Below are 55,989 nucleotides of genomic sequence, written 5' to 3' on the forward strand. Positions count from 1 at the left end.
GTGTTCGTGTTTAACGCGGGGTCCGTTTTTGGGCTGCAAACGGTTTATTGGGCCAACGCGACACGCACTTGAAGGGTTTTAGGTCCGGGGGCGGCGGGGGCGCTGCCGGCGCCCCGGACGCCTCACGCGGCCCCTCACCCAGTGTGACGTTCGCCGCTCCGGGCGCGGGGACTACCCCACTTGGTTACCCGCAAGTAGCATGAGGGGGTGCGGCGCGCCTCCGAGGCGTGCTCCGCAGCAGTGCCATCCGCACCCTGGAGGAGAGCCATCGTGCCTCGTACCATCCGGGACGTCGTCTTCGTCGACGGCGTCCGCACCCCGTTCGGCAAGGCGGGCCCGAAGGGCATCTACCACGAGACCCGCGCCGACGATCTCGTCGTGAAGGCCATCCGGGAGCTGCTGCGCCGCAACCCGGACCTGGACCCCGCGCGCATCGACGAGGTCGCCATCGCCGCGACCACCCAGATCGGCGACCAGGGCCTGACGCTGGGCCGGACGGCCGGAATCCTGGCCGGTCTGCCGCAGTCGGTGCCCGGCTACTCCATCGACCGCATGTGTGCGGGCGCGCTGACCGCCGTCACGTCGACGGCCGGTTCCATCGCCTTCGGCGCGTACGACGTCGTCGTCGCCGGTGGTGTCGAGCACATGGGCCGCCACCCGATGGGCGAGGGCGTGGACCCGAACCCTCGCTTCGTGTCGGAGAAGCTGGTCGACGAGTCCGCCCTGTTCATGGGCATGACCGCGGAGAACCTGCACGACCGGTACCCGCAGATCACCAAGCTCCGCGCCGACGAGTACGCGGTCCGCTCGCAGGAGAAGGCCGCCAAGGCGTACGCCAACGGCAAGATCCAGCAGGACCTGGTGCCGATCTCCGTGCGCCGCACCAACGCCGAGGCCGGTGAGACGGGCTGGGGCCTGGTCACCGCCGACGAACCGATGCGCCCGGGCACCACGCTGGAGTCCCTGGCCGGTCTGAAGACCCCGTTCCGTGCGCATGGCCGCGTGACCGCAGGTAACGCCGCCGGTCTCAACGACGGCGCCACCGCCTCGCTGCTCGCCGCCGAGGACGTCGCCCGCGAGCTCGGCCTTCCGGTCAAGATGCGTCTCGTCTCGTACGCCTTCGCGGGTGTCGAGCCGGAGGTCATGGGCTACGGCCCGATCCCGTCGACCGAGAAGGCCCTCGCCAAGGCCGGCCTGTCGATCGGTGACATCGGTCTCTTCGAGATCAACGAGGCGTTCGCCGTCCAGGTGCTCGCCTTCCTCGACCACTACGGCATCGCCGACGACGACGCGCGTGTCAACCAGTACGGCGGCGCCATCGCCTACGGTCACCCGCTGGCCTCCTCGGGTGTGCGTCTGATGACGCAGCTGGCCCGCCAGTTCGAGGAGCAGCCGGACGTCCGCTACGGCCTGACCACCATGTGTGTCGGCTTCGGCATGGGCGCGACGGTCATCTGGGAGAACCCGAACTTCGACGGAGGCAACAAGTGAGCGAGCGCAGCGAGCGAACAGACAAGAGGTGCAGCCTGAGCGAGTGCCAGGCCGAGCGAAGCGAGGGTCAGGCATGAGCTCGACCACTGAGCTTCTGAAGGGCGCAGCCGAGCTGTTCCCGGGCGAGGTCGTCACGCAGGCGCACGTACGCCACCTCGACCTCCCGGCGGGTGCGGGCAGGTTCGCCCTCATCACGCTGGACAACGGCCTGGACCACACCAAGCCGACGACCTTCGGACCGCAGTCGCTGGCGAACCTGAACGCCGCCGTCGACCAGGTCGAGAAGGAGGCCGCCGAGGGTGCGATCACCGGTATCGGTATCACCGGCAAGCCGTTCATCTTCGCGGTCGGCGCCGACCTCAAGGGCGTCGAACTGCTGAAGAACCGCGACGACGCGCTCGCCATCGGCAAGGGCGGCCACGATGTGTTCCGCCGCCTCTCCGGTCTCGCGGTCCCGACGTTCGCGTACTACAACGGCGCGGCGATGGGCGGCGGTGTCGAGGTCGGTCTGCACTGCTCGTACCGCACCGTCTCCAAGGCGCTGCCCGCGTTCTCGCTGCCCGAGGTCTTCCTCGGTCTGGTCCCCGGCTGGGGCGGCTGCGCCCTGCTGCCGAACCTGATCGGCGCCGACCGAGCGGTCTCGGTGATCATCGAGAACTCGCTGAACCAGAACCGCCAGCTGAAGGGCAAGCAGGTCTTCGAGCTCGGGATCGCCGACGCGATCTTCGAGGGCGCGGACTTCCTGGAGCAGTCGCTGATCTGGACCGCGAACGTGCTGAACGGCACGGTCACGGTGGAGCGCCCCGAGATCGACCGCGGTGACGCCTGGGACCGGGCCGTCGCCCGTGGCAAGGCCATCGCCGACTCAAAGGTGCACGGCGCCGCCCCGGCCGCATACCGCGCGCTGGAGATCATCGCCGCGGCCAAGGACGGCGATCTGAGCGCCGGCTTCGACGCCGAGGACCAGGCCCTCGCGGACCTGATCATGGGCGGCGAGCTGCGCTCCGGGATCTACGCCTTCAACCTGGTCCAGAAGCGCGCCAAGCGCCCGGCCGGTGCCCCGGACAAGAACCTGGCCCGTCCGGTCACCAAGGTCGGCGTGGTGGGTGCGGGCCTGATGGCTTCGCAGCTCGCCCTTCTCTTCCTCCGCCGCCTCGAGGTCCCCGTCGTCCTCACCGACATCGACCAGGAGCGCGTCGACAAGGGTGTGGGCTATGTCCACGCCGAGATCGAGAAGCTGCTCGGCAAGGGCCGGATCAACCAGGACAAGGCCAACCGCCTGAAGGCCCTGGTCACCGGGGTACTGGACAAGGCCGAGGGCTTCTCCGACGCCGACTTCATCATCGAGGCCGTCTTCGAGGAGATCGGCGTCAAGCAGCAGGTGTTCGCGGAGGTCGAGGCGGTCGCCCCGGCGCACGCGATCCTCGCCACCAACACCTCGTCCCTCTCGGTCACCGAGATGGCGTCGAAGCTGCAGCACCCGGAGCGGGTCGTCGGCTTCCACTTCTTCAACCCGGTCGCAATCCTCCCGCTGCTGGAGATCGTCCGAGGCGAGCAGACCGACGACGCGTCGCTGGCCACGGCGTTCGGTGTGGCACGCAAGCTGAAGAAGACCGCGGTGCTGGTGAAGGACGCCCCGGCGTTCGTCGTCAACCGCATCCTCACCCGCTTCATGGGCGAGATCCAGAACGTCATCGACGAGGGCACCTCGGTCGAGGTCGCCGAGAAGGCCATCGAGCCCCTCGGTCTGCCGATGTCCCCGCTGGTGCTCCTGGAGCTGGTCGGGCCGGCCATCGGTCTGCACGTCTCCGAGACCCTGAACCGCGCCTTCCCCGAGCGTTTCACCGTCTCCGAGAACCTCGCGGCGGTCGTCAAGGCCGGCAAGCGCGGCTTCTACGTGTACGACTCCGGGATGCCGGAACTGGACCCGGAGGTCGCCGCGCTCCTCAAGCAGGGCGATGTCGTCCTGTCCGAGGAGCAGGTCCGCGACCGCGTCCTGAACACGGTCGCGCAGGAGATCGGTCTGATGCTGGACGAGGGAGTCGTCGCCGAGGCCCAGGACATCGACCTCTGCCTGATCACCGGCGCGGGCTGGCCCTTCCACCTGGGCGGCATCACGCCGTACCTGGACCGTGAGGGCGTCTCGGAGCGGGTGAACGGCAAGAAGTTCCTGGCGCAGGGCGTGGCGAGCGTTCCCGCGTAACATGTCCGCACGCACCTGACTCGCCTTCACGAAAAGCGAACAAGCGCAGCCATGGCGGGCCGTACGATTTTGCCGTACGGCCCGCTTTTGCGCACAAAAAGACCGAAACGTAGCCATATCGGAATCTTTTTGATTGTCGACTCAACCTAAATTTCTTGTTAATCTTCACTCTCGCGACACGTTGGTTTCACTCGGCTGCACTGAACGGTGGATGCATCACCCCCACACTCCGCCGGAGCGAGCGAATCGACGCGTAGCCGTCCCAGGTACTGGTTGCTCGCCGAAAGGTCGAGCGGGGGAGCAAGAGGTAATCGAGCGATGGGTAATCCCGAGACGTCTACGCTCGTACGCCTCTATCGGCGTCTGCTTCCGCACGCATTGCGGCAGCGGCTGGTAAGGATCTTCCCGGCCGACAGCCGGCTGCTCCTGCAGCGCGCACTGGCGGGTCTGGGCAGCGCATGGCGAGGCCTGCGCAAGCACATGAGCGTGCGACTCAGTAAGCGGCTCCGCCACGACGCGCGCCGTGTCGGCGTGCGGCTCGTCTGGTCCGGGCGCAAGGTCCGTGCCGCCGAGGTCGCCGAGGGTCTCACACCGTCTGTCACTCGCGCCACCAACCTCTTGCGCGTCTGCGACATTCTGAAGCGGCACGGCATTCCGCACTTCTGTGTGCGCAGCAATTCCGTCACCATGACCGCCGTTGCGGTCCCCGCGAGCGAACGCGCACGCGCCGAGCGGGCGCTGCGGGTGAGCGCACTCGCCGAGGGTGCACTGCTCGCGGGCGGCACGACGGGGGGACGCCCGCTGCACGCCGATCAGCGGGGCTCCTGGTCACAACTCGGTGAAGAATCGGTTCTGCGCATCTGGTGGCTGCTCACCGACCCCACGGGACGTTGGACGCTGGGACCCAATCACGCCTGTGTCATCGAATTCTGGGCCGAGCAGGGCGGGTTGCTCATCGCCCCCGTACCCAACCTCACTGCCACGGCCGTCGTCGCCGCCGAGAATCCCGTACAGGTACCGGTCAGCCACTTCACCGGCCCGATCAGCGGCGCGCTGGACGCCCTGCCCCAGGTGGACACCCGCTCGGAGTTCACTCTCTCCCTCCCGGACGAGGTCACCTTCCCGGTGGACGCCGTCTACACCTGGGTCGACGGGGCCGACCCGGAGTGGATCCGCCGTCGGGCCAACGCGCTGGGCCGGACCGACTACCACGAACAAGCCATCAGCGCCGCCCGCTTCACCAGCCGCGACGAACTGCGTTACTCCCTGCGCTCACTCCACCAGTTCGCCCCCTGGCTGCGCACCATTTACCTGGTCACGGACGGGCAGGTGCCGGCCTGGCTGAACAGCGCCCACCCCCGCATCAAGGTCGTCCACCACCGCGACATCTTCACCGACCCGACCGCGCTGCCGACGTTCAACTCGCACGCCATCGAGAGCCAGCTGCACCACATTCCCGGACTCTCCGACCAGTTCCTGTACTTCAACGACGACGTCTTCCTCGGCCGCAGCGTCACGCCGGGCGAGTTCTTCCACGCCAACGGGCTCTCGAAGTACTTCCCCTCGAACGCGCTGGTTCCCATGACACCGCCCTCGCCGGAGGACCCTCCGTCGGAAATCGCCGCGAAGAACAACCGCGTCGTCATCGCCGGGACGTTCGACCGGGTGCTGACCCAGAAGATGAAGCACGTGCCGCACTCACTGCGCCGCGACATCCTCCAGGAGATCGAGGAACGGTACGCGGCCGAGCACCGGCTGACGCAGCACTCGCAGTTCCGCAGTCCCAGTGACCTGTCGATCACCTCCTCGCTGCACCACTACTACGGGCAGCAGACGAGCCGTTCCGTGACGGGAAAGATCCGCTACACCTACCTGGATCTGGCCGCGCCCAACACCGGGTGGCACCTCAACCGCTTGCTCGCCCAGCGCGATTACCACACGTTCTGCATCAACGACACGGTCGACGACCCCGATACGGCGGAAGCCCGCACGGCAATGCTCAAAACCTTTCTGGAGAGCTACTTCCCCGTCCCCAGCCCCTACGAGCAACCCGGACCGGGATCCTCGCAACCTCCCGCAAACCGGTTGGACGACCACCGGTCCGCGCAGCACCCAGCACCCCGACCTTTGTGAAGTGGAACGATGACTAACGACCAGCGCATGATCCGCGCAGCAGCTCCGGTGATCGGAGACGACGAGATCGAGGCCGCCGTGCGCGTACTGCGCAGCGGCATGGTCGCCCAGGGGCCCGAGGTCGCTGCCTTCGAGGAGGAATTCTCGAAGTTCGTCGACGGCCGGCACTGCATCGCCGTCAACTCCGGGACCAGTGCGCTGCACCTGTCACTGATGGCGCTCGGTATCGGTCCCGGCGACGAAGTGATCGTTCCTTCCTTCACCTTCGCGGCCACCGCCAATGCTGTCCGCCTCGTCGGCGCGACCCCGGTCTTTGCGGACATCGAGCGCGACAGTTTCTGCCTCTCCCCGCAGGCCGCCGAGGCCGCGATCACTCCGCGCACTGCAGCGATCATGCCTGTGCACCTCTATGGGCACCCGGCTGCAATGGGTCCGTTCACCGCGCTGGCCGAGCGACACGGTCTCGCGATCGTCGAGGACGCCGCACAGGCCCACGCCGCCTCCCTGGACGGAACGCCTGTGGGCGCGTTCGGTGCGGCCGCCTGCTTCAGCTTCTACCCGACCAAGAACATGCACAGTCTCGAAGGCGGCATGGTCACCACCGGCGACGCCACGGTCGCCCGGACGCTGCGCCTCCTGCGCAACCAGGGCATGGAACAGCGGTACGCCAACGAGATCGTCGGCTTCAACGTCCGGATGACCGATGTCGCCGCGGCGATCGGCCGCGTGCAACTGCGCAGCCTGGACACGTGGACGCAGCAGCGCCGCGCCAACGCGGCAGCGCTCGACGCCGGTCTGCGCGGCGTCGTCACCCCGCCGGTCGCCGAGGGGGCGGAGCATGTCTACCACCAGTACACGATCCGGGTGAGTGCCGCGAGCGGCAAGGACCGGGACACGGTCTCCCGCGAGCTTCAGGAACGGGGCGTCGGCAACGCCGTCTACTACCCCACACCGGTGCACCGTCTGGCACCGTTCCGGACCGGCGAGAAGGTCCTCGGCTACGCAGCCGGGGATCTGCCCGAGACCGAGCGGGCCGCAGCGGAGGCTCTCTCCATTCCCGTCCACCCGATGCTCACGCCGCAGGAGCTCGAACGCCTGACGGCCACCGTCAACGAGGTCGTGGGGGTCATGGCATGAGCACGCAGAAGCCGCTGCGGGCCGGACTGATCGGTCTCGGCTCCATGGGCCGCAATCACGCCCGCGTCCTGAAGGGCCTCGAGGGCGTCGAACTCGTCGCCGTGGCTGACCCGGTGGCCGCCGCGGACAGCGCCCCCGCAGGCGTGCCCGTCGTGCGCTCGGTGGCGGAGCTCGCGGACCTGGGGATCGACTACGCGGTCGTCGCCTGTCCCACGGCCCTGCACGAAGAGGTCGCACTCGGCCTGGCCGAACGCGGTATACACGCCCTCATCGAGAAGCCGATCGCGCCCTCGGTGGAGTCGGCCGAGACGATCAGCCGGGCCTTCGACGAGCGTGGCCTGGTGGCCGGCGTCGGCCACATCGAACGTTTCAACCCCGCCCTCCGTGAACTGCGCGCGCGCCTGGATCTCGGTGAACTCGGCGATGTCTACCAGGTGGTGACACGACGTCAGGGTCCGTTCCCGGCTCGCATCGCGGACGTCGGCGTGGTGTACGACCTGGCCACCCACGACATCGACCTGACCGCCTGGCTCACCAACAGCCGTTACGAGTCGGTGAGCTCTGCAACGGTGTCGCGCAGCGGCCGGCCGCACGAGGACATGGTGGCCTTCGTCGGTCATCTCTCCAATGGCGTGGTCACCAACCACCTCGTCAACTGGCTGTCCCCGCTCAAGGAGCGAGTCACCATCGTGACGGGTGAGCACGGCTGCTTCGTGGCCGACACTCTCACCGCAGACCTCTGGTTCTACGCGAACGGCTCGCAGCCCACCGAGTGGGAGGGACTGCGGCAGTTCCGGGGCGTTTCCGAGGGCGATGTGACACGGTATGCGATCGTCAAGCGCGAACCGCTGCTGGTCGAGCACGAGACTTTCCGTGACGCTGTGCTCGGCAAGGAAGCCGACATCGTGACGCTGGAGCAGGCCACCGGGACTGTCGCCGTCGCCGAGGCCGTCATCGCCGCGGGCGTGAGCAGGACCGCGATCGATCTGACGCCCGGCCAGCCACTGGCCTCCGTCTGACCCGTCCGGTGCCCGGGGCCTGCCCGGCAGGCCCCGGGCCCGACGGAGTCGTTTCGGCGTCTTGAGGACGCACTGATGTACTGGAGTATTCGGTGATCCACCCGATCAATGCCACGGTCGACCCTCCGCGGCGCCCTTTGGAAAGGGGCCTGCACGAAATCCCTGTCGGCATGCACCGCCGCCTGGCGCACGTGCAGCCCGGCCTCACGCCGCTCGCGGTCCGCGCCCAGCACCTTCAGCTGGTGTCCGTGGCACTGACCCGGGCAGGCGTCGAGCACTTCGTGGTGCCCGGAACCGAGGACACCGCGTCCGCAATCGGCGTCCGGGACACCCAGAAGGGCCGGGTCGCCCAGGCGATGCGGTCGCTCTTCCGCGCGAGCCCCGGGTACATCCAGCGCAAGGTGCCCGTCCAGCGCACCAGCGAATTGCTGCACCTCGGCTCCCGCGAGGCGTCCTGGCAGGGGTTGGAGACCGTCGACGTGCTGCGCGCGGTCTGGTTCCAGGCCGATCCGTCGGGCGACCTGGTGTACGGCACCGAGTACGGCTGCGACATCGAGTTCTGGCGCGAGGAAGAAGGGCGGTTGCTTCCGCCGCAGATCAACCGGGGCGCGAGCTTCCTCCCCGTGCACGGGGAGATGACCCTCGTCTCGCCTCACCGCTTCTCCCGCCTCGCGCCGCCGGAGGCGGACATCATGCACTCGCAGCGCCGCTGGGGCCGGAAGCCGGCGCGGAGCGGGCTGCCCACTCGCCAGGAGTTCGTCTGCACCGGCGCCGACGAGATCACCTTCCCCATCGATGTCGTCTACACCTGGGTGGACAGCGACGACCCGGCCTGGCAGCGCCGCCGCGCCGAGGCGTCGGGGGACGTCTTCCATGAGGAATCGGCGAGCGCCGGCCGCTACATCAACCGTGACGAGCTGCTCTACTCGATGCGCTCGCTGCACATGTACGCCCCCTGGGTGCGGCACATCTTCCTGGTCACCGACGACCAGGTTCCGCACTGGCTCAATGAGGCCGCAGAGGGCATCACCGTGGTCTCGCACCGGGAGATCTTCCGCGACACCAGTCGGCTTCCGGTCTTCAACTCCCATGCGATCAGTGCCCAGTTGCATCGCGTTCCGGGGCTTTCGGAGCACTTCATCCACTTCAACGACGATGTGTTCGTCGGCCGGCCGATCACTCCGCACGAGTTCTTCCTGCCCAACGGGGCCTCGAAGTACTACCCGGACACCGTCCGTATCCCCATGGGTCCGGTGCAGCCGGAAGACCTGCCGCACGAGGTGGCCCGCAAGAACGTCCGGGCTCTGCTCGAGGACCGGTTCGGCCGCACCATCATCGACGCGATGAAGCACACCCCCGTGCCGCTGCGGCGCAGTGTGCTGGAGGAGATGGAGCGGGAGTTCGCGGAGGTGTTCCGGGCGACCGCGGCCGCGCGATTCCGTAGCCGGACCGATGTCGACGTCGGCACCTGCATGTATCCGTACTACTCCTACTTCACGGGGCGCGGAGTGCCCGACACCATTCCGTACGCCTATCTTCATCTCTCCATGGTCCAGCTCTCCAAGAAACTGCAGCGATTGCTCAAACGCCGGGACGCGGCCGTCTTCTGCGTGAACGATTCCTTCACCACCGAGGACGATGTGGCCGATCAGGAAGCACTGATCCACCCCTTCTTCGAAGCGTACTTTCCGCTTCCGAGTCCGTACGAGAAGTCCGCAGCGTCGCGATGAAGATCGAATTCCTGATTCAGAACGCCTATGCCGCGGACGGCTCCACCCGCGCCGTACTCAATCTCGCAAGCGCCCTCGCCGATACGCACGAGGTACGTATCGTCTCGGTGTTCCGCTGGCTCGACCGGCCCGCCATCGCACCCGCCCACGGGGTGAAGGTCGTCTCGCTGCTCGATCTTCGTGAGGGCCGTCGTCCCGACAAACAGGACGTCCGCAGGCTCACACCGTCCCGGATCATTCCGCGTACCCAGGAGATGTCCTGGCGCTACAGCCAGCTGACGGACGACAAGGTCGAGGAGTACCTGACCGCCTCGCAGGCTCAGGTGGTGGTCGGCACCAGCCTCGAGCTGGCCGCCTACGTCGCGCGGTGGGGCCGGCCCCGAGCGCTGCGTCTGGGCCAGCTGCACCAGCTGAGCACCGTGCTGTCCGCGCAGGAGCAGAGCCGTGCCTGGGCGGGGCTCGGCCGGCTCGACGCGGTGGTGGTGCCCAGCGCCTACGAGGCCCAGGCGGTGACCGCGGCGGGGCTGCCGGGTGATATCGCGGTCTACGCACATCCCGACTGCGTACCCGATCCCCGGGTCCGTCCCGCCGACGGACGTTCTCGAGTGGTGATGGCGGCCGGGCGCCTGGTTCCGGAGAAGCGTTTCGACCTGCTCATCCAGGCATTCGCACAGGTCGCGGGAGCCCACCCGGACTGGCAGCTGCGGATCTTCGGGACCGGTCCGGAGTTCGGTCAGCTCCGGGCCCTGATCGCCGAACTGGACTTGTACAACCACGTGTTCCTGATGATGGAGGAACCACGACTGGAGGCCCAATGGGCCTCGGCTGCCATCGCCGCCGGGACATCGGACCGGGAGTCCTTCGGCCTGGCGCTCGCCGAGGCCATGCGCTGCGGGCTGCCCGTCGTCTCCACCGCCTGCCCCGGCGGGCCGCAGGAGATCGTCCGTCACGAGGTCAACGGCCTGCTGACCCCGGTGGACGACATCGGCGCCTTTGCCGCCGCGCTGCTGCGCCTGATCGAAGACGAACCGGCACGCGTCGCGCTGGGACGCCAGGCGTGGGAGGATGCCCACGCCTATGGTCCGGAGGTCTCCGCGGGACGGTTCGAGAAAGTCATCCGAATGGCCCGCCGGACTCGCCGTGCAGGCCGGCCCGCTGCCGAGGTCTCCGTCTCCTGCGCGGTGGCTCAGAACGGGCTGATCAATCTGCGCCTGGAGGGCGTGCGGGAGGGCCGCGACGACCTCGACCTGGTGCTGCGGAAGCGGAAGGCGGCACGCGGCGAACAGCCCGTCAGGCTCCCGCTGCTGCCGGTCGAGGGGCCCACCCCGCATCTGTACGAGGCGCTTGTTCCGTCGGACCCGGGGGTTCTTACCGAGGGCCGCTGGGACATCCATCTGGACACCGGCGAGGGCAAGCCGGCAAAGGTCCGGCCGGGCACCCTTGATCTGCGCGGCTTCGGCCCGGTGGCCACCGGGCCCGGGTACACCGTTGTGCAGCTTCCCTACGCCTCCGAGAGCGGCCATCTCGCGCTGCGTACGTGGACCCGGGACCGGCACGCCGAAGCGACCGAGGTCTGGGTCGACGAGGGAGTCATGCATCTGCGGGGGCTGCTCTACGGCTCCGACTTCGGTACTGCGGAGCCTCTGCTGCTCATGCGCAGGCGCGGTGTCGAGGAATCGGGCTTCTGGCTGCCCGGCGTCTCCTCGGGCGGCGCCGACTTCACCTTCTCGCTGCCCGCATCCGATCTGGCCGAGCAGCTGGTGTCCCGCCACGAGCTGTGGGACCTGTGGGTGGGGCGACGCCACGACGCTGTCGTTGCGCGGCTGGGCCGCTTTCTGACGGACGTGGTGGACGTGAAGGGCGTGTTCGCCTACCCCACCATGGTGGTGCCCACCGGTGAAGGCCAGCCGATCATGGTGAAGCCGTACTACACGGCCGGCACCGAACTGTCGGTCCGGGTCTCCGAAAAGGCCGGGTAACGGCGGCGCGTGAACATGACTGGCACATCGGGCGTTCAGGCACACCGGGCGCGGACCATCGGCACCGGCTCACAGCCGGAGCCAGCCCTCCAGCGCCATTCCCTGCTGGTCGGCACGCTGCCTGGTGACCTTCATCCGTCCGTCCCTGCCGACGACCGCGACGACCAGCCGCCCGTCGCGGTCCAGAGCGAGCGCCGGGGTGCCCTCACAGGGTTCGAGGGTGTCCGCCCACCAGGCCCCGGCGGATTCCGCTTCGGTCGGATAGGCGGTGAGGGCGAGGGTGCCCGTCGCTTCCGTCTGGGCCAGTACGGTGCAGTCGTAGCCGTCGACGAGACACCGGCTGAGGGCGAGGGGACCACGCCCGGAGTGGCCGCTCAGCGGAGCGGGCGCGACATCGGGGATGCCTGCCGTCGGCAGGCGGTAGGCCACGACCTCGCCGGACTGCTCATCACGCCAGTAGTGGGTGACCCTGCCTTCGTAGGTCTCGGTGCCGGAGGCTGTGTTCGGCCGGGCGATGAAGACCAGATTGGGGGCGCGGTCCAGCGGGCCTCCCGGGGTCTCCTGCCGCCAGACGTATACGCCCTTGTCCGCAGGCATGAAGAGCTCGATGCGGCCGGAGCGGGTGACAACGGCGGACAGCCCCTCACGTACCCGCTTGCACGGCATGGACATCCACTTGCCCCACACGCCGTTCGCGTCACGTCTGCGCGCGGACACTCCCCCCAAGGCGTTGCGGACGAACAGGTGCAGTGCGTCAGCGCCGTCGACGACGGCGACGGGGGCGCCGATGGCCGATGCCTTCGCAGCGTCCTTGCCGTGCGGATTTCCGGCCGAGTGCCAGCCCGTCATCGGACGGCCTGCCTGGTACTGGGAGGCGTAGACGATCTCGAGGGGGGCCTGGGGGCCGTCGCCCGTACGCCTCAGACCGAACAGGTCGACAAAGCCGCTCGGACCATTGGCCACGCACACATACGGCAGCAGCCGGGCATCGGGCAGGAAAAGTTCGGGGGCCGGCCAGCCGTCGCGGCCCGTGGCGGACTCCGTCCAGCGGACGATACCTCCGGTCCTGGCCGGGGCGTACGCAGTGAGGCGGCCATCGGGCGCGGACACCAGCCAGCCCGTCTTCGGCGGTGGCGCGGCCAGGGCTTCGGGGCGCGTCGCGGCGTCCTGGGCCGATGCGACAGAGGCCCTCCCGGAAGGAACTGCGGCACGCCTACGCCCAGTACGCAAACTCATCGTTCCCCGACCGTTCTCACTGAATACCTTCTCCGGTGCCGAACGGCGTTGGGCGGAGTCCCATGTGTCTCTGTTGAGCGCCCAGTTTCGCCTTACCGGCAACAACTGGTGTCACAATAATACTCGACAGGGTCGATTTCCGAGTGATTCCTGTCGCACAATGCGACTTTGAGGCACGCATCATGCTTGGGCAGAAGCGCGGTACCCCACGGAGCGACTTCGGCACACATGGCCCGCCCACGACCCATTCCTCCCCTCTCGCACGCGTTCCAGCGCGTCCCGACGGAAGAACTAGACGAGCCCATGACAGATCAGACCTCCGGCACCGAATCGCACATGCCCTTTGAGCCCGCGTCAAGACGAGCGCCCCGCAAGCGCCGCCGCGGCCTCAAGATCACACTCAGTGTCCTGCTCGTCCTCCTGCTCGCTGCCGGCGGAACCCTCTACTGGCTGTACAGCAAGCTGGACGGCAATATCAAGGGCGTCGACATCAACAAGGCGCTGGGCGACGACCGACCGGAGAAGCTGCCGACGAGCGGGCAGAACCTGCTGGTGCTCGGCTCCGACTCGCGGGCCGGCGCCGAGAACAGGGAGCTCGGTGGCGGCGGCAACATCAGCGGGGCCCGCTCCGACACCGCGATGGTGGTGCACATACCCGAGGGCCGGACCAAGGCCGTCGCCGTGTCCATACCCCGTGACACTCTCGTCACCCGGCCCGAGTGCACCAAGGCCGACGGCTCGACGTTGCCCTCCAAGAAGCGGGCGATGTTCAACGGCGTCTACTCGCTGGCCGGTCCGGCCTGTGTGGTCAAGACCGTCGAGCAGATGTCCGGCGTCCGGATCGACCACTACCTGGAGATCAACTTCGCCGGGTTCAAGGATCTGGTGGACGCCATCGGCGGGGTCACGGTCGATGTCCCGCAGGACATCCACGACAAGTCATCCGGCCTCGACCTCACCGCGGGCCCGCACAAGCTCGATGGCACCCAGTCCCTCGCGTACGTCCGCACCCGGCACGGCATCGGCGACGGCAGCGACCTGGGCCGGATCGGGCTCCAGCAGCAGTTCCTCCTCGCGCTGCTGAGTGAGGTCAAGTCGCAGGATCTGCTGAGCAGTCCGAGCAAGTCGTACAAGATCGCCAACTCGGCCACCAAGTCGCTGACCACGGACTCCGGGCTCGACTCGCTGACGTCCCTTGCGGAATTCGGCCGTTCGATGGGCGGTGTGGATCCGGCTTCAATGGAGACGATCATGCTGCCGGTCGCATACGACAAGATCGAACCCGCTCGGGTTGTAGCCGTCCAACCGCAGGCCGGGGATCTCTGGAAGGCGATCCGCGAGGACGCTACGATCCCGGAGTCCGCGAAGAAGTCCCCCGCCACCGGCGGCTGATGGCCGGTGCGTGACACCGTTCCTCACCAGTGTGCATAGGTGAGTCCTGGACCCACTGTCGTGTACTGGGCGCATCCCGAACGATTTTGGATGCCCTGGGTTCCCGCTCTCGCCTCCCACTCGGCGACGGTCCTCCAGGGGGCCGGTCCGTTGCGGGTGGGCGGGTTCCCTCACGTCCCCGGGCGCCCGGTCCGGCCTGGACGGTCCGATGCCCCGCACGATCACTCCGGTCGTGCGGGGGCGGTGCCGTCCTTCCCCAAGCTCTCAACTCCGTTCGAGCAGGGGATACCCCATCCCGGACCGGGTGCCCGAGGGCGCGTCGTCCGATCGCGATACCTGCGGCATCGTGACGGGACATGGTGCGGTGCGGGGTGGCCAGCGGTTTCTGCCAGTGCTGCGCACCCCACTGGGAGGTGTAGGCGGGATCGACCGCGACAATGCTCAGGCCGTGTTCGGCGGCCATGGAGACCAGCCGGGCCTTGAGTTTCGGCTTGGGTGAGATGTTGGCGGGTGTCGAGGAGCCGTTTGCCGCCCCGCACCACCCGGACCCGTCCCGCCTGCCAGTCGGCGACAGCGGCATCGTGCCGGGCCGTAAGTGCCGCGAGGCGGCGAGATGTGCTGAACCACTCACTCCTGGAGCGGTAGCCACCCTCGGCACGGTTGGTGCCCTTCTCCCCGATCGGGAGGGACAGGCGGTGCCGCAGCGTCTTGATCCCGGCCGCCAGCGTCTGGATGTGCGCGGCCTGGCAGCGCCGGGCGAGTGCCCACTGGTCGTGGGTGGCCTTGGTGATGGCCCGAGCGATCCTGGACCCCGACTCCTTCGTCAGTTCCCGCTTACGCGCCGCCCATGTCTGAGCATTGTGCTCCAGACCATCCACACAGCGGCCCTTGAGATCGCGGGAGGCCGGCACACCCTGGTGCTCACAGGAACACGGCCGTGCTCCAGAGGGGACTTCACATTGCGCCGACCGGGCGGGTCCGCAAGGAGAAGGAACGCGAACGCCGCCGCGGCCTCACAACTCAGGCTCCGCCCGAACTCTGCGAGCGACTTGAACGAGCTGAGCTCGGAGTCAGTGGTGAGCGAGTTCGCAGCCGCATCGATGATCTTGAATGACTTCGCGGAACTGCCAAGGAAATCCTGCTTCTTGACCTCGTCGAGCAGGGCGACCAGGAACCGCTGCTGCTGACCGATCCGCCCGAGGTGTCACCGCCGATCGCGTCCACCAGTCCCTTGAAGCCGGCGAAATCAACTTCGACGTAATGGCCCATCGGCACGCCAGTCGTCTTCGCCACGGTCTTGACCACGCAGGACTACGGTTGGCGTGCCAGACAAACCTGCCCGAGGTGTTCTCGCGCGCCGCTAAGGGCTGTCCTGTAATCCCTGGTGCCGCAGCTGTCGTCGTGCGCTGATCCACCAGGGATTACAGGACAGCCCTTAGGCGCAGAAAATCCACCGCGGGGGCGTTACGCACCCGAAGCCGTTTCTCACGCCCCCACGACGGACGCGGCATTTTTAAAGGCGATGTCAATCCCCTTCCTGACCTCATTCAACTGCTTCGCATTCACCTTGATGTCTTCTCGTTCGTAGGCGGACTCAACAGAGACCCATATGCCGATGACATTGTGCCGCTGCTTGCATTCAACCTCTGCGGTCGCCGTAGCAATCTCAAGCGCGGACGGTGCATCAGTTCTCCAACGAGGGTCGTTGATCGCATCGATGGGCGTCTTGTAGGAGAATTTTCTTCCCTTCATGCACCGCGCCCAGTCGGCAAAAGACTTCTTGACTCTGACATCTTTCGTAGATCGCTCAAAATTTCGAAAGTTGACTTCTATCGCCACCTCGGCATCCTGGATTATTCCGCCCCCCTGAGTGAGCTTCCGATCCGTTTCACCTGCACATCCGCCGTCCGGTATGCGCATTCCTCGGTAGGTGTCTCCGGTCGGAGACGGTGCATCTTTTTCCGATTCATCACGGATGCCCAGAACGTTTTTCATGTCGGCCGACAAAGGAGACTGAACGGGGGACACCTCCTCCTCCACCTGGCGTTTGGCCTGGCGATATCCGAGCGAGGAGGCAATCTTTGGATCAGTCGGTCCGTATCGGTTGGTCACCTGACCCGACATCTTCTTGTAATCAGGAGTATTCGGAGTGAAGTCGAACCCGAATCGCTTCATACACGAGCCGATCAATTTCGATCGGGCACGTTCAATCCGGTCATTTTCGGTAGGACTCATCAGGTATTTCTCGACCGGCAGGCTATGGTCGCTCACATCCTCGATGATTGGTGTCTCAGCTACGACAGGAGGTGCCGCCGCACGCGTTGATGTCTTACTCGAAGGAGGTGCACAACCAGCTGTCATGCCGCTCACCAGCGCCAGCGCCAGCGCAGCGGTAATCGATAGCTGGGTCGATCTGACCGGAACCATGCCGACTTCTTTCTGTACACGCAAAGGTAGCGATGCCTGCACATGTACCATCGCGAAGGCATCGCCACATTTGGGCAGCACTCACTGCCGAGAATTCTCGCTCATCACGGAGAACGCCCTACAAACCCTGAGAGCGCCCCGAGGAAGGTGCCCTAGATCCGACACACCCTCAGGAAAAACCGAAAAATGCCCTTCAGCGCCTAGTTGACCGGACAAACGTTGAAGGTATTGAAACACTGCGAGGCGTTGTCGTTCTTCAGCGTCGCATTCAGATTTGCGCCGGTGTTGCGCTTGATGAGCTGGCTGGGGCCGCCGAGGTTCGAGTTGTAGTAAACTCTCACGTCATAATTGTAATTGAGGTTCTTGATGGATGCCGCATTATTCTTTACGGTATACCCGTTACTGAAGGAGCCGGTGTAGTTGTGCGGGTAGCTGGTACTACCCCGACTCTCACCGTACTTCGGCCCGGCGAAGTCCGAGTTGTAGTACAGGCAAGCATCGATCGTCGCATCACAGGATCCCTGGCCCGTTGCGGACGCCGGCGAGGCGCCGACGAGGGCGAAAGTGAGTGCTGCCGCAGACAGTGCGCCAGCAGTGAACTTGCGCTGAAGGTTCATTTCTACTCCTCAGAGGCAATACATGGTGACGACGATCGTGGCAACTGGTTCACACATCGAACTGCCCACGGCCCGCCAAGGGCAATAGTCGGAATCTGATTGTCGGCCTCGTACCCGAAGTTCGCGGAAGCCGAAAACAATCAACGCCGAACCCTCCCCCAGCAGGGCGTCATTGATGAGTGAATGTGTCCACGTGGTGAACGATGGTGATCGTTCAGCAGAATTATTGACTGAGGCATACCTGCCGTCAAGAGTGATCATCTAGCCAACACCCGTTGCTTATCCGGACGTTGGCGGCTTTCGGTGGCCCCCGCCCTGTCCCCTCGGGCGACGTCGTCGCAGGTCCGCTGAGCACTGCGCACGGACATCACGGGTCGGCGCAGAAGTCCCTCGCGACTGACGGTTACTCTTCCGGGGTGCCCAGAATCTTGCTGATCGTCGACGCCGCCAACGTGGTGGGGTCGGTGCCCGACGGGTGGTGGCGGGACCGGCTGGGCGCGGCCGAGCGGCTGCGGGACTCCCTGGTCCCGTTCGCCGCTGACGGTCTGCCTGGGCATCCCGGCCCCGTCGAGCTGGTACTGGTCGTCGAGGGCGCGGCCCGCGGTGTCGCGTCGGTGCCGGGGGTGCGGGTGGAGTCGGCGCCCGGCAGTGGGGACGACCTGATCGTCGCGCTGGTCGCGGCCGAAGCGGCCCGGCCGGCGGGCCACGGCTGTGTCGTGGTCACCGCCGACCGGGAGTTGCGGCAGCGGGTGGAGGCACACGGGGCTCAGTGCGTGGGCCCCCGTGCCGTACGGCCGCTGCCGCCGTCGGGTACGGACTGACTCACGGGCGGCCGCTCTCGGCGTTGATCCGGCTGTGGCTGCGCCCGTACGCGAAGTAGATGATCACGCCGATGACCATCCAGATGCCGAACCGGAGCCACGTCTCGGCCGGCAGGTTGAGCATCAGCCACACCGACGCGGCCACCGAGAGGATCGGGAGCACCGGCACCCACGGGGTGCGGAACGCGCGGTGGAGATCGGGGCGGGTGCGACGCAGCACCAGGACGCCCAGCGCGACGACGACGAACGCGAAGAGCGTGCCGATGTTCACCAGCGTCGCCAGTTCGTTGATGCTGGTGAAGCCGGCGACGATCGCGATGATCACGCCGAGCAGGATGGTCGGGCGGTACGGGGTGCCGAACTTCGGGTGCGTCTTGGAGAAGAACCGCGGGAGCAGCCCGTCGCGGCTCATTGCGAAGAACACCCGGGTCTGACCCAGCAGCAGGATCATGCACACCGTCGTCAGGCCGACCGCCGCACCGAAGCTGATGAACCCGGCGTAGACGGGATGGCCGACGGCCTTGAAGGCATCGGCCAGCGGGGCGCTCACCGACAGTTCGGTGTAAGGCTCCATGCCGGTGACCACCAGCGATACAGCGACGTAGAGCACCGTGCAGATGAAGAGCGAGGCGAGGATGCCGCGCGGCATGTCGCGCTGCGGGAGCTTGGTCTCCTCCGCGGCCGTCGCGACGACGTCGAAGCCGATGAAGGCGAAGAAGACGATGGAGGCTGCGGTGAAGATGCCCATGATGCCGAAGTTGGTCGGTGCGTAGCCGAACATCAGCTGGATCAATGGCGCGCTCAGTCCGGAGCCGGCCGGCTGCGGCTGCGCCGGCGGGATGAAGGGCGAGTAGTTGGCGACCTTGATGAAGAAGAGCCCCGCGATGATCACGATCATGACGACGGCCAGCTTGATGGCGACCACGACCGTCGTGACCCGGGCGGAGAGCTTCATGCCGAGCACCAGGACGGCGGTCAGGACGAGCACCAGGAGGAAGGACAGGAGGTCGAAGCCGAATCCTTTTGCCGCGTCCGGCCCGGAGAGCACGTCGGGCATGTGCCAGCCGACGTTGTCCATCAGCGAGCGGACATAGCCGGACCATCCGACCGCCACCACCGCGGTGCCCAGGGCGAATTCCAGCACCAGGTCCCAGCCGATGATCCAGGCGATGAGTTCGCCGAGCGAGGCGTACGAGAAGGTGTATGCGGAGCCGGCGACGGGCACGGTGGAGGCGAACTCGGCGTAGCAGAGCGCGGCGAGCGCGCAGACGATGGCCGCGGCCACGAAGGCGAGGGCGGTGGCGGGCCCCGCGGTCTCCTTCGCCACCTTGCCGGTGAGGACGAAGATGCCTGTGCCGATGATGACACCCACTCCGAAGACCGTGAGGTCCAGGGCGGAGAGTGACTTCTTGAGCGCGTGCTCCGGTTCCTCAGTATCGCGGATGGACTGCTCGACCGTCTTGGTCCGGAACAGTCCGCCCTTCCTGGGTGGTGTGTCCTGCTGGGCAGTCACCGGCGTACCTCCACGCACTCGTCGTGTACGCCATGATTGGGACCTCATCGGTCGCGGAAGGCTCCGCACCCGGCGATTTCACGCGAATGGGCCGGTCGAACCACCCTCGCAGGGTGGCCGACCGGCCCATCTGCCGTATCGCTCGCCGGTCGCGGGGACCGTGCTCGAACGGGTCAGTCGCGCGCTGGTTCGATCACGGAGCGGCTGTCGGCGTCGCTGTCGAACCGGCCGTCCAGCTTGGCGACGAGTCCGGTGACCTGACGGGCGATGTCCGGCGCGGTCAGCCCGATCTCGGCCATGACCTCCTTGCGGGAGGCGTGGTCGAGGAAGCGCGGCGGGATACCGAAGTCGCGCAGCGGTACGTCGACCCCGGCGTCGCGCAGCGCCTGGGCGATGGCGGAACCGACACCGCCGGCCCGGCTGTTGTCCTCGACGGTGACGACGACGCGGTGCTGCTCGGCGAGCGGCGCCATGGCCTCGTCGACGGGCTTGACCCAGCGGGGGTCGACGACCGTCGTCGTGATGCCCTGGGCGTCCAGCAGGTCCGCGATCTCCAGGCACATCGGGGCGAGCGCACCGACGGAGACCAGGAGGACGTCCGGGCGGGGCGCGTCGGACGCCCGCAGCACATCCATGCCGCCGACCCGGCCGACGGCCTTGACCGCCGGGCCGATCGCACCCTTGGAGAAGCGGACCACGGTCGGGGCGTCGTCGACCTCGACGGCCTCGCGCAGCTGGGCGCGGACCTGGTCGGCGTCGCGCGGGGCGGCGATCCGCAGGGTCGGCACGCACTGCAGGATCGACATGTCCCACATGCCGTTGTGCGAGGCGCCGTCCGTGCCGGTGATACCGGCACGGTCCAGGACGAACGTCACGCCGCACTTGTGCAGGGCGACATCCATGAGGACCTGGTCGAAGGCGCGGTTGAGGAAGGTGGCGTACACCGCGAAGACGGGGTGGAGTCCGCCGGTGGCGAGGCCCGCCGCGGAGACCGCGCCGTGCTGCTCGGCGATGCCGACGTCGTAGATGCGGTCCGGGAACTCCTTCTCGAACTTGCTGAGGCCGACCGGGTGGAGCATGGCCGCGGTGATCGCGACGATGTCCTTGCGCTCCCTGCCGAGCTTGACCATCTCCTCGCCGAAGACGGAGGTCCAGTCGAGGCCGGAGGTGGAGATGGGGAGACCGGTGTCGGGGTGGATCTTGCCGACGGCATGAAAGCGGTCGGCCTCGTCGAGGAGGGCGGGGGTGTAGCCGCGGCCCTTCTCGGTGAGGCAGTGCACGATGACCGGTCCGCCGAAGCGCTTGGCGCGCTGCAGCGCGGATTCCAGGGCCTCGATGTCGTGGCCGTCGATCGGGCCGACGTACTTCAGGCCGAGGTCCTCGAACATGCCCTGTGGGGCGATGAAGTCCTTCAGCCCCTTCTTGGCGCCGTGCAGCGTTTCGTAGAGCGGCTTCCCGACAACTGGGGTGCGCTCCAGGATGTCCTTGCCCCGGGCCAGGAAGCGCTCGTAACCGTCGGTGGTACGGAGCGTGGCCAGGTGGTTGGCGAGGCCGCCGATGGTAGGGCCGTACGAACGCTCGTTGTCGTTGACGACGATGACGAGCGGACGGTCCTTGGCAGCGGCGATGTTGTTCAGCGCCTCCCAGGCCATGCCGCCGGTGAGTGCGCCGTCACCGATGACCGCGACGACATGGTCGTCCTTCTTCAGTACCTCGTTGGCCTTGGCGAGACCGTCGGCCCAGCCGAGGACGGTGGAGGCGTGCGAATTCTCGATGATGTCGTGCTCGGACTCGGCGCGCGAGGGGTAACCGGAGAGGCCTCCCTTGCTCTTGAGCTTCGAGAAGTCCTGGCGACCGGTGAGCAGCTTGTGCACATAACTCTGGTGCCCGGTGTCGAAAAGCACCTTGTCCTTCGGCGAATCGAAGACCCGGTGCAGGGCGATGGTCAGCTCGACCACGCCCAGGTTGGGGCCGAGGTGGCCACCGGTCTTGGAAACGGCGTCGACGAGGAAGGTCCGGATCTCTTCGGCGAGCTGGTTCAGCTGCTCCGGGCTGAGCCGGTCCAGGTCGCGCGGTCCCCTGATGTGGGTCAGCAACGGCACCCGTGCCTCCTTGCGTATGAGCCGGTCGAACTTCTTGCCGATCCGCAGAGTCTAATGTTCCGCACAGGACGGCTTTCGGCAGGGGGCGCGTTCGTGTGTCACACCTTCGGCGGGAAGTACCACATATCTCTTGATATTTCTTGTGTTTCGTGTTTTTCGGTGAACACGTGCGAGATCACCTGGCGTCAGGGAGTCACGTCGCTGCTCGCGACGGTCACACCCTGCCCGCCACCGGCGTCGCCGCACTCGCGGCGACGGTTCCCGAGGTCGCGTTCTCGGCGGGAGCGGTCTGTCACACCGGCGCGAGCGCACCCTCACCCGTACTGACGGCCATCGTGCTGTCGGCGGTGCAGTCGAGCCGTACCGTACGGCTGGGCCTGGGCAGGTACATCGGCGAGAACGACGTGCGGACGGCCGCCCGGGCCCTCGTACGGGGCGCACGCGGCGCCGCCGCCGTCACACCGGAGTGACCGCTTCCGCCTGCGGGCACGGCCGTGTCCGCAGGTGCCCCGGACACAGCCGTGCCCGGCATCCATGACTGATGCCGGGCACGGCCTGCGGAACCGCGGTCAGGCGCGGCCCGCGGACTTCTGGGTCTTGCGGGTGATCGAGTCGATGACGACCGTGGCGAGAAGCACACCACCGGTGATCATGTATTGGATCGGGGTGGCGATGCCCTCCAGGGCGAGGCCGTACTGGATCGAGGTGATCACCATGACACCGAGCAGCGCGTTCCAGGTGCGGCCGCGGCCGCCGAACAGGCTGGTGCCACCGATGACGGCCGCCGCGATGGCGTTCATCAGCAGGTCGCCGGTGCCGGCGCTCTGGTTGGCCGCGGCGATCTTGGAAGCGAGGAACAGGCCGCCGATGGCCGCGAACGTGCCGGCGATCGTGTAGACCGAGATACGGATCGCGGTGACGTTGATACCGGCTCGGCGCGAAGCCTCGACACTGCCGCCGAGCGCGAAGACCTTGCGGCCGTAGGCGGTACGGCGCAGTACGAAGTCCGTGGCCACCAGGAACGCCAGGAAGATCACCAAGGCGAGCGGCAGGCCCTTGTACTGGTTGAGCACATAGGCGACGACCAGGGACAGGACCGCGAGCAGTCCCGTGCGCACCAGGATCTCGCCGACCGGTCGGGAGGGGATGCCCGCTGCCTCACGCCGCCGGTTCTCGAAGAACGTGCTGAGGAAGTACACCAGCGCGGAGAGTACGGCCAGGCCGTAGGCGGCCGCCACATCGGTGAAGTAGTACGTGGTCAGATGCCCGACGACGCCTTCGGAGTCCAGGTTGATCGTGCCGTTGTCGCCCAGGATCTGGAGCATGAAGCCCAGCCAGAACAGCAGACCGGCCAGGGTCACGGCGAACGCGGGGGCACCGACACGGGCGAAGAAGAAACCATGGACGGCGCCTATGACCGCGCCGCTGGCGATCGCGACGAGGATCGCGAACCACTCGTTCATGCCGTGCGTCACCGTGATCACGGCGACGACTGCGCCCGAGACACCGCTGACCGAGCCGACCGAGAGGTCGATCTCACCGAGCAGCAGTACGAAGACGATGCCGACGGCGATCATGCCCGTGCCGACCATCGTGACGGAGATATTGCTCAGGTTCTCCGCGGAGAGGAAGTTCGAGTTGAGGCTCTGGAAAATCACCCAGATGATCAGCAGGCCGAGCACGACGGGCAGGGAACCGAGATCCCCGGCCCGCATCCTGCGCTGGAACTCCGACAGGTAACCCTTGAGGCCCTGCTCCCGTACGAGCAGCCGGGGGTCCACCGCGGTGACGGCGCCCTTGGCAACGTCGGCCGTGGGGACGGCAGTCTTTTCGGTGCTCACTTCTGAACCTCCGCGTTGCGCGCCGCACGACGGGTCACGGCGTTCTCCGTGGCTCCGGTGATGGCGGAGATGATCTCTTCCTGCGACGTGCTCTTCACATCGAAGACGCCGTTGTTGCGGCCCAGACGGAGCACGGCGACCTTGTCGGCCACGGCCTTGACGTCCGCCATGTTGTGGCTGATGAGGATGACCGCGTGACCGCGCTCACGCAACCGCTCGACCAGGTCGAGGACTTGGGCGGTCTGCTCGACGCCGAGCGCCGCGGTGGGCTCGTCAAGAATGACGAGCTTGGGCTCGCCGAGCATCGAGCGCGCGATCGCGACGGTCTGGCGCTGACCGCCGGAGAGCGAGGCGATCGGAATGCGCACACTGGGGATGCGGATGGAAAGGGTGTTGAGCAGCTCGCGCGAGCGGCGCTCCATCTCGACCTCGTCGAGGATGCCGCGCCTGCGCAGCTCCCGGCCGAGATAGAGGTTGCCGACGACATCGATGTTGTCGCACAGCGCGAGGTCCTGGTACACCGTCGCGATGCCCAGGTGCTGGGCATCCTGCGGCTTGTTGACCTGGACGGGGTTGCCTTCCCACTCGATGACGCCGTCATCGATGGGGTGCACACCGGCGATCGTCTTGACCAGCGTGGACTTTCCGGCGCCGTTGTCGCCCACCAGGGCGACGACCTCACCGGCGTGGACCTCAAGCTCTACATCGGTGAGTGCCTGCACAGCACCGAATCGCTTGGAGACCCCACGCAACGCCAGCACGGGCGTAGCGGACACATGAACCATCTCCTTCGCCGCCTGACCGGCGGGGATGCCGCGCCTGGGGGAAGGCACGGTGGTCGAGCAGAAGAGAACAAGAGAACAGGAGGCGGGAAGCGTTCTGCCCGGCGCCCCGCCCGATAGCGGGACGGTTGATGTGCGGGGCGCCGGACAGGCTTCATCAGCTGCAAGTCCAGTCGAGATCAGCGGACTTGCCGCCGGAGAGAGGCCGGCCGACCGCGGTTTCACGGAAGTCGGCCGACCGGTCTCGCAGCGAGAGGAACCCTTACTTCAGGCCGAGCTTGTCGCAGGCGGCCTTGTACTTCGGGGTGCAGATCTCGCTCACCTGGTAGATGTCGTCCTTGAGGACGGTGTCCTTGATGTTCTCCTTGGTCAGCGAGACGACCGGGATGATCACCGAGGGGACCTTCTTGGTGGTGGGGCTGTCGACCGTGGAGGTCGTGAGGGAGCCGAGCTCCTTGCCCTGGGCCAGCTTCACCGCCATCTCTGCGGCGATCGGGCCCTCCTGCACGTACGGCTTGTAGATGCTCATGAACTGCTCACCGGCGACGATGCGCTGCACACCCGCGAGCTCGGCGTCCTGGCCGGTGACCGGCGGGAGCTGAGAGACACCGGCGGCCTTGAGGGCGGTGATGATACCGCCGGCCATGCCGTCGTTGGCGGAGTAGACGCCGACGATCTTGTCCTTGCCGATGGCCGAGATCGCCGCCTCCATGTTGGCGTTGGCGTTCTGCGGCTTCCACTCCTTGGTGTCGTACTCCTTGCCGATGTTCACCTTGCCGTCGAGCTCGGCGTGCGCGCCCTTCTTGAAGTCAGCGGCGTTGGGGTCGGTGATCGCACCGTTCATCATGACGATCTGGCCGGACTTGGCCTTGTCGCCGAGGGCGTCCAGCAGCGCCTTGCCCTGGACGTGTCCGACCTGGACGTTGTCGAAGGAGACGTACGAGTCGATCGGGCCCTGCGCCAGGCGGTCGAAGGCGACGACCGGGATACCGGCGTCGTGGGCCTTCTGGACCGAGGTCTTGATGGAGGCGGAGTCCACCGCGTCCACGATCAGCACGTCGACCTTGTTGGTGATCATGGTGTCGACCTGCTGGGCCTGGGTCGGTGCGTCCCCTTTTGCGTTGAGGTACTGGACCTTGCCCTTGCCGTTGGTCAGCTCGCTGACCTTCTTCTCGATGAGCGGCCTGTCGAACTTCTCGTAGCGCGCGGTCTGGTTCTCCGGAAGGAGCAGACCGATGGTGATGTCGTCGCCCTTCTTGGCGCTCGACTCCGTGCTCTTCTTGCCATCGGCGTCCTTGGCGCTGCCACAGGCAGCGAGGGATACGGCCATCGCGGTGGCGGCAACGGCAACGGCGGCACGACGCAGACGCGTGTTCATTCTCGAACCTCCCTGACGAGGCCGCGACGTTGCGGCCGAGGTGGCTGGAAGTCAACTCGGCTGCGACGTCAACGTCAAGGAGTAAATCCTTAACGAGATGACAACGGTGCCATTCGTTATCTAAGTGAAGGCAGGTGCTGCCAGGGGCGACGCGCTCTCCAAAAGGGTTGAATCCCCCATTTCGCTCAGTACGAGAGCCAGCGCACCGAGCACCTCGGCCCGGCCGCCGAGTGCCCCCGGAAGGACCGAGAGCTGCCGGGCGGCGCTGGGGATGGCATAGCGCGACACCGAGTCGCGGATCGGCCCGAGCACCAACTCCCCCGCCTCGGCGAGGGAGCCGCCGAGAACCACCCGGCTGGGGTTGAGCAGGTTGCAGAGATTGGCGACGCCGCTGCCGATGTGCCGCCCGACGTCCGCGATCACCCGGCGGCAGCCCGGATCGCCCTCCCGGGCCAGCTTGACCACCCGTTCCATCGTGAGATCGGGCCCGTGGCTGGGCTGGAGCAAGGGCAGCACGTACCGCGCGGCGGTGAAGGTCTCCAGGCACCCGCGGTTGCCGCAGCGGCAGACGGGACCCGATTCGTCGAGCGTGATGTGGCCGATCTCGCCGGCTGTGCCGCCCGGCCCCCGGTAGATGTGCCCGTCGATCACCAGACCCGCGCCGACACCGCTTGCGACCTTGATGTACGCGAGGTCCTTGACCCCCCGGCCGCTCCCCCAGACGAGCTCTCCCAGCGCCCCGAGGTTGGCGTCGTTGTCGACGTACACCGGCACGCCCAGCCGTGCGGCGAGCTCCGCGCTCGGATTGATGCCCGTCCAGCCCGGCAGGATCGACGTGGAGCCCAGCGTGCCGGACTCCACATCGATCGGACCGGGAACGCCGAGGCCCACTCCGATCACCTTGTCCGGGCCGATCCCGGTCGTCTCGATCAGCCGATTGACCAGCCGCTCGGCCCGTCCGAACCCCTCCGCCGAGGAGGCGTCCACGTCGAGTGGCTCGGACTCCTCGGCGAGCACCTGGTGGGCAAGGTTGCCGACTGCCACCCGCAGATGCGTGTGCCCGAAGTCGACGCCGATCACGATGCCCGCGTCACCGCTCAGGGAGACACTGCGGGCCCGGCGGCCGCCCGCCGAGGTGGGGGTCACCTCGACCGTGCCGCCATCCTTCAGTTCGCGAACGATATTGGAGACCGTGGCCGCGGAGAGGCCCGTGCTTCTGGCGATCTCCGCCTGGGTGAGCGAACCCGCCATACGTACGGCACGCACGACCCGCTCAAGGTTGGCGCGATGCAGAGATGTCTGCGACCCCGGAGTCTCCATCGACTCTCTCACTCCTACCGTTTTCTCCAACATGTGAACTCTAAGCTGACCGTTTTGGGGTCCTCCCCGTCAAGACCTTGAGCAATCTGAGCCTCGGATGAGCGGGCAGGCCCCGAGGGGCGGACACAGAGAACGGACGAACCGCCCGCCGGCACAGGGCCGACGGGCGGTTCGTCCGTCTCTACGTATTCGGCGGGTCGCTACTTCACGGCTCCCGCGGTCAGGCCCGCGACGACCTGACGCTGGAAGATGATGTAGGCCGCGAGGACCGGCAGCATCGCCATCACCAGACCGGCGAAGAGGCCGGACCAGTCCCCCTTGTATCCCTGGCTGGTGGCCAGTTCGACCAGGCCCTGGGAGAGCACCCGGTGATCCGGTTCGGTGTTCAGCACCGTCGGCAGCATGTACTGGTTCCACTGCCCGAGGAAGTTGAAGATGCCGACGCTGATCAGGCCGGGCTTCGCCATCGGCAGCATCACCTGGAAGAACGTCCGGGTGTGCGAGGCCCCGTCGAGCATCGCCGCTTCGGCCACCGAGCTCGGCAAAGTCCGGAAGAACGAGGTGAGGAAGAAGACGGTGAACGGCAGCGAGTACGCGATGTAGACCAGGATCAGTCCGTGCACCGTGTTCAGCAGACCCATGTTGTTCATCACGAAGAACAGCGGGACCAGCGCCAGGATGATCGGGAAGCTCATCCCACCGATGAACAGGTAGTAGAAGAAACGGTTACCGGGGAAGTCGAACCGCGCCAGTACGTACGCCGCCATGGAACCGAGCAGCAGGGTGCCGATGAGCGAGCCGCCCACCACGATGATCGTGTTGAAGAAGTAGTCGCTCATGTGCGCCTGGCTCCAGGCGCGCGACCAGTTCTCGAAGTGCAGCTTGTCCGGCAGCGCCCACGGCGTCGACAGGATCGAGTCGTCCGACTTGAAGGACGCCATCACCGCCCAGAGCAGCGGCATGACGACCAGGATCGCCCAGATGATCAGTACACCGTGCGAGAAGACGTTGAGGACGGAGCCCTCGCTGCTCTTCTCCTTCTTGCCACCGGGCACGGTCACCGGCGACACGGGCACGCGGTCCGCCGCGGGCGCGGGAGGGGTGTCAGTGGTCTTCATCAGAACTCCAGCCGCTCGCGCCGGCCCAGTCGCATCACAATGGCCGCGAAGGCCATGGTGACGATGAGCAGTCCGACACCGATCGTTGTTGCGTATCCTGCCTGGCCGTCACGGAAGGCCGTCTGGTACACGTACAGCGGCAGGACCGTGGTCGAGTAGTCGGGACCACCGGGACCCACGGTCATGACCTGTACGGCCGTGAACGCCTCCACGCCGAGCGCCAGAATTCCCATGTAGACCCAGCCCGACTGCACGGTGTCCCAGAGCAGCGGCAGGGTGATCCGGAAGAACGTCGTGATGCGGTTGGCGCCGTCGAGGAGCGCCGCCTCGTAGAAGTCCTTCGGAATGGACGCCATTCCGGCGGAGAACAGGACGACGAAGAATCCGACCGTCGACCAGACCAGCACCGACATGACGCAGATGAGCGCGAGGTTCGGATCGCCCAGCCAGTCCGGCTGGATGGAGCCGAGACCGATGCCCTTCAGGGTCGAATTCAGCATCCCGTCACTGGGGTTGAACGCGAACTGGAAGAGCAGGGCGACGATCACGATCGAGAGGACCTGCGGGAAGAAGTAGGCGATCTTGTAGAAGCCCGAGCCCCGCACGCCGGCGACCGTGGCGTTCTTCCGCCGCCGGCCGCCGACATTGAGCATGAAGGCAAAGAAGAGCGCGAGGCCCAGCGTCACCAGCGGCAGCAGCAGCACAAGCAACACGCTGTGCTGCAGGGACTTCCAGAAAATGTCGTCCTTGAGCATCCTGGTGTAGTTGTCGAAGCCGACCATCTTGAAGTCCGGGCTCAGGCCGGTCCAGTCCGTGAAGGAATAGTAGATGGACTGGATGAACGGCCAAATGACGAAGACCGCGTACAACGCCAGTGGGGCCGCCAAGAACCCCACAATGAACCGGTACTTGCCGTGCTGCATCGTTTACCGACCCCGATCTTTCCGCGGGTGCCGCCGCTGGTGACGGTTGCTCACTGGTGCTTGTAGTGCTTGATGGACTGGTCCTTGGCCGCCGCGTCCGCGAAGGCCTGGATCTTCTTGATGGCTTCCGCCGGGGTCGCGCGGCCCGCCATCATCTCGCCGATGCCGGCGACGCCGATCTGCTCCTTCTGGAGCTTCACGTACCAGTCCTGCAGACGCGGGTTCACCACGTTGTCGCCGGCCTTCTTCAGCGCGTCGACGCCGGCCTGCATGGCCGTGGACAGGGTCAGACCGTCGGTGCCGCCGTTGAAGGCGCTGAGGGACTTGACCTGCTTGGTGAAGTTCTTCGAGGACTCCTCGGAGAGCATGATGCGCAGCTGCTCCATGCCGCCCTCGGGGTTCTTCGCCTTGGCCGGGACGATGAAGGGCTCACCGCCGGAGGCCCAGATGGTGCCGAACGGCATCTTGTCGGACGCGTCCAGGCTGGACGGCGCCGAGACCATCATCTTGAAGTCCTTGGGCGTGGTGGGCGCCGCCTCGTTCTCCACCCACGAACCGTTCGGGATGAAGAGCGCCTTGCCCTTGGTCCACTCGGTCTGCGACTGGATGTGGGTCATGCCCGGGGTGCCCTTGAGGACGTACCCCTTCTGGTACAGCTCGTAGTACGCCTCGAACGCCGCCTTGACCGCGGGGTCCTTCCAGGCGTTCGGCTCGAGGTTGTCGATCTTGTCGAGAACCTCCCGGCCACCGATCTTGGCGATGAACGGGTAGAGCGAGAACGGCAGGTAGTACGGGTACTTACCGGCGTACGTCCAGCCGGCGATGCCCTTCTTCTTCGCCTTCGCGCAGAGGGCGAGCATGTCGTCCCAGGTCTCGGGGTACTGCGCGTCGAGATTGTCCAGCGCGGTCTGCGAGTACCAGACACCGTAGACCGTGTACGCGTAGTACATGATCCAGACCGGGTCGCCGTCGAACTGGCCCATCTCCAGGACACCGGGACGCAGCGTGTCGCGGACCTTCTTGCTCGGGTCGTCGATGGACGGGGCGTCCATCAGCGGCGTCAGGTCGAGCAGCTGCTTCTTGCCGACGAGGACACCCATGTCCATCTGCTCGGCGCCCGAGTTGTCGATCAGGTCCGGCGGGGTGCCGCCGTTGAAGCGCGGCTGCAGCTGCGACTGGATCTTCTGGGTGGCGGTGTGCTTGACCTTCGGGGCCTTCGGGAAGGCCGCGTTGTACTTCTTCTCCGCGTCGATCGCGTACTGCTGACCGAAACCGCCGTCGAAGATGACGACGTCGAGGGCGGCGGTCTCGTTGACGCCGAGCGGGTTCTTGGCGCTCGTCTTGCCCTTCTTGACCGAGTCGTCGGTGCCGCTGTCGCTACTCGCACACGCCGACAGGAAGCTCATGGTCGGAACGGTGATCAGACCGAGTGCGGCAGACCGCTTGATCACGTCGCGACGGCCAAGGCCCTCATTCGTGTGGCCGGAGGTGGATCCCATGCTCAAGTCCTCGCCTTCTCCAGGACTCAGGCGGTGTGTACCGGTCGCCCGTCGAAATTCGCCTCAGGCGAAGGGCCCCGCCACCGCGGTCAGTTGCGCTTGGGTCATGCTGATTTTGCAGGCTAGCCGGATGCAGTGGGGGTTTCGGGAGATCGAGCGGCGGATGCACCTCATGGGCACCCCCTCGACCGTTCCCCCGGCCCCCTTGTCCGCCCGCGTGGAAAACGGCGGGGCAGACGCCGACAGGTATAGTCCACTTGCAGCCAACTGAGCAAGATCGAATGCAGCTTTGGGCAGCAGTCTTTCCCGAGTTGAGACCTCGCGGATACATGGGCTCCATGCGCCCCCGTCCCGGTGTAACGATTTCCGCAATCCGGTCGATTCACCCGACCCTCCGCGCCCAACACCCTTGACACATCCGGCCACTTGGCTCCCTACTGGATCCTGCGCATCACTCTGACAACGTTGTCCAACGCGCACTTCCCCGGGAGGAATGGCTCGGCATGCAGCCCCGACATGGTTCTCGCAAGAGACAAAGCCGCACAGCCGCATTCATTGCGGCCTCACTGGTCCTGGTCGTGACCGCCCCGACGGCGGCCGCCGCCCAGTCGGCAAGTTCCCCCGAAAGGGGTGAAAAGCCCACAGCCGACCAGACGTTCACCTCCTCGTTCGAGGCAGACGAAAAGCAGCCGGACTGGCGCAATACCGTGGAAGAGGGGCCTGACGGAAAGAAGCGGTCGTCGGGCATCGACGGTGGCTTCTCGTCCGGAATACCGGGCAACGTCACGGATAAGGTCACGGATGTCCGCGCCAGTGACGAGAACACCGGCGGCGGTGAGGTGAAGGAGAACCTCATCGACGGGGAGTCCGCCACCAAGTGGCTGACCTTCGAGCCCACCGCCTGGCTGGAGTTCGATCTGGCCGAGCCGGTCAAGGTCGTGACCTACGCACTCACCTCGGCCAACGACTACGCCGAGCGCGACCCGCGGAACTGGACGCTCCAGGGCTCGTCCGACGGCAAGACGTGGAAGGACCTCGACTCCCGGACCGACCAGTCCTTCAGCGAGCGCTTCCAGACCAAGTCGTACGACATCACGGCCGACACGGCCTACCAGCACTTCCGTCTGGACATCACGAAGAACAACGGCGCCTCGAACATCACTCAGCTCGCCGACGTCCAGTTCTCCGACGGCAGCACCAGCACGCCGGCGCCCGCCGAGATGCGCAGCCAGACCGACCGCGGTCCGTCCGGCTCCCCCACGGCCAAGGCCGGCGCGGGCTTCACGGGCAAGAAGGCCCTGCGCTACGCGGGCACGCACAAGGCGGACGGCCGGGCGTACTCGTACAACAAGGTCTTCGACGTCGACACAGCCGTCACCCGGGACACCGAGCTCTCCTACCTCGTCTATCCGCAGATGGGCGAGACGGACCTCGCGTACCCGGCCACGCATGTGGCGGTCGACCTCGCGTTCACCGACGGCACGTACCTGAGCGATCTGGGCGCCACCGACAGCCACGGCGGCCCGCTGACCCCGCAGGGCCAGGCCGACGCCAAGCGGCTGTACGTCAACCAGTGGAACAAGGTTGCCTCGCGCATCGGCACGGTCGCGGCGGGCAAGACCGTCGACCGGATCCTGGTGGCGTACGACTCCCCCAAGGGCCCGGCGAAGTTCCAGGGCTGGATCGACGACATCAAGCTCGCCCCGAAGGCCCCGGAGAGCCGCCGGGCGCACCTGTCCGACTACGCGTCGACGGTCCGCGGCACCAACTCCAGCGGCGGCTTCTCGCGCGGGAACACCTTCCCCGCCACCGCCGTCCCGAACGGCTTCAACTTCTGGACGCCGGTCACCAACGCCGCCTCGACGAGCTGGCTGTACGACTACCAGCGCGCCAACAACGCCGACAACCTGCCCACTCTCCAGGCGTTCAGCGCGAGCCATGAGCCGAGCCCGTGGATGGGTGACCGGCAGACGTTCCAGCTGATGCCGTCGGTGGCCAAGGACACCCCGGACGCCTCCCGCACGGCGCGCGCGCTGCCGTTCAAACACGAGAACGAGACGGCGAAGCCGCACTACTACGGTGTGACGTTCGAGAACGGCCTCAAGGCCGAGATGACGCCGACCGATCACGCGGCGCGGATGCGCTTCACGTACCCCGGTGACGACGCGTCCGTCGTCTTCGACAACATCTCCAACGACGGCGGACTCACCCTCGACCCGGGGACCAGCTCCTTCACCGGCTTCTCCGACGTGAAGAGCGGCCTCTCCACCGGCGCCACCCGGCTCTTCGTCTACGGCGTCTTCGACGCCCCGGTCACCGCGAGCGGCAAGCTCAAGGGCGGCGGCGGTGACGACGTGACGGGCTACCTCCGCTTCGACGCCGGCAAGGACCGCACGGTCAACCTGCGGCTGGCCACCTCGCTGATCAGCATCGACCAGGCGAAGCAGAACCTCGCCGCCGAGATCCCCGCGTCCCGTTCCTTCGGCCGCGTCGAGGACCGGGCGCAGCGGGCCTGGGACGAGATCCTGGGCAAGGTGGAGGTCGAGGGCGCGGACGCCGACCAGCTGACGACGCTCTACTCCAGCCTGTACCGGCTGTACCTCTACCCGAACTCGGGCTTCGAGCGGGTCGACGGCAAGGACCAGTACGCCAGCCCGTTCTCGCCGCAGATCGGCTCGGACACCCCCACCCACACGGGGGCGAAGATCGTCGACGGCAAGGTGTACGTCAACAACGGCTTCTGGGACACCTACCGGACGACGTGGCCCGCGTACTCCTTCCTCACGCCGGGCAAGGCCGGCGAGATGGTCGACGGATTCGTCCAGCAGTACAAGGACGGCGGCTGGATCTCCCGCTGGTCCTCCCCCGGCTACGCCGACCTGATGACCGGCACCTCGTCGGACGTCGCGTTCGCGGACGCGTACGTCAAGGGCGTGAAGTTCGACGGCGAGGCGGCGTACGAAGCGGCCCTGAAGAACGCCACGGTGGTTCCGCCGACGTCGGGTGTCGGCCGGAAGGGGATGGCGACGTCCCCGTTCACGGGCTACGCGAACACGTCGACGCACGAGGGTCTGTCCTGGTCGCTGGAGGGCTACCTCAACGACTACGGCCTTGCGCAGATGGGCCAGGCGCTCTACAAGAAGACGAAGAAGGAGCAGTACAAGGAGGAGTCGGAGTACTTCCTGAACCGGGCCCGCGACTATGTCGAGCTGTTCGACTCCAAGGCGGGCTTCTTCCAGGGCAGGACCGCCAAGGGTGACTGGCGGGTCGCCTCCGGCTCGTACGACCCGCGGATCTGGGGCTACGACTACACGGAGACGAACGGCTGGGGCTACGCGTTCACGGCTCCGCAGGACAGCCGCGGTCTGGCCAACCTGTACGGCGGCCGCGACGGCCTGGCGAAGAAGCTCGACACATACTTCTCCACCCCGGAGACGGCCGGTCCCGAGTTCGTCGGCTCGTACGGCGGTGTCATCCACGAGATGACGGAGGCCCGTGACGTACGGATGGGCATGTACGGCCACAGCAACCAGGTCGCGCACCACGTCACGTACATGTACGACGCGGCGTCGCAGCCCTGGAAGACGCAGGAGAAGGTCCGTGAGGTACTCGGCCGCCTCTACACGGGCAGCGAGATCGGCCAGGGCTACCACGGCGACGAGGACAACGGCGAGCAGTCGGCCTGGTACCTCTTCTCCTCGCTGGGCTTCTACCCCCTGGTGATGGGCAGTGGCGAGTACGCCATCGGCTCGCCGCTCTTCACGAAGACCACCGTCCACCTGGAGAACGGCCACGACCTCGTGGTCAAGGCCCCGAAGAACAGCGCCAGGAACATCTACGTGCAGGGCCTGAAGGTCAACGGCAAGAAGTGGACGTCCACGTCGCTGCCGCACGAGCTGCTCGCCAAGGGCGGCGTCCTGGAGTTCGACATGGGCGCCAAGCCGTCGGCGTGGGGCACGGGCAAGAACGCGGCCCCGGCGTCGATCACCCAGGACGACCAGGTGCCGTCGCCGAAGAAGGACGTACTGAAGGGCGAAGGCGCACTGTTCGACAACACGTCGGCCACGACGGCGACGGTGACCGGCGCGGTGGAACTCCCGGTGGGGTCGGCGACGAGGGCGGTCCAGTACACGCTGACCTCGGGCGCCGCGGCGAAGGCGCCGACGGGCTGGGTCCTGCAGGGCTCGACGGACGGCACGACGTGGAAGGACCTCGACAAGCGGTCCGGGCAGTCGTTCGCCTGGGACAAGCAGACCCGGGTGTTCTCGGTGGGCACGGCGGGAACGTACGCGCACTACCGCCTGGTGCCGGACGGTGAGGGGACGCTGGCGGAGGTGGAGCTGATCTCCTGACCTCTCCACTGCTTTGAACGGCCGGTACCTCGGGTGAGGTACCGGCCGTTCTTTCGTCCCACGGTGCAGCCGAAGTCAACCGTCGGATCGGACCGACCGACGAGGAGACGAGAGGCACGGGGACGGCATTCCCTGCGGTCCGTGGCGCTCGGGCTCAGGACGACGCGGCCGCAGCCGATGTCCCCTTGAGCTCGATCTCGACGAAGGCCAGCCAGGCACTGCCGGTGTTGACGACATCGTGCTCACCGCCGGCCGGGCGGGCGTACGACTCACCGGCCCGCAGCTGGGACTCGGTCACCGACCCGTCGGGCGCGAAGGCGCTGATGACACCGTCGACGACCGGCACGACCACGTAGTCATGCGCATGGACATGGCGGCCGGTACGCGTCCCGGGCTCGAAGTCCCAGCGGGTGACCCGCACCTGGTCGTCCTCGTGCTGCACGCTCGGGCGAGCGGTTGTCGTCATCGGCCTGCTCCTCGCTGTTGGTTCGTACTCGTGCTCCGGGCCGCAAAATCCCACGTCACAGCTTTGTTCGCCGCGTCGCACCAGCCGAATATACGTGCCGCCACCAGCGCCGCACCGGCGCCCCGGGATGAACAGCGTGGGCCTGCTCAGCCCTGCTCGGGCGACTCCGGGACGGCGGCGCGGAAGAGTCTCTCGGGCAGGGCCAGGTTCAGGGCGGTGATGACCGGCTTCCCGTGCTCGGTGCCGAGCCGGGAGACGGCCCCGGTGGCGAGCTGGAACATGGTGCCGCCGGCAGGGGCCAGCCCCAGATAGCGGGCGGTGAGCACGCGCAGGAAGTGGGAGTGCGCGACGAGAGCGATGTCCGCGTCCCCCACCTGTTCGGCGGCCGTCCGTACCTCGGTGAGCACGCGGTCGGCGCGCCTGCCCACCTCAGCCGGCGTCTCCCCGGGGTGCGCCGCGGGGCCGGGGGTGACGCCGTCGGTCCACAGGTTCCACGAGGGCCAGGTCCGGTGGATCTCGACGGTGGTCACGCCCTCGTAGCCGCCGTAGTCCCACTCGCGCAGGTCGGGTGTGACACGGGGTGAGTCGAGGCCGGCGAGCTCGGCGGTGCGCCGGGCGCGCAGGGCCGGGCTGACCAGGGTGAGCCCGATCTTCCGGTCGGCGATCAGTGGCACGATCGCACGGGCCTGACGCTCGCCGAGGGCGGTCAGGGGCAGATCGGTGTGGCTCGTGTGCCGCCCGTTCCGGGACCACTCGGTCTCGCCGTGCCGGATAAGGATCAACTCGCCCATGGATGCCATCCGCTCTCTGTACTGTTCGCGCCGCGTGCTGCGGATGTTGCAAACCCGCTGATCCACGATTGCATTCCGGAACGTCCACGATGGGGTGGCCGGTAGGCCGTTTCGCAGCGCGGCGGTCCTGCATCCCGCCATGCGCCGATTACGTGATCATCACGTAATGATGGGACGTCTTGTGCTAGGGGGGCATGGCTCGTGAGATTTCTACGACAGTGGACGAGAGTGGGGCGGGGCATGCCGGATCCGGTGGACTATGTTGCGCGGCTGCGCGCGGAGCGCGAGGACGCAGGCCGGGAGGAGACGTTGCGGAGGGACCGGTCCCGGCGCCGGTTCACGTGGGGACTGGCCGGAGGCACAGCGGCCGCAGCGCTGGTGGGTTTCGCAGTGTGGCTGGTCAGCAGCACGTCCGGGGAGCGGCCTGCCGACGAGCCGTTCGCCGCCGGCACAAGGCCTGAGCACATGTGGCCCGACGCGTGGCCGGCAACGACCAATCTGCCGTTTCGGGGTTCGCACGCCGCCGACTGGGCGACCGATGACACCGGTATCCAAGTGCCGGACACCAAGGCCGTGAACGGGATACCGGAGGAGCGGGTTTTCGACGCGCTGAATCGGACCAAGGATTTCTTGATCGGGGCCAATCTGGATCAGGCCGTGCTCCATGGCGGGTGGCCCACCAAGGCCCTGAACATGCTTGACGCGCAGGACTCCTCCCGCGCCCGACTGATCCGCCATCTGCGCGAACCGGGGGCGCAGGGCGGTGATCCCACCGAGATGTTCACCCGCTTCGACCCGGCAGAACTCCGTGTGGTCGAGGACGGCATCAGGGTGCACGGCCGAATGACCTTCGAGGCAGGGAGCGAGCCGGGTCAGTTGCGTGTACGAGCCGACTACACCTTCGTGTACGCATTGGGACGTGCGGCCCCGGGCGCCGAGCCGGGGCCATGGAAGGGCACGGAGGAGGTGACGCGCACAGTCGTGCGGCGGCAACTGGTCCTGGACCTCGACGAGCGAGCGGCACCCGGAAAACTGGTTCCGGTCGAGTACCGGCGGCTGCTCGGCAACCATGACTGCCGCACAGTCGACGGCTTCGTCCACCCGTACTTCTCCAGGGAGGCGGCGCGGGCCGACCGGCCGTGGCCTGTCGTCGACCCGTACGACTCGGGCAAGGACATCGCCGACGACCGGGACTGCATCGTGCCCTCGCGGACCTGATCAAATAGCCGCCGGTCACCCCTGACGCGCCTAAGGGCCGCACCCCCGGCGGGGGTGCGGCCCTTAGCGACGTACCAGACTGCCTACTTGCGGATCAGGCTGCGGAGCACGTACTGCATGATGCCGCCGTTGCGGTAGTAGTCCGCCTCACCGGGGGTGTCGATGCGGACGACCGCGTCGAACTCCACACCGGTGTCGGTGGACACCTTCACCGTGCGCGGCGTGGTGCCGTTGTTCAGCTCGGTCACGCCGGTGAAGGAGAAGGTCTCCTCGCCGGTGAGGCCGAGGGCCTCGGCGGTCGCACCCTCCGGGAACTGGAGCGGGAGGACGCCCATGCCGATGAGGTTCGAGCGGTGGATGCGCTCGTACGACTCGGCGATGACGGCCTTGACGCCGAGGAGCGCGGTGCCCTTGGCGGCCCAGTCGCGGGACGAGCCGGAGCCGTACTCCTTGCCCGCCAGGATGACCAGCGGGGTGCCGGCGGCCTGGTAGTTCTGCGAGGCGTCGTAGATGAACGACACGGGGGCATCGGCCTGGGTGAAGTCGCGGGTGTAGCCACCCTCGGTGCCCGGGGCGATCTGGTTGCGCAAGCGGATGTTCGCGAACGTGCCGCGAATCATGACCTCGTGGTTACCGCGGCGCGAGCCGTACGAGTTGAAGTCGCGGCGCTGGACGCCGTGCTCCGTCAGGTACTTGCCGGCCGGGGTGTCGGCCTTGATCGCACCGGCCGGGGAGATGTGGTCGGTGGTGACCGAGTCGCCCAGCTTCGCCAGAACGCGGGCGCCGGTGATGTCGGAGACCGGGGTGGTCTCCATCGTCATGCCCTCGAAGTAAGGGGGCTTGCGCACGTAGGTGGACTGCGGGTCCCACTCGAAGGTGTTGCCGGTCGGGATCGGCAGCGCCTGCCACTGGGCGTCGCCCGCGAAGACGTCCTGGTAGGACTTGTTGAACATGTCCTCGCCGATGGAGTTGGCGACGACGTCGTTGACCTCGGCCTCGGTGGGCCAGATGTCCGCGAGGTAGACCGGCTTGCCGTCCTGGTCGATGCCCAGGGCGTCCTTGGTGATGTCGACCTTCATCGAGCCGGCGATGGCGTACGCGACGACCAGCGGCGGGGACGCCAGGTAGTTCATCTTGACGTCGGGGTTGATCCGGCCCTCGAAGTTACGGTTGCCGGAGAGCACCGAGGTCACGGCCAGGTCGTGCTCGTTGACCACCTTGGAGACCTCCTCCGGCAGCGGGCCGGAGTTGCCGATGCAGGTGGTGCAGCCGTAGCCGACGAGGTTGAAGCCGACCTTGTCGAGGTACGGGGTCAGGCCCGCCTTGTCGAAGTAGTCGGTGACGACCTTGGAACCCGGGGCGAGCGTGGTCTTGACCCACGGCTTGCGGGTCAGGCCCTTCTCGACCGCCTTCTTGGCCACGAGCGCCGCGGCGACCATGACGTACGGGTTCGAGGTGTTGGTGCAGGACGTGATCGCGGCGACGGTGACGGCGCCGTGGTCGATCTCGTACGTCGTCCCGTCGGGGGCCGTGACCGTGGTCGGACGCGACGGCACACCGTTGGTGGAGGCCGGGGCGTCGGACGCCGGGAAGGACTCCTTGCCGGCCTCCTCGTCCTCGGAGACGTAGTTGCGGACGTCCTGCGCGAACTGCTGCGAGGCGTTGGCGAGGACGATGCGGTCCTGCGGGCGCTTCGGGCCGGCGATGGAGGGGACGACCGTGGCGAGGTCGAGCTCCAGCTTCTCGGAGAAGTCCGGCTCGGCGGCCGGGTCGAGCCAGAGGCCCTGCTCCTTGGCGTACGCCTCGACGAGCGCGACCTGCTGCTCGTCACGGCCGGTCAGGCGCAGGTACTTCAGCGTCTCGTCGTCGATCGGGAAGATCGCGGCGGTGGAGCCGAACTCCGGCGACATGTTGCCGATGGTGGCGCGGTTCGCGAGGGAGGTGGCGGCGACGCCCTCACCGTAGAACTCGACGAACTTGCCGACGACGCCGTGCTTGCGGAGCATCTCGGTGATGGTCAGCACGAGGTCGGTGGCGGTGGTGCCGGGCTTCAGCTCGCCGGTCAGCTTGAAGCCGACGACGCGCGGGATGAGCATGGAGACCGGCTGGCCGAGCATCGCGGCCTCGGCCTCGATGCCGCCGACGCCCCAGCCCAGCACGCCGAGGCCGTTGACCATGGTGGTGTGCGAGTCGGTGCCGACGAGGGTGTCGGGGTACGCCTGGCCACCCCGGACCATGACCGTACGGGCCAGGTGCTCGATGTTGACCTGGTGGACGATGCCGGTGCCCGGGGGAACGACCTTGAACTCGTCGAAGGCGGTCTGGCCCCAGCGCAGGAACTGGTAGCGCTCCTTGTTGCGGCCGTACTCCAGCTCGACGTTCTGGGCGAACGCGTCGTTGGTGCCGAACTTGTCCGCGATGACGGAGTGGTCGATGACCAGCTCGGCCGGGGCGAGGGGGTTGATCTTCGCCGGGTCGCCGCCGAGCTCCTTCACGGCCTCACGCATGGTGGCGAGGTCCACGACACACGGAACACCGGTGAAGTCCTGCATGATCACGCGGGCCGGCGTGAACTGGATCTCCTGGCTGGGCTGGGCCTGGGAGTCCCAGCCACCCAGCGCCCGGATGTGGTCGGCGGTGATGTTCGCGCCGTCCTCGGTGCGGAGCAGGTTCTCCAGCAGCACCTTCAGGCTGTAAGGGAGGCGCGCGGAGCCCTCGACCTTGTCCAGCTTGAAGATCTCGTACGACTCGTCGCCCACGCGCAGCGTGCTGCGGGCGTCGAAGCTGTTCGCCGACACGACAGTCTCCTTCATCAATGTGCGCGTACTACCGCGCCGCGCCTCATTACGGCGGGCGCCGCGTGGTGCCGCCTACGGCTCCTCGACCATCCGCTAAGGTAAGGCTTAGTTAGGTAACCCTTACCGTTGGGCGGCGCGGTGCACCTTCGGCAGATATCTCGATGTCGAGATAACTCTAGTACATCACCGCGGAACGGTCATGCCCGGCTGCCTGTGCGATGCCGCCCGTCTCGCACCGGCCCCCCGGCATGGCGCCGCGGCGCGGCAGCCGTCCGCCCTGCAACGCACGACAGCCGCCCGACGCGCTCAGGAGTTCTCGGCCAGGACCTCGCTGCGCGGCACGACGCTCCTCCGCTCCCGTACGTGGGCGTGGGCCACGAGACCGAGGAGAAGCGCGAGGAGTGCGACCGACGAGCCCACCGTCCCGAGGTCGAGACCGCCCTTGGCGACAGGCTTGGTGAGGAAGTCGCCGACGGTGGCTCCGAGGGGGCGCGTGAGCACGAACGCGATCCAGAACAGCAGGACATTCGGCACGACAGGCACCCGCATGAGTGCGAGAAGCACCGCGAGCAGCCCGCAGACCAGAAGCGCGCCACCCGCATAACCGAGTCCGGAGCTGTCGGACAGGAAATCACCCATGGAAGTGCCGAGCGTGTTCGAGACGAGAATCGCCGACCAGAAGAGAGCCTCCCCGCGAAAGGTGACGATGTCGCGGATGGAGAACGTCAGCCCGGTGAACTTCCAGATGACGAAGATGGCAATCAGGAGCGAGATCAGAATCGCGGCTCCCGTGGGGTACCCCAGCCCCAGGCCTTGCGGCCCCCAGCCCAGCGAAGTGGTCCCGCCGGACAGGTATCGAGAGCTGGCGTCACGGTTCATGAAGTCGGACATCGTGGTGCCGGCCGTGCTGGTGGACAGGATGACGGTCCAGTAGAAATAGGGGTTGTAGTGCGTGGACCTCAGCTGCACGACCAGCGTGACGACGAAGATCAGGAACAGCGCGACCGTGGTGAGGAAGTAGCCGAGGCCGAGGGTCTGGGCGAACAGGTCACCGGCCGTCTCGCCGAGCGTCGTCGCGGCGATCTTCATGATCCAGAAGGCCAGGGTGACCTCCGGCAGCTTCTTCATCACAGAGTGACCGGTGCCGGTGTTCAGGTCGGTAAGGAATTCAGACTTCTCCAATGTCAATCGCTCCTGTTCGGCCGAACGGCGCCTCGCTCTCCCGGAGTGAGTGCCTTCCACGTCGCGGATAAGTGGACATCACAGTGTCGCGGGCGTCAGTCATCCCATTGCTCGATGGCGCTGCGTGTCCGCAGGTATTTATTACTTCTTTGAATACGGAGACGAGCGTGCCGCGCTCCGCTGATTCGAGGACGCGGTGGCGGTCTTTGTTTTCGATGCAGACAGTCGGTGCGCCCCGCTAAGGGCTGTCCCGTAATCCCTGGTGGATCAGCGCGCGGCGTCAGATGCGGTGCATCGCAAGGCGGAGGGGCGTTCTCATACTGGGCGTATGCGGGCGTTCCGACAACGCAGCGAGGTGCCGCAGCTGTCGTCGTGCGCCCGCCAGGGATTACGGGACAGCCCTTAGGGTGGGCCGCCAGGGCGCACCGGCCCGGGGAGACCCGCCGCACCCCCCGGCAGGATCATGCCGTCCGCGGCGTGACACCCGGACGGATGTGCGCGGCGCGCTCCGCGTCACCCGCGCGGACGCACGCCGCGTGCCGGACCGCCGCACCCGGCGGACGATGAGAACAGCCGACACGTACCCGGAATCGGAGACGGAGCGCCGCGGCCAGCCACCGCCCACCTCCCCCACCATCCCCCACACTTCCCGTTCTCACCTGCTCCCATCACACCCATCACCCGAATGCCACACCCCCATGCGATCTTCATCTCATATCTGAGATAACCTGGCGCCATGTCAGACGACTACCTCGTACGCATCGGCAAGCTCATACGTGACGCCCGTCAGCACCGTGGCTGGACGCAGAGTCAGCTCGCCGAGGCGCTCGCCACCAGCCAGAGCGCCGTGAACCGCATCGAGCGGGGCAATCAGAACATCAGCCTTGAGATGATTGCCCGCATCGGTGAAGCACTCGACAGCGAGATCGTGTCGCTCGGCTACGCCGGGCCGATGCATCTGCGGGTCGTCGGCGGGCGCCGGCTCTCCGGCTCGATCGATGTCAAGACCAGCAAGAACGCCTGCGTGGCCCTGCTCTGCGGCTCGCTGCTCAACAAGGGCCGTACGGTACTGCGCCGGGTCGCCAGGATCGAAGAGGTCTACCGCCTCCTCGAAGTGCTGAACTCCATCGGTGTGCGCACCCGATGGATCAACGACGGGACCGATCTGGAGATCGTCCCGCCGGCCCGGCTCGACATGGCCGCCATCGACGCGGACGCCGCCCGGCGGACCCGCTCCATCATCATGTTCCTCGGCCCGCTGCTGCACCGCATGGACCGGTTCACACTGCCGTACGCGGGCGGCTGCGACCTCGGCACCCGGACCATCGAGCCGCACATGATCGCGCTGCGCCGGTTCGGCCTGGAGATAGCCGCGACCGAGGGTCTCTACCACGCCCAGATAGACCACTCGGTGACCCCGGACAGGCCCATCGTGCTGACCGAGCGCGGCGACACGGTGACGGAGAACGCGCTGCTGGCCGCGGCCCGCCACGACGGGACGACCGTCATCCGCAACGCCTCGTCCAACTACATGGTCCAGGACCTGTGCTTCTTCCTGGAGGCACTGGGCGTACGGGTCGACGGCGTCGGTACGACGACGCTGACCGTGCACGGTGTCCCGCACATAGATGTGGATGTCGACTACTCCCCCTCCGAGGACCCGGTCGAGGCGATGAGCCTGCTCGCCGCCGCCGTGGTGACCGAGTCCGAGCTGACGATCCGCCGGGTACCGGTCGAGTTCCTGGAGATCGAGCTCGCGGTGCTGGAGGAGATGGGCGTCGACTGCGACCGCACGGCGGAGTACCCGGCGGACAACGGCCGTACCCGCCTGGTCGATCTGACGGTCCGGCCCTCCAAGCTGGAGGCCCCGATCGACAAGATCCACCCGATGCCGTTCCCTGGTCTCAATATCGACAACGTGCCGTTCTTCGCGGCCATCGCCGCGGCGGCGCAGGGCAAGACACTCATCCACGACTGGGTCTACGACAACCGCGCGATCTACCTGACGGACCTCAACCGGCTGGGCGGCCGCCTCCAACTCCTCGACCCGCACCGGGTCCTGGTGGAGGGCCCCACCCGGTGGCGCGCGGCCGAGATGATGTGCCCGCCGGCACTGCGGCCCGCCGTGGTCGTCCTGCTCGCGATGATGGCGGCCGAGGGGACCTCGGTACTGCGCAACGTGTATGTGATCAACCGCGGTTACGAGGAGCTGGCGGAACGCCTCAACTCGGTGGGCGCGCAGATCGAGATCTTCCGCGACATCTGACCGGCGGATGCCGCCGCACTCTGTCTGACCTGCGCTGATGCGGGTTTCGAGGGGGTGCTGCGGCACCTCACGCTGAACGGGGTGAGGTGCGCACACTGTGCGTGGTGGCCACCAGTAGTACGCGCTCCAGAGCCCGCCCGGCCCGCAGCCACTCCACGGGACGGTCGAAAGCCTTCCAGAGCAGGACCAGTTGGACCTGGCGCTCAAAGGGCGCGTGGACCGTGCGGCGGGCCGGGCCGATGCCGCCGAAGTCCAGTACCGGCGCCCGCCGCTCCGCGTCCCGCGGGCCCGGCGCGGTGGCCGGGACCCCATAGGGGCCGCCGCCCGGGGCAGTGAGCCAGAAGCAGCATTCCTCGGTCCGGGCGGACTCGTCCAGTCCGTCGTGCACGGATTGTCAGTGCGAGCCAACCTCGGCACGGCCCACGAGGACCTGTGGGCGACGGCGCGGCTCGCCCACGAACTGATCTGCCGACACCTCACGTCACCAACAACCTGACCCGTAAGCAGCCGCGGCCTCAGCCCTCCGTCACCGAGGCCACCGTGGCGCGCGGGGTGCACCCGCCCTGGAGGCCGTCGCCGAAGCGGATCAGGAACTGGGCGTGGCCCGGCCTGCCGGGGAGCAGGGCCCGGCGCGCAGTCCGCCACTTCAGCGCCTGGTGCCGCCGCCGGGACCGACACAGCGGCCCTGACCGGGCGGCTGGCGCGGATGCGGCGCTCGGCCTCGGCGGTGACGGTGAGCAGCTGCCGGGTGCCGACGATGCCGGGCACGGACAGCCGCGCGCCCTCGGCCCGGGTGGCCGCGGCCACCGCGGCCACCACCGGCTCGGGCACCGGGCGGCCGGTGAACGGCAGGCGGCTCGTGTGCCGCAGGGCTATGGCCTCGTAGATCCCGGGGTGGCGTGTGTGGTCGACCGGTGCACCGGTCGGCCGGACGGTGGCCAGGAGGTCGGCGTCGTCCCCCTCGGGCAGCAGCCGGACGACGGGTTGCCAGCTCAGATGGGCGGCAGCCACCCGCAGGTTGAACACGGCGGCCCCACGGACCGAAGCTGGGCCCGGCGCACCGGGTCGGCCAGCGGGAGCGTCCGCTCGCGCACCATGCGGACCTCCACCGCCCGCGCGGCGGGGTCCAGCCGGAACCGCCAGGGCTGCGAGTTGTGGATCGACGGTGCGGCCACCGGCGTCGCGACCAGGGATTCCAGGGCTTGGGTGTCGACATCGGGTAAACGCATGGCAGTTGGTTCTCTCCAAGCCCATCCCACCGGACCGGTGGTGCTCTGCCTTGAGCCTGCCGCGCCGGGGCGGCGGCCGACCATGGACCAAGAGTCCCGGGCCCACAGCATCAGGACCTCTGCCTCGCCCTTCCACCGTCGGACGGGACGGGCATGGCCCTGTGGTCCCTGCGCAACGGGGGCCTGATGGGCCCGGGTCGGGGTCATGTGGCGGCGGCTACCGCATGTTGAGCCATGACACGGTGGAGGCGTTCGACCGAAAGCGCCCATCGGGGGCGGAACCGGAACCACGGGGACGAGCGCACCCGCACAACTGAGGTGGCCCCCGTGACTCCATTCTCCAGGAGAGCACATGACATTCCATGTTGATTCCGAAGCCGGCCGGCTGCGGCAGGTCATCCTGCACCGGCCCGACCTGGAACTGAAGCGCCTGACGCCCACCAACAAGGACGATCTCCTCTTCGACGACGTGCTGTGGGTGAAGCGGGCCCGCGAGGAGCATGACGCCTTCGCCGACACCCTCCGGGACCGTGGCGTCGCGGTGCATCTGCTGGCCGATCTGCTGACCGAGGCCCTGGCCAAGCCCGCCGCCCGCACCCTCGTTCTTGACCGGGTCTTCGACGAGCGCGAGTTCGGCCCGCTGGCCACCGACCGGCTGCGGGCCGCGTTCGAGGCCATGGAGCCGGCCGAGCTCACCTCGTACCTCATCGGCGGAATGACCAAGCGGGAGCTGACGGAGCGGGCCAGTGTGGTGCCCAGTGTGCGGCTGCACGCGATGGCCCCGGACGACTTCGTCATGGCGCCGCTGCCCAACCACCTCTTCACCCGCGACACTTCCTGCTGGATCTACGACGGCGTCAGCGTCAACCCCATGCGGAAGGCGGCCCGGCGCCGGGAGACCGTCCACTTCGAGGCGATCTACGCGCATCACCCGCTGTTCGAGAAGCAGGAGTTCCGGCGCTGGTCAGATGGCCAGGCGGGCTTTCCCGCCACCATCGAGGGCGGTGACGTCCTGGTCATCGGTAACGGCGCGGTGCTGGTCGGCATGAGCGAGCGGACCACGCCGCAGGCCGTCGAGGCGCTGGCCCTGCGGATGTTCGAGGCGGGTTCGGCTCGCAGGGTGGTCGCGCTGGAGATGCCGAAGATGCGCAGCTTTATGCACCTGGACACCGTGATGACCATGGTGAGCGGGGACACCTTCACCCAGTACGCGGGTCTGGGCATGCTGCCCTCCTGCACCATCGAGCCGGGCACGGACGGTACCGGACTCGCCATCACCGAGCACCGGCCCGCCGAGATGCACGAGGCCATCGCCGACGCGCTCGGGCTGCCGTCCATCACCGTGCTCACCGCCTCCCAGGACGTCCGCTCCGCCGAGCGCGAGCAGTGGGACGACGGCTGCAACGTCCTGGCCGTGGAGCCCGGTGTCGTCGTCGCCTATGAGCGCAATGTCACCTCCAACACCCATCTGCGCAAGCACGGCATCGAGGTCATCACCATCCGCGGTAGCGAGCTCGGCCGAGGCCGCGGCGGCCCCCGCTGCATGAGCTGCCCCGTCCAGCGCGACGCCGTCTGACCACCGCTTACCGAAGGAGTACGCCATCATGGCCCGCAACCTGCGCCACCGCAGCTTTCTGAAGGAACTGGACTTCACTCCCGCCGAGTTCCGACAACTGCTGGCACTGTCCGCCCAGTTGAAGGCGGCTCGCGCCGCGGGCACCGAACAGCGGCGGCTGAGCGGCAAGAACATCGCCCTGGTCTTCGAGAAGACATCCACCCGCACCCGGTGCGCCTTTGAGACCGCCGCCCACCAACAGGGCGCCCAGGTCACATACTTGGATCCGGCCGCCTCGCAGATCGGCCACAAGGAGTCCATCAAGGACACCGCCCGTGTCTTGGGCCGCTTCTACGACGGCATCGAGTACCGGGGCAGCAGCCAGAGCATCGTGGAGGAACTGGCCGACTACTCGGGCGTTCCGGTGTGGAACGGCCTGACCGACGAGTGGCACCCCACCCAGTCCCTGGCGGACGCGCTGACCATGTGGGAGCACACCGACAAGCCGCTACACGAGATTTCCTTCGCCTACCTCGGCGACGCACGCAACAATGTCGGCAACTCCCTTCTGGTGATGGGCGCGTTGCTCGGCATGGATGTGCGGATGGTGGGCCCGGCGAGCCTGCGCAACGGCCCCGAGGTGGTCAAGGAGGCCCGGCGCATTGCCGAGTCCACTGGCGCCCGGATCACCCTCTCCGAGGACGTGGCCGAGGGCGTCGCCGGAGCGGACTTCCTCTACACGGATGTATGGGTCTCCATGGGCGAGCCCAAGGAGATCTGGGACGAGCGGATCGCCCTGCTCAAGCCCTATCAGGTGACCATGGATGTGATCGAGGCCACCGGCAACCCCCGGGTGAGGTTTATGCACTGCCTACCGGCCTTCCACAACGACGAGACCACCGTGGGCGCCCAGATCCTTGAGCACGCCGGAATGAAGGCGCTGGAGGTCACCGAGGAGGTCTTCGAGTCCTCGCACTCCGTCGTCTTCGACCAGGCCGAGAACCGGCTGCACACCATCAAGGCCGTCCTTGTCGCCACCCTCGGCGACTGACGCAATTCACGAAAGGCCATGACATGCGCGTCGTCGTCGCGCTCGGCGGAAACGCCCTGCTGCGCAGGGGAGACCGGCCGGACGCAGCCGTCCAGCAAGCCAACGTCCAGGCGGCGGTGGCCGCCCTGGCCCCCCTCGCGCAGCAGCACGAACTGGTCATCACCCATGGCAACGGGCCCCAGGTAGGCCTGCTCGCCCTTGAGAGTGCCGCCGACACGAGCCTCACCTCGCCCTTTCCCTTTGACGTCCTGGGCGCCGAGACCCAGGGCATGATCGGCTACTGGCTGCTGCAGGCTCTGCAGAACGCCCTGCCCGGCCGCCAGGTGTGCGCCCTGCTCAACCAGACGCTCGTCTCCACCGCCGACCCGGCCTTCGACCACCCCACCAAGTTCGTCGGCCCGGTCTACCAGCGGAAGGAGGCCGAGCGGCTGGCCGCCGAACGCGGCTGGACCGTCAGGCGGGACGGCGACCGCTGGCGCCGTGTCGTCCCCTCGCCCAGACCGCAGCGGGTGGTGGAGACCCGGCTCATCCGCCTGCTGCTCGCCTCCGGCGCGGTGGCGGTCTGCGCCGGAGGCGGCGGAGTACCGGTGATACGCGGCGAGGACGGCCAACTCGCCGGTGTGGAGGCTGTGGTGGACAAGGACCTAACCGCCGCCATGCTCGCCCAGGCCCTCGACGCCGACGCGCTGCTGCTGCTCACCGACGTACCCCACGTCATGCGCGACTACGGCACTCCGCGGGCCGAGGCGATCCGCAACGCCACGCCCCAGCAGCTGCGGGCCCAGGAATTCCCGGCCGGCTCCATGGGGCCGAAGGTGGAGGCCGTGTGCCAGTTCGTGGAACTCACCGGCGGCATGGCCGCCATCGGCGCGCTCACCGACACCCAGGCCCTCCTCGACGGCACCGCGGGCACCATCGTCACGCCCAGCGGCAGGCCCTTCGAGGACCGTCTCGCGGGCACAGCGGGGGTGAGGTCATGACCACACATGCCACGGCCCCCGTCACCCCGGAACCGGGCGCCGCGCCCGAGCCGGAAGCCCCGCCGCGCAAGGGCAGGTTCCACTTTCCCTCCGCCTTCACCGTGCTGGCCGGCGTCACCGTCGCGGTGTGGCTGCTGTCCTTCGTCATCCCTGCCGGGCAGTACGCCAAGAAGGACGGGGCCCCGATCCCGGGCACCTACCACTCGGTCCATTTGACGACCAGCTTCGGGGCCCGGCTGAAGGACCTCTTCCTCTCCCCCGTCAACGGGCTCTACGGGGTCACCGACGCCCACTCCGGGCTCACCGCCCCCGGCGGCAGCGGCGACTTCTTCGGCGCCGCCGGGGTGTTCCTCTTCGTGCTGGCGGTGGGCGCCTTCATCACCGTCACCCTGAAGACCGGTGCACTCACCGCCGGGGTGGCCCGGCTCGCCGGCCGGCTCCAGCGCCATGGCACCCTGCTCCTGGTGGTGCTGATGGCCGTCTTCTCCCTCGGCGGCACCACCTATGGGATGGCCGAGGAGACACTCGGCTTCTACGTGCTCACGGTCCCGCTGATGCTCAAGCTCGGCTACGACCGGATGGTGGCCGCCACCGTCATCGTGGTCGGCGCCGGGGTGGGCACGCTCGCCTCCACGGTCAACCCCTTCGCCACCGGCGTGGCCTCCGACAGCGCGGGCATCGGCACCGGCAACGGCATCGTGCTGCGGCTGCTGATGTGGGTGGTGCTCACGGCGATCGCGGCCTGGTATGTGGTCCGCTATGCCCACCGCGTCAAGAAGGACCCCGCCCAGTCCCTGATCGCGCCCATGGCAGAGGATGAGGTGCTTCGCAAAGAGGGCAGCATCGCAGTCCCGTTGACGATGCGTCAGAAGCTCGCGCTGTGGCTCTTCGCGGCGACCTTTGTCTTCATGATCTTCGCCGTGATCCCGTGGGCCGATATCCACGTCACCTTCCTGCCCACCCTGGGCTGGTACTTCCCGGAGCTGGCGGCACTGTTCATCGTCGCCGCGATCCTGGTGGGCCTGATCGCCGGGCTCGGCGAGAAGGGCACCACCGGCGCCATCGTAGAGGGCGCCGGGGACTTCATCGGGGCAGCAATGATCATCATGCTCGCCCGTGGCGTCACCGTCATCATGAACAACGCCAGCATCACCGACACGATCCTCAACACCCTGGACCACGCGGTCTCCGGCACCTCGTCCGGCGTCTTCACCGTGCTGATGTTCCTGGTCAACATCCCGCTGGCGTTCTTCGTCCCCTCGTCCTCGGGGCACGCGGCCCTGGCCATGCCGATCCTCGCCCCGCTGGCCGACTTTGCCCATGTCAGCCGTGGCCTGGTGGTCACCGCCTACCAGTCAGCCTCCGGCTGGGTGAACCTCATCACCCCGACCTCGGCCGTGGTCATGGGCGGCCTGGCCCTGGCCAAGGTCCGCTACGACCGGTACCTGCGGTTCATGGCCCCGCTTATGGGCATCCTGCTCGGCGTGGTCGCGGGCTTCCTGGTCCTGGGCGCGGCGCTGGGATAGGGCGGCGGGGAGGCGGTAGTCGGCAGCCGGTGAAGGGAGGAAAGCCACCTCGGCAGGTGGCTTTCCTCCCTTCACCGGCAGCTGGCCCGGTCGGCATGTCATTGCCAAGGCGCCGGGCGATCGATATGGCCCTGACCCCGGTGCGGCCCTGGCGACGACCATGCGCTCCAACGATGAGTCAACTGAGTACACGGTGAAGGAACTCGGACGACCGGTTGCTGACAAAGGAGCCCATACCATCCTTCTGGCCCGGACACGACGAGCGGTCCTCGGGAACCATGCGCATGAGTGAATCGCCCTGGGTTTGATGGAGACATCGAAGACCCGGAAGGATCCTCGTCATGGCTGCCCCACCCGGAAATACTCCGACGAACTGCGTGAGCGTGCGACACGGCTGGCCGTCGAGGCCCGCAAGGACCCCAAAACCAGCTAATCCAGTCTCCATCAAACCCGGGGCTTGACACTCTCCTGTCTCGTCAGGCGTTTCCGAGTTCACGTCCGCGCCAGCGCTTCGTCGTCGCGCCGACCGAGATCAGCGCGACGACGACAGGCAGGACGAACTGGATCCCTCCGACCTGGATCCCGGCGCCGCCGAACCCGGCCCACAGGCCCGGCACGGCCCACGGGAACCAACCGCCACCGCCGAAGGCCGTGACGAGCTGGGTGGCGACGACCAGACCGATCAGGCCGCCGACGGCGCCGAGGTAGCCCCGGGTGACGGTGGCCAGCCAGGCAAGCGGGACGGTATTGCACGCGGTGAGCAGGCAGACGCCGAGCGGCAGCCACCACCGCGGCGGCTGGGACCCGAGGTCGCCGAGGGCCAGGCCCACCCCGAGCAGCACCAGTGTCGACGCGATCGACACCAGCACGCTCCAGACCAGCAGGACGGTGCACTTCGCCAGCGCAATGGCGCCGCGGCCCATCGGCAGGCAGAACAGCCCGACGACGGTGTCCTCGGTGAACTCCCGGCCGAAGCACCAGGCGAAACCGAAACCGAGGCACAGCAGCACCGCGACCGCCATGACCTCCGCGCCGGTCCCGACGTAGCCGGCCCACTCGGTCCCGTGCACCAGCAGCCGGGCCTTTGCCGCGAAGCTGGAGGAGGAGTTCGCCCGCAGCGCCAGGATGGCAGCCGCGGCGAGCAGAGCCGGCGCCAGCACGATGATGGCGGTGCAGATGGCGAAGACCGGCGCGCGGCGTGCCTTCATCGTCTCGACGGCGAGGAGCCTGCCGAAGTTTCTGTTCATTCCGCCTCCCCGGGCAGATCCTGGTCGGCCTGGTAGATCAGGTCGAAGAACGCGCGTTCCAGGTCGATACCGCGCGGATCGAGGCCGCCGACGACCTGGCCCCGGTGCAGCACGGTCACGGTGTCCGCGAGCCGGGCCAGCTCGTCCAGGTGGTGGCTGGACACCAGCACTGCGCCGCCGCGCTGGGCGACGCCGGTGATGACCTCCCGGAGGCGGACGACCGCCGAAGGGTCGAGGGAGTTGCTCGGTTCGTCGAGCACGAGCACGGTGGGCCGGTGGACGAGCGCGGAGGCGAGCGCCACCTTCTGCCGGGTGCCCAGCGACAGCCGCTTGCCGCGCCGGTCGAGCCATTGCTCCAGGCCGAGATCCTCGGCGGCGCGCCGCACGCTGTCCGGGACGGCCGCGCGGTCCAGGCCGTGCAGCAGGGCGGCCGCGGTGATGTTCTCCCGGGCGGTGAGCTCGGGGTAGATGGCCGGGGTCTCGATCATCTGCCCGACCTCGCGCCAGCGGGCGGAGGGCAGCGAGGCTACTGGGATGCCGAACAGGGACGCGGTCCCGCCGTCGGCCGACAGCATGCCAAGCAGGATGCGCATCAGCGTCGTCTTGCCCGCGCCGTTCATGCCGACCAGCGCGTGGATACTCCCGGACCGGACTGCCAGGTCGACGCCGTGCAGGACGACGTCACCGCCGAGTGACCGGCGCACGCCCCGCGCTTCCAGCAGGACGTCGCCGGGCGGCCGCTCAGAAGGCACCGGCCACTCCGTTGTTCAGGGCGCCGATCACGCAGATCGCGCACATGGCGGCGAACGAGCCGTCGAGCGACGGCGGCGCGACGTTGAGGATGGTGCGGTCGAGGCCGACGGATATCAGTGACACCGCCGGCGCCCACCACCTCCGGCCCAGTGCAAGCTCGACCGCCAGCTTCACGTCAACCACGTGGAATCCCCTCTGCTGTCAACGGCTTCGCGGCGAAGCGTAGTGGGTGCGGCCGACGGCCAGGGCCCGTTCCAGACGTCTCCCCGCTCGGGTGAACGGGCGGAGGTTCCACTGCGGCAACCTCTTCCGGGCGCACGGTCGGTCAGGGCGAAGCGAGTGGCGACGGCGGCGGCGCGGACGGCGGCCCGGGCCTGGTCCGCCGCGGCCGCGCGGTGCGCCGGGTCGCCGTCCCGGCCACGGTCGATGGCGATGGCGACCAGGTTCATCAGGCTCTCGCTCAGGCACAGCGAGGCCTCCCAGACGGGGTCGGACCGGTCGGCCGCGCACAGCATCCGGTGGTGGGCGCACCGCAGCGCGGCGAGCAGTTCGGCCTGTTCGCCGCGGGGGCCCGGTTCAGCTGGGGGTTCGGCCGGACGCGGCTGCGGTCCGGTGGCCGGACGCTCGGCCCGCGGGTTCGCCGCCATCACTTCTCGATCATCGTGTCGCCGATCACCAGCAGGTCGAGTCCGGACGTGTAGAAGACCGAGAGCGCGTCCTCCACGGTGTGGATGATCGGCTTGCCCATCACGTTGAAGCTCGTGTTCAGCACCAGCGGCACCCCGGTGATCCGGTGGAACTCCTCGATGAGCTGGCGGTAGCGCGGGTTGAGCTCCTTGGTGACCGTCTGCAGGCGGCCGGTGCCGTCCTCGTGGACGACGGCGGGCACCGAGGACTTCACCTCGTCCCGGAATCGCAGTGTGCGCTCCATGTACGGGGAGTCCTGGTAGTCCATGAAGTACTCGGCCCCATGACCGTCCAGGACGGACGGAGCGAACGGCCGGAACGCATCCCGGAACTTCACCCGGGCGTTGATCTTGTCCTTCATGTCAGGGTAGCGGGCGTCGGCCAGGATGGACCGGTTGCCCAGCGCCCGCGGGCCAAACTCTGCCCGGCCCTGGATCCAGCCGACGAGCTTGCCGTCGGCCAGCGCCGCGGCCGTGCGACGGCACACCTCGTCGAAGTCCAGCCGCTGCTGCTTCACCGGGCCGAACTGCCGCACCTTCTCCAGCGTGTCCGCGGACATCTCCGACCCGAGGTAGGGCGACTGGAGGGCCGGTTCGGCCACGCCCGCGCCGGGGTGGTCCTCGTGGTAGGCCAGCAGTGCGGCACCGACCGCGTTGCCGTCGTCACCAGGCGCGCTGAACACGTGCAGTCGCGTGAAGTCCGTCTGTTCCAGCACCCGGCCGTTGGCCGAAGAGTTGAGCACGCAGCCGCGGAACGCCTGGTGTCTTCCGCACCCATCGGCTACCCGCGGCGGCACGCCGAGACGTCGATACGGTCCGAATAACGGCCAATCAACACGGATCCGAGCAGGGAAATGCCAGGGGCTCAGGGAGCAGGGCTGATGCGTTCTCAGATGTCGAGATGAGGGGTTCGCACCGGTGTGGTGCGCGGTGGTCGATGTGCCCGACTGGAAATGACGAACGCGGCTCCCGATGATCAAGGTTCTCGAAGCCGAAGATCACGAACAGGGGTCGCGTTCGCGTGCCGTCTTCCCTGATCGACGCCCTCGCGCGCCACCACGAGGACGTTGACCTCCCATCCCCGCTCATCGAACTGCCCGGCCTGTGCACCCTGGCCGACGTGCTGGACCAGGTGCCCGACCCGCGCCGGGTCCGAGGCCGCCGCTACCGGATCGGTTCCCTGCTCGACCTGTGCCTGGTCGCCGTCCTCAGCGGCACCAAATCTGTGGCCGCCATCGCCCGCTTCGCCGCCGACAGCGACTCTGACCTGCGGACTCGCCTCGGTCTCACCTGCGCCACCCCGAACACCACCACCCTGGTCCGGCTGCTGGCCCGCCTGGACGGCGACGCCCTGGACGACGCCGTGGGTGCCTGGATCGCCCGCTACGCCACCGACCCGGTCGACGAACCCGGCGACACCCTGGTCGGCCTCGCCGTCGACGGCAAAGCCGTGCGCGGCTCACGCACCGACAACGACAAGGCCGTCTAACTGCTCGCCGCCGCACTGCACACCTCACAGACCGTCATCGCCCAGCGCCAGATCCCCGCCAAGAGCAACGAGATCCCCGCCTTCACTCCACTGCTGAACCGCATCGACCTGCGCGGCACTGTGATCACCGCCGACCCCATGCACACCCAGCGCGCCCACGCCGAGCACGTCATCGCGGCTCAAGGTCACTACCTTCTGGTCGTCAAAGGGAACCAGAAGAAGCTTTGCAAGCAGCTCAAGAAGCTTCCCTGGCGCCAGATCCCACTGCAGGACCGCACTACCACCACCGGCCACGGCCGCCGCGAGATCCGCCGGCTGAAGGTCTGCACCGTCCAGCCCGGCCCGTTGTTCCCGCACGCCGTCCAGGCCATCGAAATCAAGCGCCGCCGGGTCAATCGCAGGACCGGGAAGGTCCAGACGAAGACGGTCTACGCCGTCACCAGCCTGTCCCCGGGCCAGGCCAACCCGTCCCAGCTCGCCGAACTGATGCAGAACCACTGGTCAGTTGAGGCCCTGCACCATGTCAGAGACGTGACCTACGGCGAGGACGCCTCGCGCGTGCACACCGGCACCGCACCACGAGCCATGGCCACGATGCGGAACCGCCATCGCCTCATGCGTCAGGCCGGCTGGACCAACATGGCCGCCGCAACCGACCACTACCGGTCACGCCCCGAGCACGCGACTGCCCTCCTCGATCTCACCGCTTGAGAACGCATTCGCCCTGGGCGCATCCGGACGGCGCCATGGTGCACGTGCAACGGCAAGTAGTCCACGACGGCTCGTTCCCTCCTGCACTGTTCGGCTTGTGCAACGACCGTGCAAGATGATCTTCGGTTGGGTTCGTTTGCGCAGGTCAGATGCGTTGTACAGGAGTTCCGGGACATTTGATTCAGCCGCAGGTCAGGGCGCCTTTTCTACGTCCTGGGCTGTCTGCGGGCCGTCGTCGGTGTCTCCGCCCTCGCGGAAGACGCTGTCGACGGCCCGCCTCGCTCGCGCCTGACTGTTCGGCATGAGGTGGGTGCCACCGGCCATAGCACTAGTGGTGCCAAGCTCGCCCGCCCGTGTTGTGGATGAATTGCTGCAACACCTTGAGGGTGGTCAGGTACTCCTCGTCGGAGATATCCGCGTGCCGTTCCGCCCAGAGCTCGTCCTGAAGGGCCGCGGCCTTGTCGTAGAACGCCCTGCCCTCAGCCGTGATGTCCAGGCGTCTCTCGGCATCCTCGGTGATCCAGCCCTGGGCGATGATCGTATCGATCTCCGACTCCATGGCTTCCGGGCCGACGTCGAGGTAGTTCCGAAGGAGGCGGGACACTTCGTCACGGGTCTTGACGGTGTCGGCGCTTGCCACCTGCGCGAGGGCCCACCACTGCGGCTGGGTGGTGCCGATCCCGGCGAGGGCGGCCCGGGTGCGAGCAATGACGGCCTTATAGGCCGCCCAACTCCAGTAACCGATGGGCTGCTTGATCAGGTCGGTGTCGCTGTGCGAGTACTCCATGGCCGGGATCCCTCCGTTGTCTGCGTCGGTTCGACGAAATCGACCGTAGAAACTCAACCGGACTTGAGGTCAAGGGCGTACCAGTCGAATCGTCCGAGAGATCGCCTACTTGCTACTCACTCACCGTGAAATCACCGGCTGTAGTACTAGAAGACTCATGAAGATCTTGTTGAGGGGCTGTCCGGCCGTAGGCCGGGTGGCCCCTTGGTCTATGTGGTGGCTGGGTTGATCGTCCAGGTGC

General features: G+C 67.5%; 43 protein-coding genes and 2 pseudogenes. 19 read left to right on the top strand and 26 right to left on the bottom strand.

Annotated features, from left to right (window positions below; all coding sequences use genetic code 11):
• The first annotated feature begins 270 nt into the window (after positions 1–270).
• The 7 genes from ACNPQM_RS25825 to ACNPQM_RS25855 all read left to right on the top strand — a co-directional run bounded on the left by ACNPQM_RS25825 (position 271) and on the right by ACNPQM_RS25855 (position 11,692).
• Complete coding sequence (locus ACNPQM_RS25825; RefSeq protein ID WP_358856381.1) at positions 271–1,491, top strand: thiolase family protein; 1,221 nt, start codon at positions 271–273, stop codon at positions 1,489–1,491.
• 73 nt (positions 1,492–1,564) lie between these two features.
• Complete coding sequence (locus ACNPQM_RS25830) at positions 1,565–3,694, top strand: 3-hydroxyacyl-CoA dehydrogenase NAD-binding domain-containing protein (protein WP_418085900.1); 2,130 nt, start codon at positions 1,565–1,567, stop codon at positions 3,692–3,694.
• Between the two features lie 318 nt (positions 3,695–4,012).
• Entirely contained in the window at positions 4,013–5,827 is a 1,815-nt protein-coding gene (locus ACNPQM_RS25835; RefSeq protein WP_418085901.1) for a stealth family protein, read from the top strand.
• Positions 5,828–5,836: 9 nt separating this feature from the next.
• The gene (locus tag ACNPQM_RS25840) at positions 5,837–6,964 is read left to right on the top strand and encodes a DegT/DnrJ/EryC1/StrS family aminotransferase (protein WP_358856378.1); all 1,128 of its coding nucleotides are present in this window, start codon (positions 5,837–5,839) and stop codon (positions 6,962–6,964) included.
• Positions 6,961–7,983, top strand: coding sequence for a Gfo/Idh/MocA family oxidoreductase (locus tag ACNPQM_RS25845; protein ID WP_418085902.1), 1,023 nt, complete (start codon positions 6,961–6,963; stop codon positions 7,981–7,983). The genes ACNPQM_RS25840 and ACNPQM_RS25845 overlap by 4 nt, the downstream gene beginning before the upstream one ends.
• A 170-nt stretch (positions 7,984–8,153) precedes the next feature.
• Complete coding sequence (locus ACNPQM_RS25850) at positions 8,154–9,713, top strand: stealth family protein (RefSeq protein WP_418085903.1); 1,560 nt, start codon at positions 8,154–8,156, stop codon at positions 9,711–9,713.
• A complete protein-coding gene (locus ACNPQM_RS25855) occupies positions 9,710–11,692 on the top strand; it encodes a glycosyltransferase (RefSeq protein ID WP_358856375.1) in 1,983 nt (660 codons plus the stop codon). The genes ACNPQM_RS25850 and ACNPQM_RS25855 overlap by 4 nt, the downstream gene beginning before the upstream one ends.
• Positions 11,693–11,761: 69 nt before the next feature.
• On the opposite strand, the gene ACNPQM_RS25860 is transcribed toward ACNPQM_RS25855, so the two are convergent.
• Complete coding sequence (locus tag ACNPQM_RS25860; RefSeq protein WP_418085904.1) at positions 11,762–12,802, bottom strand: hypothetical protein; 1,041 nt, start codon at positions 12,800–12,802, stop codon at positions 11,762–11,764.
• Positions 12,803–13,264: 462 nt separating this feature from the next.
• Here ACNPQM_RS25860 and ACNPQM_RS25865 point away from each other — a divergent pair, with 462 nt between their 5' ends.
• Positions 13,265–14,320, top strand: coding sequence for an LCP family protein (locus ACNPQM_RS25865; protein WP_358856498.1), 1,056 nt, complete (start codon positions 13,265–13,267; stop codon positions 14,318–14,320).
• Positions 14,321–14,345: 25 nt separating this feature from the next.
• On the opposite strand, the pseudogene ACNPQM_RS25870 reads toward ACNPQM_RS25865, so the two are convergent.
• From ACNPQM_RS25870 to ACNPQM_RS25885, 4 genes and pseudogenes are all read right to left on the bottom strand, one after another.
• Positions 14,346–15,240: pseudogene (locus ACNPQM_RS25870) on the bottom strand (hypothetical protein); the annotation flags it as partial.
• Positions 15,241–15,338: 98 nt separating this feature from the next.
• Positions 15,339–15,631 (bottom strand): annotated as a pseudogene (locus ACNPQM_RS25875) (LCP family protein); the annotation flags it as partial.
• A gap of 174 nt (positions 15,632–15,805) precedes the next feature.
• Positions 15,806–16,747, bottom strand: coding sequence for a hypothetical protein (locus ACNPQM_RS25880; RefSeq protein WP_418085905.1), 942 nt, complete (start codon positions 16,745–16,747; stop codon positions 15,806–15,808).
• Positions 16,748–16,947: 200 nt separating this feature from the next.
• Positions 16,948–17,364: a peptidase inhibitor family I36 protein gene (locus tag ACNPQM_RS25885; RefSeq protein ID WP_358856372.1), complete on the bottom strand. Its 417-nt coding sequence runs from the start codon at positions 17,362–17,364 to the stop codon at positions 16,948–16,950.
• Positions 17,365–17,780: 416 nt separating this feature from the next.
• Between ACNPQM_RS25885 and ACNPQM_RS25890 the strand changes: the two genes are divergently transcribed.
• The gene (locus tag ACNPQM_RS25890; protein ID WP_418085906.1) at positions 17,781–18,185 is read left to right on the top strand and encodes an NTP pyrophosphohydrolase; all 405 of its coding nucleotides are present in this window, start codon (positions 17,781–17,783) and stop codon (positions 18,183–18,185) included.
• Between the two features lies 1 nt (position 18,186).
• On the opposite strand, the gene ACNPQM_RS25895 is transcribed toward ACNPQM_RS25890, so the two are convergent.
• Both ACNPQM_RS25895 and dxs read right to left on the bottom strand, forming a co-directional pair.
• Positions 18,187–19,698, bottom strand: a complete 1,512-nt coding sequence (locus ACNPQM_RS25895; RefSeq protein WP_358856370.1) for an amino acid permease — start codon at positions 19,696–19,698, stop codon at positions 18,187–18,189.
• A 173-nt stretch (positions 19,699–19,871) separates the two neighbouring features.
• Positions 19,872–21,800: a 1-deoxy-D-xylulose-5-phosphate synthase gene (gene dxs, locus ACNPQM_RS25900; protein WP_418085907.1), complete on the bottom strand. Its 1,929-nt coding sequence runs from the start codon at positions 21,798–21,800 to the stop codon at positions 19,872–19,874.
• A gap of 167 nt (positions 21,801–21,967) precedes the next feature.
• Between dxs and ACNPQM_RS25905 the strand changes: the two genes are divergently transcribed.
• The gene (locus ACNPQM_RS25905; protein ID WP_418085908.1) at positions 21,968–22,270 is read left to right on the top strand and encodes a hypothetical protein; all 303 of its coding nucleotides are present in this window, start codon (positions 21,968–21,970) and stop codon (positions 22,268–22,270) included.
• A gap of 99 nt (positions 22,271–22,369) precedes the next feature.
• Here the strand turns inward: ACNPQM_RS25905 and ACNPQM_RS25910 are convergent, their stop codons facing one another.
• The 7 genes from ACNPQM_RS25910 to ngcE form a co-directional block, all read right to left on the bottom strand.
• Positions 22,370–23,641: a sugar ABC transporter permease gene (locus ACNPQM_RS25910; protein WP_418085909.1), complete on the bottom strand. Its 1,272-nt coding sequence runs from the start codon at positions 23,639–23,641 to the stop codon at positions 22,370–22,372.
• Positions 23,638–24,426: an ATP-binding cassette domain-containing protein gene (locus ACNPQM_RS25915; protein WP_418085929.1), complete on the bottom strand. Its 789-nt coding sequence runs from the start codon at positions 24,424–24,426 to the stop codon at positions 23,638–23,640. Before ACNPQM_RS25915 ends, ACNPQM_RS25910 begins: the two co-directional genes overlap by 4 nt.
• A gap of 259 nt (positions 24,427–24,685) precedes the next feature.
• On the bottom strand, positions 24,686–25,801 hold the full coding sequence (locus ACNPQM_RS25920) for a sugar ABC transporter substrate-binding protein (RefSeq protein ID WP_418085910.1): 1,116 nt from the start codon (positions 25,799–25,801) through the stop codon (positions 24,686–24,688).
• 120 nt (positions 25,802–25,921) lie between these two features.
• On the bottom strand, positions 25,922–27,121 hold the full coding sequence (locus tag ACNPQM_RS25925) for an ROK family transcriptional regulator (protein ID WP_418085911.1): 1,200 nt from the start codon (positions 27,119–27,121) through the stop codon (positions 25,922–25,924).
• Positions 27,122–27,321: 200 nt separating this feature from the next.
• Positions 27,322–28,239: a carbohydrate ABC transporter permease gene (locus ACNPQM_RS25930; RefSeq protein ID WP_418085912.1), complete on the bottom strand. Its 918-nt coding sequence runs from the start codon at positions 28,237–28,239 to the stop codon at positions 27,322–27,324.
• On the bottom strand, positions 28,239–29,162 hold the full coding sequence (locus ACNPQM_RS25935; RefSeq protein WP_358856364.1) for a carbohydrate ABC transporter permease: 924 nt from the start codon (positions 29,160–29,162) through the stop codon (positions 28,239–28,241). Before ACNPQM_RS25935 ends, ACNPQM_RS25930 begins: the two co-directional genes overlap by 1 nt.
• Before the next feature lie 50 nt (positions 29,163–29,212).
• Entirely contained in the window at positions 29,213–30,661 is a 1,449-nt protein-coding gene (gene ngcE, locus ACNPQM_RS25940; RefSeq protein ID WP_418085913.1) for an N-acetylglucosamine/diacetylchitobiose ABC transporter substrate-binding protein, read from the bottom strand.
• 503 nt (positions 30,662–31,164) lie between these two features.
• Between ngcE and ACNPQM_RS25945 the strand changes: the two genes are divergently transcribed.
• Entirely contained in the window at positions 31,165–35,013 is a 3,849-nt protein-coding gene (locus ACNPQM_RS25945; RefSeq protein WP_418085914.1) for a GH92 family glycosyl hydrolase, read from the top strand.
• A 154-nt stretch (positions 35,014–35,167) separates the two neighbouring features.
• Here the strand turns inward: ACNPQM_RS25945 and ACNPQM_RS25950 are convergent, their stop codons facing one another.
• Complete coding sequence (locus ACNPQM_RS25950; RefSeq protein WP_358856361.1) at positions 35,168–35,479, bottom strand: cupin domain-containing protein; 312 nt, start codon at positions 35,477–35,479, stop codon at positions 35,168–35,170.
• A 146-nt stretch (positions 35,480–35,625) separates the two neighbouring features.
• On the bottom strand, positions 35,626–36,270 hold the full coding sequence (locus ACNPQM_RS25955) for a histidine phosphatase family protein (RefSeq protein ID WP_418085930.1): 645 nt from the start codon (positions 36,268–36,270) through the stop codon (positions 35,626–35,628).
• Positions 36,271–36,510: 240 nt separating this feature from the next.
• On the opposite strand from ACNPQM_RS25955, the gene ACNPQM_RS25960 reads away from it, so the two are divergent.
• Positions 36,511–37,488, top strand: coding sequence for a hypothetical protein (locus tag ACNPQM_RS25960; RefSeq protein WP_418085915.1), 978 nt, complete (start codon positions 36,511–36,513; stop codon positions 37,486–37,488).
• A gap of 83 nt (positions 37,489–37,571) precedes the next feature.
• On the opposite strand, the gene acnA is transcribed toward ACNPQM_RS25960, so the two are convergent.
• Positions 37,572–40,286 (bottom strand): aconitate hydratase AcnA, encoded by a 2,715-nt coding sequence (acnA, locus tag ACNPQM_RS25965; protein WP_418085916.1) that lies wholly within the window; start codon positions 40,284–40,286, stop codon positions 37,572–37,574.
• 306 nt (positions 40,287–40,592) lie between these two features.
• Complete coding sequence (locus tag ACNPQM_RS25970) at positions 40,593–41,468, bottom strand: hypothetical protein (RefSeq protein WP_418085917.1); 876 nt, start codon at positions 41,466–41,468, stop codon at positions 40,593–40,595.
• 736 nt (positions 41,469–42,204) lie between these two features.
• Between ACNPQM_RS25970 and ACNPQM_RS25975 the strand changes: the two genes are divergently transcribed.
• Positions 42,205–43,734, top strand: coding sequence for a helix-turn-helix domain-containing protein (locus ACNPQM_RS25975; protein ID WP_418085918.1), 1,530 nt, complete (start codon positions 42,205–42,207; stop codon positions 43,732–43,734).
• Positions 43,735–43,801: 67 nt separating this feature from the next.
• Here the strand turns inward: ACNPQM_RS25975 and ACNPQM_RS25980 are convergent, their stop codons facing one another.
• Positions 43,802–44,122, bottom strand: a complete 321-nt coding sequence (locus ACNPQM_RS25980; RefSeq protein WP_418085919.1) for a hypothetical protein — start codon at positions 44,120–44,122, stop codon at positions 43,802–43,804.
• A 604-nt stretch (positions 44,123–44,726) separates the two neighbouring features.
• Entirely contained in the window at positions 44,727–44,963 is a 237-nt protein-coding gene (locus tag ACNPQM_RS25985) for a hypothetical protein (protein ID WP_418085920.1), read from the bottom strand.
• Positions 44,964–45,315: 352 nt separating this feature from the next.
• On the opposite strand from ACNPQM_RS25985, the gene ACNPQM_RS25990 reads away from it, so the two are divergent.
• The 4 genes from ACNPQM_RS25990 to ACNPQM_RS26005 are packed head-to-tail and all read left to right on the top strand — an operon-like array spanning position 45,316 to position 50,075.
• A complete protein-coding gene (locus ACNPQM_RS25990) occupies positions 45,316–46,539 on the top strand; it encodes an arginine deiminase (protein WP_418085921.1) in 1,224 nt (407 codons plus the stop codon).
• 28 nt (positions 46,540–46,567) lie between these two features.
• Entirely contained in the window at positions 46,568–47,569 is a 1,002-nt protein-coding gene (argF, locus tag ACNPQM_RS25995) for an ornithine carbamoyltransferase (protein ID WP_418085922.1), read from the top strand.
• A gap of 23 nt (positions 47,570–47,592) precedes the next feature.
• Complete coding sequence (gene arcC / locus ACNPQM_RS26000) at positions 47,593–48,549, top strand: carbamate kinase (RefSeq protein ID WP_358856352.1); 957 nt, start codon at positions 47,593–47,595, stop codon at positions 48,547–48,549.
• Positions 48,546–50,075: a YfcC family protein gene (locus ACNPQM_RS26005; protein ID WP_418085923.1), complete on the top strand. Its 1,530-nt coding sequence runs from the start codon at positions 48,546–48,548 to the stop codon at positions 50,073–50,075. Before arcC ends, ACNPQM_RS26005 begins: the two co-directional genes overlap by 4 nt.
• A 476-nt stretch (positions 50,076–50,551) precedes the next feature.
• On the opposite strand, the gene ACNPQM_RS26010 is transcribed toward ACNPQM_RS26005, so the two are convergent.
• From ACNPQM_RS26010 to ACNPQM_RS26030, 5 genes are read right to left on the bottom strand one after another with little or no spacing between them, the layout of a single operon-like run.
• A complete protein-coding gene (locus ACNPQM_RS26010; RefSeq protein WP_418085924.1) occupies positions 50,552–51,322 on the bottom strand; it encodes an ABC transporter permease in 771 nt (256 codons plus the stop codon).
• Positions 51,319–52,074, bottom strand: a complete 756-nt coding sequence (locus ACNPQM_RS26015; protein WP_418085925.1) for an ABC transporter ATP-binding protein — start codon at positions 52,072–52,074, stop codon at positions 51,319–51,321. Before ACNPQM_RS26015 ends, ACNPQM_RS26010 begins: the two co-directional genes overlap by 4 nt.
• Complete coding sequence (locus ACNPQM_RS26020) at positions 52,064–52,258, bottom strand: hypothetical protein (protein ID WP_358856348.1); 195 nt, start codon at positions 52,256–52,258, stop codon at positions 52,064–52,066. Before ACNPQM_RS26020 ends, ACNPQM_RS26015 begins: the two co-directional genes overlap by 11 nt.
• Complete coding sequence (locus ACNPQM_RS26025) at positions 52,246–52,722, bottom strand: hypothetical protein (RefSeq protein WP_418085926.1); 477 nt, start codon at positions 52,720–52,722, stop codon at positions 52,246–52,248. The genes ACNPQM_RS26020 and ACNPQM_RS26025 overlap by 13 nt, the downstream gene beginning before the upstream one ends.
• On the bottom strand, positions 52,722–53,504 hold the full coding sequence (locus ACNPQM_RS26030) for a carbamoyltransferase C-terminal domain-containing protein (RefSeq protein ID WP_418085927.1): 783 nt from the start codon (positions 53,502–53,504) through the stop codon (positions 52,722–52,724). The genes ACNPQM_RS26025 and ACNPQM_RS26030 overlap by 1 nt, the downstream gene beginning before the upstream one ends.
• Before the next feature lie 278 nt (positions 53,505–53,782).
• On the opposite strand from ACNPQM_RS26030, the gene ACNPQM_RS26035 reads away from it, so the two are divergent.
• Both ACNPQM_RS26035 and ACNPQM_RS26040 read left to right on the top strand, forming a co-directional pair.
• Entirely contained in the window at positions 53,783–54,250 is a 468-nt protein-coding gene (locus ACNPQM_RS26035; RefSeq protein WP_418085928.1) for a transposase family protein, read from the top strand.
• A 15-nt stretch (positions 54,251–54,265) separates the two neighbouring features.
• Entirely contained in the window at positions 54,266–54,961 is a 696-nt protein-coding gene (locus ACNPQM_RS26040) for an ISAs1 family transposase (RefSeq protein ID WP_418085931.1), read from the top strand.
• A 328-nt stretch (positions 54,962–55,289) separates the two neighbouring features.
• Here the strand turns inward: ACNPQM_RS26040 and ACNPQM_RS26045 are convergent, their stop codons facing one another.
• A complete protein-coding gene (locus tag ACNPQM_RS26045; RefSeq protein WP_358856345.1) occupies positions 55,290–55,748 on the bottom strand; it encodes a MarR family winged helix-turn-helix transcriptional regulator in 459 nt (152 codons plus the stop codon).
• Positions 55,749–55,989: the final 241 nt, after the last annotated feature.

The organism is Streptomyces sp. NPDC056231 (assembly GCF_048270745.1).
In the GTDB taxonomy this organism is placed as follows: domain Bacteria; phylum Actinomycetota; class Actinomycetes; order Streptomycetales; family Streptomycetaceae; genus Streptomyces.

Bases quoted from the DNA above. Each gene is read 5' to 3' on its own strand.
- ACNPQM_RS25960 (WP_418085915.1), top strand. From the start codon at position 36,511: ATGCCGGATCCGGTGGACTATGTTGCGCGGCTGCGCGCGGAGCGCGAG.
- ngcE (WP_418085913.1), bottom strand. From the start codon at position 30,661: ATGGGATCCACCTCCGGCCACACGAATGAGGGCCTTGGCCGTCGCGAC.
- ACNPQM_RS25915 (WP_418085929.1), bottom strand. From the start codon at position 24,426: ATGGTTCATGTGTCCGCTACGCCCGTGCTGGCGTTGCGTGGGGTCTCC.
- ACNPQM_RS26005 (WP_418085923.1), top strand. From the start codon at position 48,546: ATGACCACACATGCCACGGCCCCCGTCACCCCGGAACCGGGCGCCGCG.
- ACNPQM_RS25885 (WP_358856372.1), bottom strand. From the start codon at position 17,364: ATGAACCTTCAGCGCAAGTTCACTGCTGGCGCACTGTCTGCGGCAGCA.
- ACNPQM_RS25850 (WP_418085903.1), top strand. From the start codon at position 8,154: ATGCACCGCCGCCTGGCGCACGTGCAGCCCGGCCTCACGCCGCTCGCG.
- ACNPQM_RS25975 (WP_418085918.1), top strand. From the start codon at position 42,205: ATGTCAGACGACTACCTCGTACGCATCGGCAAGCTCATACGTGACGCC.
- ACNPQM_RS25985 (WP_418085920.1), bottom strand. From the start codon at position 44,963: ATGCGTTTACCCGATGTCGACACCCAAGCCCTGGAATCCCTGGTCGCG.
- ACNPQM_RS25835 (WP_418085901.1), top strand. From the start codon at position 4,013: ATGGGTAATCCCGAGACGTCTACGCTCGTACGCCTCTATCGGCGTCTG.
- ACNPQM_RS25880 (WP_418085905.1), bottom strand. From the start codon at position 16,747: ATGGTTCCGGTCAGATCGACCCAGCTATCGATTACCGCTGCGCTGGCG.
- ACNPQM_RS25925 (WP_418085911.1), bottom strand. From the start codon at position 27,121: ATGGAGACTCCGGGGTCGCAGACATCTCTGCATCGCGCCAACCTTGAG.
- ACNPQM_RS25845 (WP_418085902.1), top strand. From the start codon at position 6,961: ATGAGCACGCAGAAGCCGCTGCGGGCCGGACTGATCGGTCTCGGCTCC.
- ACNPQM_RS25865 (WP_358856498.1), top strand. From the start codon at position 13,265: ATGCCCTTTGAGCCCGCGTCAAGACGAGCGCCCCGCAAGCGCCGCCGC.
- ACNPQM_RS25855 (WP_358856375.1), top strand. From the start codon at position 9,710: ATGAAGATCGAATTCCTGATTCAGAACGCCTATGCCGCGGACGGCTCC.
- ACNPQM_RS26025 (WP_418085926.1), bottom strand. From the start codon at position 52,722: ATGGCGGCGAACCCGCGGGCCGAGCGTCCGGCCACCGGACCGCAGCCG.
- ACNPQM_RS25950 (WP_358856361.1), bottom strand. From the start codon at position 35,479: ATGACGACAACCGCTCGCCCGAGCGTGCAGCACGAGGACGACCAGGTG.
- ACNPQM_RS25990 (WP_418085921.1), top strand. From the start codon at position 45,316: ATGACATTCCATGTTGATTCCGAAGCCGGCCGGCTGCGGCAGGTCATC.
- ACNPQM_RS25930 (WP_418085912.1), bottom strand. From the start codon at position 28,239: ATGAAGACCACTGACACCCCTCCCGCGCCCGCGGCGGACCGCGTGCCC.
- ACNPQM_RS25830 (WP_418085900.1), top strand. From the start codon at position 1,565: ATGAGCTCGACCACTGAGCTTCTGAAGGGCGCAGCCGAGCTGTTCCCG.
- ACNPQM_RS25920 (WP_418085910.1), bottom strand. From the start codon at position 25,801: ATGAACACGCGTCTGCGTCGTGCCGCCGTTGCCGTTGCCGCCACCGCG.
- ACNPQM_RS25945 (WP_418085914.1), top strand. From the start codon at position 31,165: ATGCAGCCCCGACATGGTTCTCGCAAGAGACAAAGCCGCACAGCCGCA.
- ACNPQM_RS26010 (WP_418085924.1), bottom strand. From the start codon at position 51,322: ATGAACAGAAACTTCGGCAGGCTCCTCGCCGTCGAGACGATGAAGGCA.
- argF (WP_418085922.1), top strand. From the start codon at position 46,568: ATGGCCCGCAACCTGCGCCACCGCAGCTTTCTGAAGGAACTGGACTTC.
- ACNPQM_RS25955 (WP_418085930.1), bottom strand. From the start codon at position 36,270: ATGGGCGAGTTGATCCTTATCCGGCACGGCGAGACCGAGTGGTCCCGG.
- ACNPQM_RS25935 (WP_358856364.1), bottom strand. From the start codon at position 29,162: ATGCAGCACGGCAAGTACCGGTTCATTGTGGGGTTCTTGGCGGCCCCA.
- ACNPQM_RS25840 (WP_358856378.1), top strand. From the start codon at position 5,837: ATGACTAACGACCAGCGCATGATCCGCGCAGCAGCTCCGGTGATCGGA.
- ACNPQM_RS26045 (WP_358856345.1), bottom strand. From the start codon at position 55,748: ATGGAGTACTCGCACAGCGACACCGACCTGATCAAGCAGCCCATCGGT.
- arcC (WP_358856352.1), top strand. From the start codon at position 47,593: ATGCGCGTCGTCGTCGCGCTCGGCGGAAACGCCCTGCTGCGCAGGGGA.